Consider the following 57,671-nt stretch of genomic DNA (forward strand, 5'->3'; position numbering starts at 1 on the left):
TTCGCCCTCAAGGGGCAGAACAGCGACCGAAAGTGCAAGATCGCGGGTGTTGGAGAGCGGGGCGCGGGGTGGGGTGGGGTGGGTGGGACGTCAGGCGACGACGGAGACCATCCGGCCCTTCACGACGATGACCTTGCGGGGTTCCTTGCCGGCTAGGGCGGCGGCCACCGCGTCCAGCGCGGCGGCACGGACCGACTCCTCGGACGCGTCGGCGGCGACCTCGATGCGGCCACGGACCTTGCCGTTGACCTGCACCGGATAGGTCACCGTGTCCGCCACCAGCAGCGCCGGGTCGGCCGTCGGGAAGTCCACGTAGGTCAGCGAGGTCTCGTGACCCAGCCGCCGCCACAGCTCCTCGGCCAGGTGCGGGGCGAACGGCGCCACCATCAGCACCAGCGGCTCGGCCACCTCACGCGGCGTCGCCGACAGCCCGGTCAGCCCGTTGGTCAGCTGGATCAGCTTGGCGATCGCCGTGTTGAACCGGATGCCGTCCATGTCGCCGCGGACGCCGTCGATCACCTTGTGCAGCAGCCGGCGGGTCGCCTCGTCGGCCGGGTCCTCGGTGATCCGCAGCGCGCCGGTCTCCTCGTCGACCACGGCCCGCCAGACCCGCTGCAGGAACCGGTACGACCCGACGACCGCCCGGGTCTCCCAGGGGCGGGACACCTCCAGCGGGCCCATCGACATCTCGTACACCCGGAAGGTGTCCGCGCCGTACGCCGCGCACATGTCGTCGGGGGTCACCACGTTCTTCAGCGACTTGCCCATCTTGCCGTACTCGCGGTTGACCACCTCGTCGCCCAGGTAGTAACCGCCGTCGCGCTCGATGACGTCCTCGGCCTGCACGTAGCTGCCGCGCGAGTCGGTGTACGCGTACGCCTGGATCATGCCCTGGTTGAACAGCTTGCGGAACGGCTCGAACGACGACACGTGACCCAGGTCGTACAGCACCTTGTGCCAGAACCGCGCGTACAGCAGGTGCAGCACGGCGTGCTCGGCGCCGCCGACGTACAGGTCGGTGCCCCCGCAGTCGCCGTCGGCGCGCGGGCCCATCCAGTACCGCTCGTTCTCCGCGTCGACGAACCGCCCGCTGTTGGTCGGGTCCAGGTAGCGCAGCTCGTACCAGCAGGAGCCGGCCCACTGCGGCATCACGTTGGTCTCCCGCGTGTACCGCTTCGGCCCGTCGCCCAGGTCCAGCTCCACCTCGACCCAGTCGCGGCGGCGCGACAGCGGGGTCTCCGGGTTGGAGTCGCCGTCGTTCGGGTCGAACGTCTTCGGCGAGAAGTCGTCGACCTCGGGCAGCTCGACCGGCAGCATCTCCTCGGGCAGGGCGATGGCCGCGCCGGTGGAGTCGTAGACGATCGGGAACGGCTCACCCCAGTAGCGCTGCCGCGAGAACAGCCAGTCCCGCAGCCGGTAGGTCACCGCGCCGGCGCCGTGCCCGTTCGCCTCCAGCCAGGCGATGATCGCCGCCTTGGCGTCGGCGACCCCCAGGCCGTCCAGGTCCAGACCGCGCTCGGGCGCGGCGCTGTTGATCGCCGGGCCGTCCCCGGTGTACGCCTTGCCGTCGAACCCCTCCGCCGGCTGCACGGTACGCACGATGGGCAGCTCGAAGACCTCGGCGAACGCCCAGTCCCGCTCGTCCTGCGCCGGCACCGCCATGATCGCGCCGGTGCCGTAGCCGGCCAGCACGTAGTCCGCGATGAAGATCGGGATCTGCCCGCCGGTGACCGGGTTGGTGGCGTACGCGCCGATGAAGACGCCGGTCTTCTCCTTGGTGTCGGACTGCCGCTCGACGTCGGTCTTGGCCGCCGCCGCCTTGCGGTACGCCTCGACGGCCACCCGGGGGCTGGCGTGCCCGCCGGTCCAGGCGTCCCGCGTCCCCTCCGGCCAGGCGGCCGGCACCAGCGTGTCGACCAGCTCGTGCTCGGGTGCCAGCACCATGTAGGTCGCCCCGAAGATGGTGTCCGGCCGGGTGGTGAACACCCGGATCGGCTCCCGCTCGGTGGGGAAGTCGATGTGCGCGCCGGTGGATCGGCCGATCCAGTTGCGCTGCATCAGCTTGATCGGCTCGGGCCAGTCCAGGCTGTCCAGGTCGTCCAGCAGCCGGTCGCCGTACGCGGTGATCCGCATCATCCACTGCTTCAGGTTGCGCTTGAAGACCGGGAAGTTGCCCCGCTCGGAGCGGCCGTCGGCGGTGACCTCCTCGTTGGCCAGCACGGTGCCCAGGCCCGGGCACCAGTTCACCGGCGCCTGCGAGACGTACGCCAGCCGGTGGTCGTCGACGACCTGGCGGCGCTCGGCGACGCTCAGCTCGGCCCAGGCGCGCCCGTCCGGTGTGGACCGGTTACCGCCCTCGAACTCGGCGATCAGCTCGGCGATCGGGCGAGCCCGGCCCGCCTCGCGGTCGTACCAGGAGTTGAAGATCTGCAGGAAAATCCACTGGGTCCAGCGGTAGAAGTCGGTGTCGATGGTCGCCACCGAGCGGCGCTCGTCGTGCGCCAGCCCCAGCCGGCGCAGCTGCGCCTTGTACCGCTCGATGTTCGCCACCGTGGTGGTCCGCGGGTGGGTGCCGGTCTGCACCGCGTACTGCTCGGCGGGCAGACCGAACGCGTCGAAGCCCATGGCGTGCAGCACGTTGCGCCCCGCCATCCGCTGGTAGCGGGCGTAGCAGTCGGTGCCGATGTAGCCCAGCGGGTGGCCGACGTGCAGGCCGGCGCCGGACGGGTACGGGAACATGTCCAGCACGTACAGCTTCTCCGCGCCGGCCCGGGGGTGGTCCGGGTCGGCCAGCGGGCCGGTCGGGTTCGGGGCGTGGAAGGTGCCCTCGCGCGCCCAGGTGTCCTGCCAACGGTTTTCGATCTCGTCGGCCAGGGCCGCGGTGTACCGGAACGGGGGAATGTCGCCCGCCGGTGCGGCTGCCTCACTCATCGTCTCTCCTCGCTTCGCTTCGCTTCGTCTCGGCACCGCCGGGCCGGGCCGGCGACGGGCACAAAAATGCCCCTCACGCAGGAGGGGCCGCCGTGCTGTCGCGCGTTCAGCGCATCAGCACGGCCCGATAAGAAGCAGGAAGACTCCGGCCATGTCCGGCAGTGTACCCCGCCGCCGGCACGGGCCGGGGCCGGCGGGCCCGTCCCCCAACCCGGCGAATATCGGTGCGTAACCGACGGACTACCTGCGGGGGTCGGCGAGAACGACAAACATGGTTAGCCTGAGAGGCCAGTGAGAATTCTGCGGCAAACGAGGCTCGACGTCGCGAACCCAACGGCGGGTCCAGGTGCTCTATTCAGAGCTGCCGTGACGGCGACGAGGAGGAGGCCCGTGACACAACAGACCTGGGACGAGGTCGGCGGCCTGTTGCCGCATGACGAGTTCCGCGCCGCCAGCGAGGCCATCGTGGCCAACATCGAGCAGGTCATCGAGGGTAAGACCGCCACCGTGCGGCTCGCCCTGGCCGTCCTGCTCGCCGAGGGTCACCTCCTCATCGAAGACGTACCCGGCGTCGGCAAGACCAAGCTGGCCAAGGCCCTGGCGCGGTCCATCGACTGCACCGTGCGGCGGATCCAGTTCACCCCCGACCTGCTGCCCAGCGATGTCACCGGTGTCAGCGTCTACAACCAGGAAACGCACGACTTCGAGTTCCGCCCCGGCGCTGTCTTCGCCAACCTGGTCGTCGGCGACGAGATCAACCGCGCCTCGCCGAAGACCCAGTCGGCGCTGCTGGAGTGCATGGAGGAGCGACAGGTCACCGTCGACGGCGTGACCTACCAGCTGCAGACCCCCTTCATGGTCATCGCCACCCAGAACCCGATCGAGATGGAGGGGACGTACCCGCTGCCCGAGGCGCAGCGCGACCGGTTCACCGCCCGGATCGCCATGGGTTACCCGGACGCCGGCGCCGAGCTGGCGATGCTGGACGGGCACGGCGGCACCGACCCGCTGAACGAGCTGCGCCCGGTCTCCGACGCGGACATCGTCCGGCAGCTCATCGCCACCGTCCGGCAGGTGCACGTCGCGGACGCGGTCAAGCAGTACGCCATCGACCTGGTCACCGCCACCCGCGAGGCCCCCGACCTGCGCCTGGGCGCCTCCCCCCGGGCGACCCTTCAGCTGCTGCGCACCGCCCGGGCGGTCGCCGCCCTGGAGGGGCGCGACTACGTCCTCCCCGACGATCTCCAGGCTCTCGCGGTGCCGGTGCTGGCGCACCGGATCATCCCCACCGCCGACGCCCAGCTCGCCCGGCGCACCACCGACGCGATCGTCTCCGAGTTGGTGCACCGACTGCCGCTGCCACACGACCGGCAGCGCTCCCCCTACGACACCCGGCCCGCCACCGGCAACGGTCGCGCGCCCTACGAGCCGCGGAGGCCGTGACGTGCGTGCCGGGCTGCGCGGGCTGACCACCCGCGGGCGCTCGTTCCTGGCCGCCGCGGTCGCGGCGGCGATCTCGGCCGGCATCCTCGGGGAGAAGGACCTGCTCCGGGTCGCCGTGCTGCTGGCCGTCCTGCCGCTGCTGGCCGCCGCCTACGTCGGACGCAGCCGCTACAAGCTGGCCTGCAACCGGTCGCTGGACCCGCACCGGGTCCCGGTCGGTGCCAACTCGCGCGTGGTGCTGCGCCTGCAGAACCTGTCCCGACTGCCGACCGGCACCCTGCTGTTGGAGGACCGGCTGCCCTACGCGCTGGGCAGCCGGCCCCGGGTGGTGCTGGAGCGGCTCGGCGCACAGCAGGCCAGCTCCGTGGCGTACACCGTCCGGGCCGACGTGCGGGGCCGCTACGACGTGGGCCCGCTGGTGGTCCGGATGAGCGATCCGTTCGGTCTCTGCGAGCTGAGCCGGGCCTTTCCCAGCACCGACCACCTGACGGTCATCCCGCAGGTCACCCCCCTGCCGTCGGTCCGGCTCCCCGGTGAGTACGCGGGCAGCGGCGACAGCCGGGCCCGCTCGGTGGCGGTGCACGGTGAGGACGACGCGGCGACCCGGGAGTACCGGCGCGGCGACGACCTGCGTCGCGTGCACTGGAAGTCCACCGCCCGCACCGGCGAGCTCATGGTGCGGCGCGAGGAGCAGCCGTGGGAGAGCCGCGCCACGGTCGTGTTGGACACCCGCGCGTACGGCCACCGTGGCGACGGGCCGACGGCGAGTTTCGAGTGGGCGGTCTCCGCCGCCGCGAGCATCGCCGTGCACCTGCGGCAGGCCGGCTACAAGCTGCGCCTGGTCACCGGCTCCGGCGTCGACGTGGACGCCTCCGAGGCCGGCGGCGACGGGGCGCTGCTCGACCACCTCGCCGAGGTCCGGTTGGACCAGCGGGCCGAGGTGACCGGCCTGGTGCAGCGGGTCCGGCAACGCGCCGACGGCGGCCTGATCATCGGGTTGTTCGGGGCGGTGAGTGTGGCCGAGGCCGAGCTGCTGGCCGGGCTGCGGGGCAACGGCGCCACCTGCGTCGGTTTCCTGTTGGACAGCTCCACCTGGCTGAGCCTGCCGGAGAAGGCCCGGGCCGAGGCGGAGCACGCGCACGGCGCCGCCGCGCTCGCCATGTTGCAGAGCGGCTGGCGGGTGGTCGGCGTCGACCACGGCAGCCGGCTGCCGACGCTCTGGCCGCAGGCGGGCCGGGGTTCCCAGGGCTTCGCCCTGCGCGCCGCGCTGGCCGAGACGGTCGCCGGCGGCGTGCGATGAACGGAAGGTCCCCCTCATGATCGCCAGTCGGAACATCGGCGCGGTGGCGGCCGCTGCCACGCTGCTCGCCGCCGCACCGCTGTCGGCCATCTTCGAGACCTGGACGTGGCTGATCCAGTCCGCGATCGCGGTCGCCGTGGTGGCCGGGGTCGCCGCGCTGACCCGGCTCGTCCGGGCACCCCTGTGGGGTCAGGTGCTCGGCATGCTGGCCGCCCTGGTGCTCGCACTGACCTGGCTGTTCCCCAGTGGCGCGGAGCTGCTGACCTTCCTGCCGACGCCGACCACGTTCGGGCACTTCGCCGACCTGTTCACCGGCTCCATGCAGGACATGCGCTCGTACGGCGTCGAGGTGCCGGACACCGACCCGCTGCTGTTCATCACCGTGCTCGGCGTCGGCGGGGTGGCCGTCCTGGTGGACGTGCTGGCGGTGGGGCTGCGCCGACCCGCGCTGGCCGGGCTGCCGATGCTCGCCATCTACTCGGTGCCCGTCGCCGTCTACGTGGACAGCGTTCCCGCGGTGCCGTTCGTGGTGGGTGCCGCCGGGTACCTCTGGCTGCTGGTCACCGACAACGTCGACCGGGTGCGCCGCTTCGGCCGCCGCTTCACCGGTGACGGCCGCGACGTCGACGTCTGGGAGGCCTCGCCCCTGGCCGCCGCCGGTCGCCGGCTCGCGGCGGTCGGGGTCGCGCTGGCCGTGGCGCTGCCGCTGGCCGTGCCGGGCATGACCGGTGGGCTGCTCGACACCCTCGGAGGCGGGACGGGCAACGGCACCGGCAACGGCCGGGCGGGCGCCGGCTCGTCGGGCCGCATCGACCTGTTCGCCTCGCTCGCCGGCCAGCTCAACCAGTCCGAGGTGAGCGACCTGGTCAAGGTGACCACGTCCGAGCCGACCCCGTTCTACCTGCGCTACGCCGTCGCCGACGAGCTGCGTCCCGGTGGCTTCCAGGCGCGCAGCCCGAGTGGCCGGCCGGCCAACCGGGACCTCCCGGACCCGGGCGAGCGTGCCGGCCGAGGGGTGCAGCAGACGCCGTACCGGGCCACCGTCGAGGTCACCAAGAGCCTGAGCATGTCCCTGCTGCCGGTGTACGCGGAGCCGGTGCGGACCGAGGACCTCAACGGCAACTGGCTCTACGACCCCAACCAGCAGGTCGTCTTCTCCAACCGGGAAAACTCCCGGGGCAAGAAGTACTCGTTCGACTACATCCGCTCGACGTACACCCCGGCGGCGCTGCGCGCCGCGCAGCCGCTGCCGGCCGACCACCCGGTCCGCCGGCAGTTGACCGCCACCCCGGCGCCGGTGCCCGAGGTGGAGGAGCTGGTCAAAGGGCTGGTCCAGGGCAAGCGCACCGACTACGACCGCGTGTTGGCGATCTACCAGCACTTCTCGGCGGACAACGGGTTCAGCTACCGGCTCAGCACCGAGAGCGGCAGCAGCGGCCAGGACATCGTCAACTTCCTGACCAACAAGGTCGGCTACTGCCAGCAGTACGCCGCCGCGATGGCCTGGCTGGTCCGCGCGGCCGGTATCCCGGCCCGGGTGGCGTTCGGGTTCACCAACGGCAGCAAGCGCGACGGCGACACCTACACGTTGACCAACCTCAACCTGCACGCCTGGACCGAGGTCTACTTCAACGGGGTCGGCTGGGTGCCGTTCGACGCGACCCCGACGTACGGGGTGCCCGGCTCCACCCGTTCGGCGTGGGCGCCGGACACCGACGCGCCGGAACCGACCAGCCCGGGCACCGGCACCACGGACACCCCGGCGGGCCCGGACGCGTCGGCCGGGCCGGCCGGTCCGGACAACGCCGACCGGGACACCGACAGCGGGCTCTCCCTCGGCGGCGAGACGCCGACCGAGCAGGCACCGGTGTGGCCCTGGTGGGCGGCGGGTGTCCTGGTCCTGCTGGCACTGCTGGCGGTGCCGGCGCTACGTCGGCTGGCGCTGCGCCGACGGCGGGGTGCCCGGGCGGAGGCCGCCGCGGCGGCCGCCACCGCCAAACAGTCCGCCCCGGTCGACGGGGCCCCGGTGATGGTGGTCAGGGTGGACGCCGACGCGGCCCGCGCGGACGCGCACGCCGCCTGGGCGGAACTGCTCGACACGCTGGTGGACTTCAAGGTCCGGGTCGACCGGACCGAGACGCCCCGGGCGACCGCGGACCGGCTGGTCCGGGAGACCTTCACCGACGACACCGCCGCTGTCGGCGCCGCCCGACTGCTCGGCCGGGCGGAGGAGCGGGCACGTTACGCGCGGGACCCGCTGACCGGTGAGCGGCTGCTACCGGCGTTGCGGGCGGTCCGCAGCGCGCTGGCCGCCCAGGCCGACCGGCGGACCAGGCTGCTCGCCGCCGTGCTGCCGCCGTCGGTGTTGCAGCGCTGGCGGATCGCCCTGGCGGACACCTCCGGCCGGCTGGTCGCGTTGACCGGGCGGGCCCGGTACCGGCTGCTGCGCTGGAATCCGCGTCGGCTGCTGGCCGACCGGGCGGCTCGCTGAGCGACGTCCCGTCGGGCAGGGGCGACGGTCCACGAACCGTCGCCCCGGCCCGACCGTCGCCCGTCCAGACCCTCGATCGCCCACGCCGTCGCGGGCACGAGAGCACGAAAAGGCCCGGCACGAGGGCACGCCGCAGCAGGAGAGCACGCGGCACGAGGGGCATGCGAGACGAGAGCACCCGGCACGGGGGCACGCGAGACGAGAGCACGCCGGGCCAGGGCGTGCGGATACGACAGCGGTCGCCGGGGCTGATTCCCGGCGACCCGCTCGTCGCGGTGTACGGCCCGCCTCAGTGGCGGGACGGGCTCAGCGGTGCCCCTCCGGGCGCTGCCGCCACCTGTCCTCCATGCGGTCCAGGATCGACGGCCGGCGACCGGATCGGCCACCGCCCCGGGGACGGCGACGACTGGTCGTGCCGCCGACCACGTGCAGGTCGGGTGACTGCGCGCGCCGGTGCGACTGCACCGCGAACGCGGCCGAGGCCAGCATGACGACGAAGCCCGCCACCGCCAGCGGTGGAGTCTTGATCACCGCGCCATAGACCAGTAGAGCCAAGCCAGCGATGATCACGCCGGCAGCGACGAGCAGGCGACGCCGCGCGTGGAAGCGCGGATCGCTGGCGCGCACGGCCGAGGCGAATTTGGGGTCCTCGGCAAGCGACCGCTCGATCTGCTCGAACAGCCGCTGCTCGTGCTCCGAGAGCGGCACGGCACTCCTCCCCGGTCACGTTGGTCGGGCCCACTCGGGCCGACAGACCGTGGCAGCCAACCGGCTGCTTACCCGCAAGTCTACGAGGGGGGTCGCGCGTCGGAAAGCGGGACGACCTATGGGTGGGGCGGATTTTCCTTTCGACGGCTGTCACGGTCGGCTAACAGACTGGCCGGACCTATGACGGACCGCCCGAATCGGGCAGCGGCGGCGTCCGCGACAGCTTCCGCCTCCCGCCATCCGCGCTCGGGCGCGCCGAGGGTGAGCTGCCGGGGCGCCCCCTGCGCCGGGGCGAGCCCTTCCACCCGGACGCCGACGAGCCGGATCCGCTCGCCCGGGTCCAGCGCGGTGTAGAGCGCCCAGACCGTGTCGAACATCTCGCGGGCCGTGTCGGTGGGCACGCCGAGGGTGCGGGAGCGGTTGACGGTGCGGAAGTCCGCCAGCCGCACCTTGAGCGACACGGTGCGCCCCACCTGCCCGGAGCCGCGCAGGCGGACACCGACCTTCGCGCTGAGGGCCAGCAGGGCGCGGCGGATCTCCAGCGGGTCGGCCACGTCGGCGTCGAACGTCACCTCGGCGCCGATCGACTTGTCCACGTGCTCGGGACTGACCCGGCGTGGGTCCCGCCCCCAGGCCAGCTCGTGCAGGTGCGCCGCCGACGCCGCACCGACCGCCCGGCGGAGCATGCCCAACGGAGCCTCGGCGAGGTCGCCGACGGTGGCCAGGCCGAAGCGGCGCAGCGTCTCGGCGGCCCGCTCCCCCACGCCCCAGAGGGCGTCCACCGGCAGTGGGTGCAGGAAGTCGAGCACCTGACCGGGTGGCACGACCAGCAGGCCGTCGGGCTTGGCCCGGGTGGAGCCCAGCTTGGCCACGAACTTGCTCGGTGCGACCCCGACCGAGCAGGTCAACGCCTGCTCCTCGGCGACCCGGCGGCGGATCAGCCGCGCGATGGCGGCCGGCGAGCCGAACAGCCGGCGGGCGCCGGTCACATCGAGGAACGCCTCGTCGAGGGAGAGCGGCTCGACCAGCGGGGTGACGTCCCGGAAGATCTGCATCACCGCGCGCGAGGCGGCCGTGTAGGCGCTGAAGTCGGGTGGCAGGTAGACGGCGTGCGGGCAGCGGGCACGCGCCTGGCTGGTCGGCATCGCGCTGCGTACGCCGTAACGGCGGGCCTCGTAGCTGGCCGAGCTGACCACGCCGCGCGGCCCGACGCCGCCGACGATGACCGCTTTGCCGCGCAGTTCGGGCCGGCGGCGCACCTCGACGGCCGCGAAGAAGGCGTCCATGTCGACGTGCAGGATCGGGCTGTCGGAGTCGTCGGCGTCCGGCCCGAAGCGCGGATCGCCGCCCCGGGGCAACGACTGACTGCGGCCCATCCCGGCAGGTTAACCCGGGAGTACGACACCACCAGCGACCACCGGGCCGGACCGCACGCGGATCAGCCGCGGACGACCAGCAGCGGCACCGTCAGCTCGGCGGCCGTGTCCGACCCGTGGTAGGCCACCAGCCGGGACGCCATCGGCCGCTCGGTGCGGGTGGCCAGCACCGCGTACGTGTCGTTGCAGATCACCACGACGTCACCGATGCGCCCCAGGTGCTCCTCCGGCACGGGCCCGAACCAGCCGGACGCCACCACCTCGTCGCGGGTGCGCACCCGGGCCGCGTCGCCGAGCACCGTCGACCAGGCGGCCACCACGTCGTCGACCGCACCCGGTGCGACGTGCAGGTAGCGCACCCGCGCCTCGCCGGCCACCAGCCGCACACCGTCGCGCAGCCGCGGGTCGGTGTCCAGGTCGAAGCGGTGCGTGGCGGGCACGTTGAGCTGCCCGTGGTCGGCCGTCACCAGCAGCGCGGCGTCCGGCGGCAGCCCGTCGACCAGACGGGCGAGGAGATGGTCCACCTCGTTGGCGGCGATCCGCCACGGCACCGAGTCGACCCCGCTGACGTGGCCGTGCCGGTCCAGGTCGGCGTGGTAACCGGAGACCAGGGTGGGCCCGTGACCGGCGGTCAGCGCGGCCAGCATGGTGGCGGCCAACCCGTCCGCGCCGGTGGCGCCCCGGAAGTCACCGCCCCGGTTGGCCGCCAGGGTCAACCCGCTGCCACCGAACTCCGGCCGGCTCACCACGCTCACCGCCACCCCGGCGGCGCGGGCCCGCTCCAGCTGGGTGGGCACCGGCTGCCAGCGCAGCGGCGACGGGTCGGCGGCCCAGTCGGTGTGGGTGAGCACCCGTTCGGTGCCGGGCACCCGCACGGTGAAGCCGAGCACCCCGTGTGCGCCCGGCGCGACGCCGGTGCCCAGCGACACCAGGCTGGTCGGGGTGGTGGACGGGAAGCCCGCGATGAGTTGCCGGGCCACCGTGGCGGCGAGCCCGGCGAGAGTTGGCGCGTACGGCGCGGCGGTCGGCAGCTGGTACCAGCCGAGCCCGTCGACCAGCAGCACGGCGATCCGGCGTACGCCGGTCAGCGCGGGGACGAGCCCGAGCGGATCGGCCGACCCCGGAACGCCCAGCACGGCGAGCGCGCTGGGCAGCACATCGGTGAGGCGACCGCCGCCGTGGTCCGGCCCGAGGACGGCCAGCGGCGCGGGGGTGCCACCCGACGGGACGGTCATGCCGGCCGGCGGGCGAACAGGTGCAGCTGGGCGGCGAGGTCCCGGTACGGGGGTTGGGCGGCGAGCGCCCGCTCCAGCTCGACCAGGGCGGCGGGCTGCCCGTCGGCGACCGCGGCCGGCAGCAGGTCGGCCAGGACGCGTACCCCGTGGATCTCCTCGACCACCAGCCCGGCGGCGGCGAGCAGCGCGGCGGCGCCGGGGGCGTCGTAGCGCCGGCGCAGGGTGTCCCGGGGCCCGGCGGTGCCGGCCGGGTCGGAGGCCAGGGTGGTGGCGACGTCCAGGTGGCCGTTCATGGCACGGCCCAGCACGGCGGCGGCCCGACCGGCCACCAGCACGCTGGCCGCGCCGCCCGGGCGCAGCGCGGCGGCCAGCGCGGCCACCACCGGCGCCGGGTCGTCGACGACCTCCAGCACGGCGTGGCAGAGCACGAGGTCGACGCCGGCCGGCTCGACCAGCCCGGCGAGGGCGTCGCCGTCGCCCTGCACGGCGGCGATGCGGTCGGCCACCCCGGCCTCGGCGGCCCGGCGGGTGAGCGCGGCCAACGCGTCGGGGCTGGCGTCGACCACGGTGACGCGGTGCCCGGCCCGGGCCAGCGGGACGGCGAAGCCGCCCGTGCCGCCGCCCACGTCCAGCACGGTGAGCTCGGCGTCGCCGCGCCGGTCCAGCTCGGCGCGGAGCACCGACCAGATCACGGCGGTACGGGGGGTCAGCGGCGGCCCGGCGAACCGGCCTCGGGTCTGCTCCACCCGGTCGAGCCTAGTCACCCGGTCCAGTCAGCCCTTGCGACCGGTGGTGGCGATGCCCTCGACGAAGTGCCGCTGGGCCAGGAAGAACAGAATGATCATCGGTACGGTGGCCAGCACGCTGCCGGCGAGCACGATCTCCCACTGCTGCTCGCCGCCGTAGCCGAACCGGTCCAGCACCACCTTGAGCCCGCGCGGCAGGGTGTAGAGCTGCTCGTTGCGCAGGTAGATCAGCGGTTTGAGCAGGTCCGTCCAGCTGGCCTTGAACTCGAAGACGAAGGCGACCAGCAGCGCCGGCCGGATCAGCGGGAAGGCCAGCTTCCAGAACAGCTGCGGGTAGCTCGCCCCGTCCACCCGGGCGGCCTCGAAGTATTCACGCGGCAGCGAGAGCAGGAACTGCCGCAGCAGGAAGATGTAGAACGCCGAGCCGAACAGGTTGCCCGCCCAGAGCGGCACCTGGGTGTCGGTCAGCCCCAGGTTCGACCAGATCAGGTACGTCGGGATCATGGTGACCGCGAACGGCAGCATCATGGTCGCGAGCACCAGCCCGAAGAGAAGGTTGCGACCCGGGAAGCGGAAGTAGGCGAAGCCGAAGGCCACCCAGGCGCTGGAGAGGGTCACCGCGGCGGCGGCGGCCACGCCGACCACCACGCTGTTTCCGAACCAGGTCAGCAGCGGTACGGCCCGCCACGCCTCGGCGTAGTTCTCCGGCGCGAACGGGGTGGGCAGGAAGCCGGGGGCGAAGACGTACTCGCGGGGGCGCAGCGAGGCGCTGACCAGCCAGACGAACGGCAGCATGAAGATCACCGCGGCGCCGACCATCGCCGCCACGAACAGCACCCGGTGCCAGAGGGGCCGCCGGGCGTCCTCCTGCACGGCCGGGCGGCGCGCCGCCGCCCGGTCCGGCTCGAGGCCGGACACCGGTGCGACGGCGCTGCGTTCGACGGCGGTGGTCACGACTGCTCCCCCGCCGCTGGATCCTCCTCGGCCCGGGACCGCCGGGCGTTGGCCACCGGGCCGTCGGTGATCTCGTACTCGCGCGGCTCGGTGTGCTGCTCGGGCACCCAGCCCGAGGTCAGTCGGGTCCGTCGCGCGTTGGCCACGCCGTTGTGGCCGATCATCGAAGTCACTGGTCTTCTCCCTCGTAGTACACGAACCGGTTGCTGAGTTTCACCTGCACCAGGGTGATCACCAAAATGATCACGAAGAGCAACCAGGCCATCGCCGAGGCGAAGCCCATGTGCAGGAACTGGAACGCCTCCTGGAACAGGTGGATGACGTAGAAGCTGGCCGCGTCGCTGTTGAAGGAGTTCTGGGTCTCGCGGTTGCCGAAGTACATGGTGTAGACCTCGGTGAACATCTGCAGCGACGCGATCGTGTTGACGATCAGCGTGAAGAACAGCGCGCCCGAGATCATCGGCAGGGTGACCGAGCGGAACCGGGCCCAGGCGCCCGCGCCGTCGATGGCAGCCGCCTCGTACAGGTCGCGGGGCACGTTCTGCAACGCGGCCAGGTAGATGATGACCGTCGAGCCGAGGCTCCACAGGCTCATCAGGATGATGCCGGGCATCACCCAGTGCGGGTCGGTGGTCCAACTCGGACCCGCGATCCCGACCAGGCCGAGCGCCCTGTTGATCAGGCCGTCCTGGGTGTTGAGCAGCAGGAGGAACAGGATGCCGACCGCCACCGCCGGGGTCATCACCGGCAGGTAGAAGACGGTACGGAAGAAGCCCTGCAACCGGCCGACCCGCTTGAGCAGCAGCGCCAGGCCGAGCGAGATGAGCATCACCAGCGGCACGTGCAGCGCCGTGTAGTAGACCGTGTTGCCGAGGCTGCGGGCCACCGCCGGGTCGCTCATCAGCTCCCGGTAGTTGTCCAGGCCCGTGTACTCCGGCGGGTTGATCACGTCGTACTCGGTGAAGCTCAACCAGAGGCTGGCGACCATCGGCCCGGCGTAGAAGATCAGGAACCCGATGATCCACGGCGCCACGAAGAGGTACGCCCAGCGGGCCTCCCGCCGGGCCAGCGGCGTACGGCGACGCCGGCCCGGGGCGGGAGCGGTGACGGTGGCCATCCCGGGCTACTTCGCGGCCTTGTCCAGCGCGGCGGTGGCCTCCCGCTGGGCCCGCTGCAACGCCGCCGCGGGCTGCTCCTGGCCGGCGAGCACCCGGTTGACCGCGTCGTAGTACGCCTTGTCGAACTCGGCGCCGGCCGGCGAGGCGGGCATCGCGAACGCGGCGTCCTGCACCGAGCGGATGGTGGCCACCGCGTCGTCGAAGCGCTTGTTGCCGGTCGGCTGGTACAGCTCGTCGAAGATCTTCTTGTCGGCTTCGGCGTTGGCGGTGTAGACGCCGGTGAACGCCTGGCCGGCGGCCTTGCGGGCGTCCGCCCGGGCCTTCGCGGCGGCCACCCAGGTGTCGGTGGCGGTCATCTGCTTGACGAACGCGCACGCGGCGTCCGGGTTCTTCGCGCCCTTGGTGATCACCCAGGCCTGCCCGGCGGACTGGGTCAGCGGCTTGCCCTGCCGGTCCACGAACGGCTTGACCACCAGCTCGGCGGTCGGGGTGTTCTTGGCCGCCTGGTTGAGGAACCACTCCTCCATCGGCCAGGCCACGATCTGGTTCTTGGACAGCGGGTTCTGGGCGCCGAAGAAGTCGAAGGTGTCCCGGAACGACTTGAACCTGCCCCAGCCACCCTGCTGCTGGATCAGGTTCACGCCGGTGGTCAGCGCCTCGATCACCTTCGGGTCGTCCAGCTTCGCGGTGCGGCCATCGGCGGAGAGCATGTCGGCGCCGTTGGCCTTGGCCCACATCGGCAGGAACTCGGGGATCTTCGGGTCGATGCCGATCCGGGAGAGCCGGCCACCGGAGACCGAGGCCAGCTTGGCGTTGAGCCCGGGCAGCGCGGCCCAGTCGCCCAGGTTGACCTGGTCGGCGGTCATCCCGGCCTGCTTGAGCAGCCCCTCGTTGAGGTAGACCACCCGGACGGTGGAGAACTCCGGGATGCCGTAGACGGTGCCGTCCAGGGTGACCTGGGCGCGAGCGGCCGGCCGGTACTGCTCCAGATCGATGTCCTGCTTCTTGACGCAGTCGGTCAGTGGCTGGATCGAGCCGCGCTTGGCGTACGTGCCGATCAGCTTGCGGTCCATGTAGACCAGGTCCGGCGGGTTGCCCGAGGCGACCGCGGAGAGGAACTGCTGCTCGTCGAAGGCGCCCTCGGTGACCTTCAGGTCCACGTCGGGGTGGTCGCGCTTGAACGCGTCCACGCGGGTGGTGGCGATCTCGTCGGAGAAGCCGAAACCCATGGTGCTGAGCGTGCCCTTGGTGGCGGTGCCGCCCCCCGCGCCGCTGTCGCCGCCGACGCCCCCGCACCCGGTGAGCGTCAGGGCGAAGACCCCGGCGAACGCGGTCGCCCGCAGTATCCGTGACATGAGACCCTCCCGAACTCGCGCGGGCGACCCTGCCCGCGCGACCTGCACTTCTCCTCATCTCCGAACTTTCAAACGTGGGGTGATCGAAATTGCCGGTGGTCACCGGAAGTCCCGGGAGGCGGGGCTGACCGGCGGCTCGATCGCGTCCAGCCGGTCGGCGACCAGGTTGGTCACCCCCTCGTGCCGCTGCAACCGCCCCCGGACCACCAGCGCGGCGCTCGTCCGGGCCACCCGCCGGTAGCGCTGCCACAGCCCCGGCGAGCAGGTGACGTTGAGCATCCCGGTCTCGTCCTCCAGGTTGAGGAAGGTGACCCCGCCCGCGGTCGCCGGCCGCTGCCGGTGGGTGACGATGCCGCCGACCCGGATCCGCTGCCCGGGCTCCACCCGGCCGAGCCGGGCGATCGGCACCGCCCCGAGCACGTCGAGCTGACCCCGGATGAACCGCGCCGGGTGGCTCTCCGGCGACAGCCCGGTGGCCCACACGTCGGCGACCAGCCGGTCCACCGCCTCCATCCCGGGCAGCGTGGGCGCCGCCGCGCCGGTCACCGTGCCGGGCAGCCGGCCCGGCCGGTCCTGGGCCGCCGCGCCGGCGGCCCAGAGCGCCTGCCGCCGGGTCAACCCGAAACAGGCGAAGGCGTCCGCGGTGGCCAGCGCCTCCAGCTGCCCGGCGGTGAGACCCACCCGCCGGGCCAGATCCGGCATGTCCCGGTACGGCCCGCCGGCCGCCCGTTCGGCCTCGATCCGCTCGGCCACCTCGGCGCCGAGGGTACGCACGCTGGCCAGCCCGAGCCGGACCGCCGGACCGCCCAGCCCCCAGGCGTGCGGCGGCTCCCCCGGCCCGCTGCCCCACCGGGTGTCCGGGGTGGACTCCAGCACCGCCTTCGCCCCGCTGGCGTTGATGTCCGGGCGGCGTACCTCCACCCCGTGCCGACGGGCGTCGTCGACCAGGGTCTGCGGGGAGTAGAAACCCATCGGCTGGGCGTTCAGCAGCGCGGCCAGGAACGGCGCCGGGTGGTAGCGCTTGAGCCAGGAGCTGGCGTAGACCAGGTAGGCGAAGCTCATCGCGTGGCTCTCCGGAAAGCCGTAGCTGGCGAACGCGGTGAGCTTGCGGTAGACGTCGTCGGCCAGCTCGCCGGTGATGCCCCGCTCGGCCATGCCGGCGTACAGCCGGTCGGCGATCCGCGCCATCCGCTCGACCGAACGCTTCGCGCCCATCGCCCGGCGCAACTGGTCGGCCCCGGCCGCGTCGAAGCCGGCCAGGTCGATGGCGAGCTGCATCAACTGCTCCTGGAACAGCGGCACCCCCAGGGTCTTCTCCAGCGCGTTGCGCATCAACGGGTGCGCGAACGTCACCGGCTCCTGACCGTTCTTACGCCGGATGAACGGGTGCACCGAGCCGCCCTGGATCGGGCCGGGCCGGATCAGCGCCACCTCCACCACCAGGTCGTAGAACTCGCGGGGCTTGAGCCGGGGCAGGGTGGCCATCTGCGCGCGGCTCTCCACCTGGAACACCCCGACCGAGTCGGCCCGGCAGAGCATGTCGTAGACCTCCGGGTCGTCCAGCGTCATGTCACCGAGGTCGAGCCGGGACCCGATCATGTCGTAGCCGTAGTGCAGCGCGGAGAGCATGCCGAGGCCCAGCAGGTCGAACTTGACCAGCCCGACCGCGGCGCAGTCGTCCTTGTCCCACTGGAGCACGCTGCGCCCGGGCATCCGCCCCCACTCCACCGGGCAGACCTCGATCACCGGCCGGTCGCAGATCACCATGCCGCCGGAGTGGATGCCCAGGTGCCGGGGGAACGTCTGCAGCTCGTTGGCGTACTCCACCACCTGCTCGGGGATGTCCTCGACGTCGACCGTGGCGACCGAGCCCCACCGGTCGATCTGCTTGCTCCAGGCGTCCTGCTGACCGGGTGAGAAGCCGAACGCCTTGGCCACGTCCCGCACCGCCGACCGGGGCCGGTAGGAGATCACGTTGGCGACCTGGGCGGCGTGCTCCCGGCCGTAGCGGGTGTAGACGTGCTGGATCACCTCCTCCCGGCGGTCGGACTCGATGTCCACGTCGATGTCCGGGGGGCCGTCCCGCTCCGGGGCGAGGAAACGCTCGAAGAGCAGCCGGTGCCGGACGGCGTCCACATTGGTGATGCGCAGGGCGTAGCAGACCGCCGAGTTGGCCGCCGAACCCCGGCCCTGGCAGTAGATGTCCTGCTCACGGCAGAACGTCACGATGTCGTAGACCACCAGGAAGTAGCCGGCGAAACCCAGCTCCTCGATCATGTTCAGCTCGTGGTCGAGCTGCGCGTACGCCGTCGGGTGCGCCTGTGGGGGGCCGTAGCGCTCCCGCGCGCCGTCGGCGGTCAGCTGCCGCAACCAGCTCATCTCGGTGTGCCCCGGCGGCACCGGGTACGCCGGCAGCTGCGGCGCGACCAGTTGGAGGTCGAAGGCCAGCTCGGCGCCGAACTCCGCCGCTCGGGCCACCGCCCCCGGGTACGCGGCGAACCGGGCGGCCATCTCCGCGCCGCTGCGCAGGTGGGCGGTGGCCGCCGCGGGCAGCCAGCCGTCGATCTCGTCCAGACTGCGCCGGGCGCGGACGGCGGCGACCGTGGTGGCCAGCCGCCGCCGACCAGGGGTGGCGTAGTGCACATTGTTGCTGGCCACCGTCGGCAGCCCGGCTGTGGCGGCCAGCTCGGCGAGCGCGTCGTTGCGGTCGGCGTCGACGGGGTGCCCGTGGTCGGTCAGCTCCACCGCCACCGTCTCCGCGCCGAAGAGCGCGGTCAGCCGGTCCAGCTCGCGGGCCGCCGCGTCGACGCCCTCGGTGAGCAGCGCCGCCGGCACGTGCCCCTTGCGGCAGCCGGTCAGCACCAGCACGTGGTCGCGCAGCTCGGCGGCGACCTCCTCCAGCTCGCCGTAGACCGGGCGGCCCTTCTCCCCGCCGCGCAGCTGGGCGCGGGCGATGGTGGCGGCCAGCCGGGCGTACCCCTCGTGGCCGTGCGCCAGCACCAGCAGGTGCGCGCCGTGCGGGTCCGGTTCGCCGTTCTGCGGACCGGGCAGCCCGAGGGAGAGCTCCGCGCCGAAGATGGTCGGCAGGGCCAGCGCGCGGGCCGCCTCGGCGAAGCGGACCACCCCGTAGAAGCCGTCGTGGTCGGTGACGGCGAGCGCGGTGAGCCCCAGCCGGGCCGCCTCCTCGGCCAGCTCCTCCGGGTGGCTGGCACCGTCGAGGAAGCTGAAGTTGGTGTGCGCGTGCAGCTCCGCGTAGGGCACCACACCGTCGGGGCGGGCCAGCTCGGGCGCCTCGTAGTGCTGGCGCTTGCGGCTCCAGGCCGGGGAGTCGCCGCCGTCGGCGTCCACGGCGAGCGGGTCCACGACGTGCAGGTGCCGCTCGCCCCTGCTCCCCCGGCTGTCGCCGGACCGCCCGGAGAGCACCCCCTCCAGCTCCGACCAGGGCATCTTCGGGTTGTGGAAGCTCATCGGCCCGCCACCACACCCCGGGCGGCCTGGACGGCAACCGGTGCGCGCCGCTCAGTCATAGATCGCCTCCACCAGCCACTGGCCGGCCTCGACGGCCAGCAGCAGGGCGGTGCCGTCGGCCAGGGAGACCTGGAACCGCGCCCGACGCCGAGCCTCGGCCGGGGCCCACCACCGCTCGTCCACCGGCCACGGGCCGGCCCAGCCGACGATCTCCACCGGCCGGGCGGTGCCGACGGTGAGCCGGGCCGGCGCGGCGCTCACCGCCAGGCGCGCGCTGACCACGACCGGCTCACCGGCGGCGTCGTGCACGGTCGCGGTGAGCGGACTGCTCAACACCACGGCCGGCGCGGGCGGCGGCAGCCGGCCCGGCCACGGCGGAGCGCCCCCACCTCGACCGGCGGCCGGCTCACCCGACGGTGGCGGGCCGGGACGGGTGGGGAGGCGTTCGTCGCCCCAGGGCACCAGTCGCACCTGGTCGGACGGGGAGCGCCCGCCGCCGAGCACCGCGGTGACCACCGCCTCCGGGCCGAGGATGCCCTGCACCCGGCTCAACGCCCGGTGCGCCCGCTCCCGCTCCTCGCCGGTCTCCCCCCAGAGGCCCGACTGCAGGCCGGCCTGGGCGATCACCCCGTCCGGGACCAGCCGCAGGCGGATGATGCCGGCCGTCGGCCGGGCCGGTCGGGCGCCGGCCCGGCCGTTGCTGCCGGAGAGCCAGCCGTCGAGCTGCCAGCGCACCCGGTCGGCGATGGCCGCGGCGGTGAGCAGACCGTCGTGCCGCCACACCCGGTGCAGCTCCTGCCCGTGCGCGGTGACCGCCTCGATGCCCAGCCGGGTGCAGGCCAGCCCGTGCCCGGCCAGCCGGTCGTGCAGGTGCTCGGCCAGCGCACGGGCGGCGAACGCCGCCGCGTCGACCCGGTCGACCGGCTCGTCGTACTCGGCGGTCACCGTCAGGTCGGCCGGCGGCTGCCGGACGGCGAGCGGACGGTGGTCCCGCCCGCCGGCCAGCCGGTGGGCCAGCGCGCCGTCGAACCCGAACCGGGCCAGCACGTCGCCGGCCGGCAACGCGGCGAAGTCGCCGAGGGTCCGCACCCCCAGCCGACGCAGCAGATCGGCCAGCGCGGGCCGCGCGAGCGCCTCGACCGGCAACCCGGCCAGGAACTCCGGCGTCCCGCCCGGCGCCACCACCCGCCCGGCGCGGGCCGCCAGCCCGGCGGCGAAGACACCGTCGGCGACGCCGACCTGGCTCTCCACCAGACACGACTGGGCGACGTGCTCGATGATCCGCTCGGCGGCCGCCTCCTCGCCGCCGAGGTAACGGCTCGGGCCGCGGGCGGCCACCGCGCAGGCTCCCGGACGGACGACCTCGACGCCGGCGACCAGCTCCTCCACCGCGGCGACCACCGGCTCGAACGCCCGGGCGTCCCGGCCGGGGTCGTACTCCACGACGGTGAGCTGCGGGCAGCGGCTCTGCGCCTCCCGTTTGCGCAACCCCCGGCGCACCCCCTCGGCGCGGGCACGCTCGGAGCAGGCAACCACCCGGTTGGCGTGCAGCACGGCGACCGGGCCGGTGGCCGGCACCCCGTCGACGATCTCGGCGGCGAGCACCGGCCAGTCCGGGCACCACAGCAGCAGGGTCCGGACCGGTGAGCCCGTCACCCCGGACCTCCCGGGCCGCACTCGGCCGGGGTGCCACGCCCCGCGAGCACGGTCACGCCGGGTCTACCAGGGTGAGTGCGCCCGGGCGGGCGGTGCCGGTGCGGGCCCGGTCACCGACCGCCGCCACCGGGCGGGGCCGGCCGGCGAGCGGCACGGCCGGTCGGCCCACGGTCGACGGCACCGTACGGGGGATCACCCGGGTGAGCTCGTCGCCGGGGAGCCAGACCTTGATCTCCTTGGGCCGGGCGGCCGCCCCGCGCCCGCGCGCCGAGACGGTGACCTCCCGACGGCGCAGCCGGCCCCGGCCCGGCCCGAGCCCTTCCCAGACCCCACGGACCACCTGCAACGTCACGTCCGCGCCGTCCCACCGGCCGTACGGGACGAGCACGCTGCCCCGCTGCCGGGCCCGGGCGGCCAGCCGGGTGGCGACCGAGGCGGAGACGGCGGCCGGCACGGCGGTGACCACGACGTCCACCCCGTCGATCAGCGCGGCGACCACGGTGGCCCACTCCGGGCCGGGATTCGGCACCAGGGCCAGCCGGTCCAGGGCGATGCCCAACTCGGCGGCCGCGCCCGCGCCGAACGTCGGCACCCCGACCACGGCGCACCACGAGCCGGCCCGGGACGCCTCGGCGAGCAGGGCCAGCACCAGCGAGGTGCCGCCGCTGCGCCGGGGTTGGCCGACGGCGACCGAGATGGTGCTGCCCCGGCGCAGACCCCGGTTGGGCAGCAGACCGGTCAGCTCGGGCACCACCGGTAGCACCCGGTGGCCGCCGACCTGATCGGGTGCGCTCGCCGGGCGTACCAGATCGACCAGTGCGGCGGAACCGACCACCATGCGGCCCGCCATCGGACCATCCCCCCGTCGTTGCTGTGGATCAGATCAGGACCGGCGCGCCGTGACACCGGCCGCCCGGCTCCCCCCGCCGGGCGGCCGGTGTCACGGCGGGATCATGCGGCGAGGCCGTCCAGGGCCGGCTGGTGCGCCACGCCGAGCGCGGTCTCCACCACCGTGACGAACTGTTCGGCAGAGCGGAGCAGGTCGTCGGCCTCCCGGGCGGTGACCACCCGGGGGATGCCGGCCTCGGCGGCGGCCCGCTTGCTGGCGCCGGCGGCGAAGAACCGTGCCCACTCGTCGAGCTCGGGGGCGACGGCGCAGAGCAGGACCCAGACGCTGGTGATCCGGTTGCGCCGGGCCGGCGCGGGGCGGGCGCGGGCGGCGAGCAGGGCGGCCGCCGCGCGCAGCGCCGCCAGGTGGGCGGCCGCGTAGCGCAGACCGTCGGGGCGGGTCTGGCCGGCCTCGACCAGCCCGCGCCGGGCCAACGTGAGGAGTTGGGCGGGGGTGCGGTGCGGCAGCACGTGCGCCGGCACCGTCGGTGCCTGCGCCGGGTTGGTCGGCATGGACTGTCTCCTCCACGTGGCCGGGGCGTCGGCCGGCGCGCTGATGTCGCCGATGAGACGCCGAGGTCGGGTGGTGCGGAGGAAGACGCACCGGGTGTGGCCGGCCGGGTGTGGATGCTTCCCCACACCACACCCGGCCGGCGTACCGGCGGGTTCGTCGCCCGCCGCCCGGGGGTCGTGGGCGGCGAGCGACGCTCCTGCCTGATGGGACCGGGCTCGCGACTGCCCGGAAACCCAGGTGCGGCCCGCGGAGCCGCACCGCCCGGAGCTGGCGCCGCGAAACACCGCGCTCCGGCTGGTTGGAACGGGCGTTCGAGACAATCGAACACTCGTTCTAACTGCTGCTGACAGTACACCTCCCCTCCGACGAAAATGCAACGTGTGACGCGCCGGCCGTGCGCCGGAGCACGATGGGAGGGTCAGGCGAAGGCCGGACAGCGGGGCAGGTCAAGGTCGGTGGCCAGAGACCGGGTGCCGCGTACCAGCAGGGCCTGGACCGGCCGGGTGCGCAGCGGCGGGAAAGGCGACCCGGTGGTCGCCACCGGCCGAGGCCAGCTCGCCGGCGAGCACGTACCCGCCGACACGGCGTGGCCGGCTGAACCGGGCACCGGTGGACCGGGAAGAATGGCGGGATGCAGCCACACCCGAACGTACGTGCGGTGCAGGACGCGCTCAGCGGCGCCGGCGCGCTCGACGGCGCCGGCCGGCCCAGCACGGTCCGCCTGCTGCCCGACGCGGTACACACCGCCGCCGCGGCCGCCGAGGCGCTCGGCGTCGAGGTCGGCCAGATCGCCAACTCTCTGATCTTCGACGCGGACGACGCGCCGCTGCTCGTGCTCACCTCCGGCGCGCACCGGGTGGACACCGCCGAGCTGGCCGCGTCGATCGGTGTCACCCACCTGCGCCGGGCCACCCCCGAGTTCGTCCGGACGCACACCGGGCAGCCGATCGGCGGGGTCGCCCCCCTCGGGCACCCGCACGCGCTGCGCACCCTGGTGGACACCGCGCTGGCGGCGTACCCGGAGATCTGGGCCGCGGGCGGCGTACCGCAGGCGGTCTTCCCGACCACCTACGCCGAGCTGCTGCGGGTCACCGCCGGCACTCCGGCCGAGGTGGCGTGAGCGGCGTCGCAGAGCTGGTCACCCTGCACGTGTGGCGGACCTCCCCCGGCGCACTCCCCCGGGCGCTGACCCGGATGGCGGTGGACCCGCGCCGGCTCCGCGCCCTCCCGGGCGTCCGGTTCGGCAAGCTGCTGGGCACCGGGACCGGCACCGGCTTCGGGCCGGGTGACGCCGACCTGACCCGGTGGGCGGCGCTGACCGTCTGGGACTCGCCCGCCGCGGCGGCCGACTTCGACGACTCGCCGGTCGGCCGCGCCTGGGCGCGGATCGCCCGCGCCCACGCCCGGGTCGACCTGCGCCCGTTGAGCAGCCGGGGCGAGTGGTCCGGGCAGCGGCCGTTCGGCGAGCCGTCGGGCGGGCGGGTCACCGGGCCGGTGCTGGCGCTGACCCGGGCCCGGCTGCGGGCCCGCCGGGCGGCCACCTTCTGGCGGGCGATCCCCCCGGTGGCCGCCGCCCTGCGCGACGCTCCGGGGCTGCTGGCCCGCTTCGGCGTCGGCGAGGCGCCGCTGGGTTGGCAGGGCACGGTCAGCGTGTGGCGCGACCCGACGGACCTCGTGGCGTTCGCGTACCGTCACCCGGAGCACCGGGCGGCGATCATGCGAACCCCCACCGCGGGCTGGTACGCCGAGGAACTGTTCGCACGGTTCGAGGTGCGTGACGTGGTGGGTGACCGGACGGTGCTCGGGTGGGTCGCCGACGGTGACCCCGCAACGGTGAAGGGTGGACGGGCATGAGGTTGGTGCGCTGGACGCCGGACGATCTCGTCCGGCGGCTGGACGACGTGGTGACCGTCTACGGCGAGGCGATGGGTTACCGCACCGACCTGCTGGAGGCCCGGCGCGGCTACATCGCCACCCACGTCCGCCGACCCGGTTTCCGGGCCGTGGCCAGCCTGACCAGCGAGGGTCACCTCGCCGGCTTCGGCTATGGCTACCTGGGCGGCCCCGGCCAGTGGTGGCACGACCAGGTGCACCGGGCGCTGGACGTCCCGACCCGGCAGCGCTGGCTCACCCACTGCTTCGAGGTGGTCGAGCTGCACGTCCGGCCGCCGGCGCAGGGGCACGGCCTGGGCGCCGGCCAGCTCCGCGCGCTGCTCACCATGGCCGAGGGCGACACCACGCTGCTGTCCACCCCGGAGGCCGACGAGCAGACCTCGCGCGCCTGGCGGCTGTACCGGCGGTTCGGCTTCGTCGACGTGCTGCGCGACTTCCACTTCCCCGGCGACGAGCGGCCGTTCGGCGTGCTCGGCCGGGACCTGCCGCTCGAGCCCCCGGCGTCATGACCCGGCGGCGGATCTCCTGGACGCTGCTCGCGGTCCTGGTGCTCGCCCAGATCTGCTACCCACTCACCACCGGCGCCACCCGGGCCGGGCTCACCGTGGCCACCGTCGTGCTCGGCTGGCTGCTCTCGGTCGGCCACGCGCTGCTCAGCCGGGGTCCCCGGGCCGCGGCTGCGCTGGTCGCGGTGGCCACCGGCGGCGGGTTCGCCATCGAGGCGGTCGGGGTGGCCACCGGCGTGCCGTTCGGCAGCTACGACTACTCCGGTGAGCTCGGCCCGAAGCTGGCCGGGGTGCCGCTGATCATCCCGTTGGCCTGGACCTGGATGGCCTGGCCGGCCTGGCTGGCGGCGGTCCGGTTGACCGGTGGCGGGTCGGCCGGCCGGCGGGTGCGGCGGATCGCTCTGGCCGCACTGGGGCTGGCCGCCTGGGACCTCTTCCTCGACCCGCAGATGGTGGCCGAGGGCTACTGGACCTGGCGGGACGCCACCCCCGCGCTGCCCGGCCTGCCCGGCATCCCGGTCAGCAACTACCTGGGCTGGCTGCTCTTCGCGGTGCTGCTGACGAGCGCGCTGCGCCCACTGGCCGGCCCGACCGCCGAGCACACCGACCAGCGGGACCACCCGATGATCGCGCTGTACCTGTGGACGTACCTCTCCAGCATCCTGGCCCACGCGGTCTTCCTCGACCTGCCCGCCTCGGCGCTCTGGGGCGCGGCCGGCATGTCGGTGACCGCCGTGCCCCTGGCGGTGACCCTGCTGCGCGCCCGCCGGGCCCGTGACACGCATCGGGTGGACCGCCAGGCGCACCGCCCCGGCGTCGACGCGACCCGATGACCGTCCTGCTCGCCCTGCTGCTCGCCGTCGCCGCGCTGACCGGGCACACCTGGCTCAACGCCGCCCGCTGGCTGCGCCGGCCCACCGACCGACCGGACGAGGTCGGCGAGGCGGTCGCCGTACTGCTGCCGCTGCGCGACGAGGCCGCCCGGGTCACCGGATGCCTGCGCGCCCTGCTCGCCCAGCGCGGCGTGCCCGGGCTGCGCATCGTGATCCTCGACGACGGGTCCACCGACGGCACCGCCGAGGTGGTCCGCGCGGTGGCCGGCGACGACCCACGGGTCACCCTGCTCACCGGGGTCGCCCCGCCGCCGGGCTGGCTGGGCAAGCCGCACGCCTGCTGGCAACTGGCCACCCGGGCCGACCCGGCCGCCACCGCGCTGGCCTTCGTCGACGCCGACGTGGTGCTCGCCCCGCACGCCGTGGCGGCGGCCGTCACCGAACTGCGCGCCGCCGGTGCGACGCTGCTGTCGCCGTACCCCCGGATCGTGGTGGCGACGGCGGCCGACCGGCTGGTGCAGCCGCTGTTGCAGTGGCTCTGGCTGACCTTCCTGCCGCTGCGCGCGATGGAACGCTCACCGCGACCGTCACTGGCCGCGGCGGGCGGGCAGTTCCTCGTGGTGGACCGGGCCGGCTACACCGCCGCCGGAGGGCACGCCGCGGTCGCCGACCGGATCCTGGAGGACGTCGAGCTGGCCCGGGCGGTCAAACGGGCCGGCGGGCGCATCGCCCTGGCCGACGGGTCCCGGCTGGCCGACTGCCGGATGTACGACACCTGGCCGCAGCTGCGCGACGGGTACTCGAAGTCGCTCTGGGCGTCGTTCGGGCACCCCGGCGCGGCGGCCGTCGTGGTGGCGCTGCTGCTCCTGCTCTACACGGCTCCGCCGCTGGTCGCGCTGGCAGGCGTGGCGGCCGGCGCGCCGGAGGTGGCCGCCGTGGGGCTGGGCGGCTACCTGCTCGGAGTGGCCGGACGGGTGCTCACCGCCCGGGCCACCGGGGGCCGGTGGTGGCCCGACGCGCTCGCACACCCCGTGTCGGTCGTGGTCCTCGGTTGGCTGACCCTGCGGTCGTACCATCTGCGAAAGCGACGCCGCCTGACCTGGCGGGGCCGCCCGGTCAGCTAGGAGGACGCGGCATGGCGCGGATCGTGGTCGTCGGCGCCGGGGTGGGTGGTCTCGCCACCGCCGCCCGGCTGGCCGCCACCGGGCACCAGGTGACCGTCTTCGAGGCCGCCGACACGGTCGGCGGCAAGCTCGGCCGGTACGTGCACGACACCCCGGCCGGGTCGTTCCACTTCGACACCGGGCCGAGCCTGCTCACCCTGCCCGAGGTGTTCCACGACCTGTTCGAGGCGACCGGGGCGAAGCTCGACGAATACCTGGACCTCGCTCCACTGGACCCGATCGTCCGGCACGTCTTCCCCGGCGACGGTCCGGCCCTGGACTCCTGCGCCGACCCGGCGGAGTTCGCCACCCGGATCGGGGCGGCCTTCGGTGACCGGGCCGCGGCCGACTGGCAACGACTGTGGCGCCGGGCCACGCGGGTGTGGAACGCCTCCTCGCGGGACATCCTGCGCCGTACCGTCGACTCCCCCCGCGACCTCGCGTCGCTGGCCTGGCGCGTCGGTGACCTGGCCGCCATCGCCCCGGGCCGCACCCTGCGCGGGCTGGGCCGCCGGTATCTGTCCGACCCGCGGCTGCGGATGCTGCTGGACCGGTACGCCACCTACACCGGCGCCGACCCGCGCCGCGCGCCGGCGGCGCTGGTCGCGGTCCCCTACGCCGAGCTGACGTTCGGCGGCTGGTACCTGCGCGGCGGCCTGGGCACCCTCGCCGACGCGCTGCTGACCCGCTGCCTGGACCTCGGCGTGGTCGTGCAGACCGGCGCCGCCGTGACGCGCATCGACGCCGCCGGAGGCCGGGTGCACGGGGTACGCCTCGCCGGCGTCGCCGCGCCGGTGCCCGCCGACGTGGTGGTGGCGAACGTGGACGCGCTCACCGTCTACCGCGACCTGCTGCCGCACCCACGCCGGCTGGCCGGGCTGACCGACCGCAGCCTGGCCGGTTTCGTGCTGCTGCTCGGCGTCTCCGGCAACACCGGGCTGGCGCACCACAACGTCTTCTTCCCCCGCGACTACGACGCGGAGTTCGACGCGGTCTTCGGCGACCCGGGGCGCGGCGTACGGGCCCGGCCGGCGGCCGACCCGACGGTGTTCGTCACCGTGGCCGACGACCCGATGGTCCGCCCGGCCGGGCACGAGGCGTGGTTCGTGCTGGTCAACGCCGCCCGGCAGGGCACCGCCACGGGCGCGGTCGACTGGCGACGCCCGGGGCTGGCCGACGCGTACGCCGACCGGATCCTGGACGTGCTGGCGCAACGCGGCGTCGACGTCCGCGACCGGCTGCTGTTCCGGGAGGTCCGCACCCCGGCCGACCTGGACGCGGCGACCGGCGCGCCGGGCGGCTCGATCTACGGCACCGCCGGTGGGCTGCTCCGCCCGGCCAACCGGGGCCCGGCGCACGGCCTGTGGCTGGTGGGCGGCTCCAGCCACCCCGGCGGCGGGCTGCCGATGGTGACCCTCTCCGCGCAGATCGTCGCCGACGAGATCGGCCCCGCCTGGTAGGTGCGGGGGTCAGCCGGCGTCGAGCAGGGCGCGGCGGACGGTGGAGAGCAACTGTCCCAGGCCGAAGCCGGCCAGCAGCACCCACACCGCGGTCGCCATGGTGATGGTGCCGGCGGCCAGGTCCGGCTCGATCAGCCCGGCCAACCCGGCGACCAGCAACCCGACCAGCGCCACCGAGACGCGGGTGGGGCGTTCGCCCACCGTCACCGCGCCGATGTCGCGCATGCCGGCGGAGACCGCCCGGGCCCGGACGTACTCGTGCAGCCAGGACAGCGCGCCGCCCGCGACGACCAGCGCGCCCGGCGCGCCGACCAGCCAGAACGCCAGCAGCCAGGCCACCTCACCGAGCCGGTCGGCGAGCGAGTCGTAGACGTAGCCGAGCCGCGTGGTGCGGCCGGTGGCCACGGCCACCGCCCCGTCCACGCTGTCGGCCACCGAGGCGAGCAGCACGAACAGCGCGCCGAGGAACGGCCCGTTCCCCGGCCGGGTCGCCAGCAGCGGTACGCAGAAGCACAGCAGCACCCCGGCCACGGTGACCGCGGTGGGGCTGACCCGCAGCCGGCCCAGCACGTACCCGACGTGGTACGCGAACCGTAGCCAGGCGCGTACGACCGGCGCGGCGGTCCGGGGGTCGAACCCGCCGTGCAACCGTGCCCACGCCGTGGCGTACTGGTCCCAGTTCAGCTGTGTGCCCACCACTGATCAACCGTCGTGCGGGGCAACAGGTGTCGCAGACTCTCGGTCACACCCGTGCGCCGGCCTTGAGGTTCTGCCACACCTCGCGGGTGGCGGTGGACCGGTTGAGGGTGATGAAGTGGATTCCCGGCACACCCTCGTCCAACAGCCGGCGGCACATCTCGCTGGCCTGCTCGATGCCGAGCCGGCGGACCGCCTCGGGGTCGTCGGCGACCCGCTCGAAGCGCGCCGCCAGCGCCGGTGGGAAGGGCGCCCCGGACAGCTGCACGGACCGCTCGATGGTGCCGATCTGGGTCACCGGCATCACGCCGGCCAGGATCGGGGTGTCGCAACCGGCGGCGGCGACCCGGTCCCGCAGTCGCAGGTAGTCGTCGGCGTCGAAGAACATCTGCGTGACCGCGAACTCGGCACCGGCCCGGCACTTGCGGACGAAGTGCGCGGTGTCGCTGGCCACGTCCGGTGAGCGGGGATGCTTATACGGGAAGGCCGCCACACCCACGCTGAAGTCACCGGCGTCGCGCACCAGGCGGACCAGGTCCTCGGCGTAGTCCACACCCTCGGGGTGGCGCACCCATTCGCCGCCCGGGTTGCCCGGCGGGTCGCCGCGCACCGCCAGCACGTTGCGCACGCCCACCCCGGCGAGCCGGCCGATCACGTGCCGCAGCTCGGCGACGGAGTGGTTGACCGCCGTCAGGTGGGCCATCGGCAGCAGGGTGGTCTCGGTGGCGATCCGCTCGGTCACCGCCACCGTGGTGTCCCGGGTCGAGCCGCCCGCCCCGTAGGTGATCGACACGAACGACGGGCGCAGCGACTCCAGCTCGCGGATCGCCTGCCAGAGCAGCCGCTCCCCCGCCTCGGTCTTGGGCGGGAAGAACTCGAAGGAGAAGGTCGGCTGACGGTCACGGATGAGCTCCCCGATCGCCGGCTGCGGGTTGGGGAGTACCGAGGGAAGACCGAGCGCCACGACCCGACTCTAGCGGGCGGTGCCACCGCCACCCAGACGCTTCCCACGCCAGCGCACGGATCGAGGAATCCGTGTGCGTACCGGGCTCCCGTCCGGCGGCCGGCGCCGCCCCGGCGCGCCACGGCCCGGCGGGGGCGGAGACGTCGTACCCACGGGGTAGGAACAGGTGGCGCGGGAGGGGCGGCGGGGGCGGCCCGGGGGGCCGCGTGGGGGTCAGCAGCCGACCGGTGACGCCGGCCGCTCAGGCGGGCGGGTCGTCACCGCACCGACGCCCCTCCGGGAGGACCGATGACCCCGCCCCCATCACCGCGCCCGCCACAGCTCGGGCCGCTGCTCGTCCGGCGCCGGTTGGCCCGGGGCTGGAGCCAGCAGCGCACCGCCGCCGAGTTGTGTGCCGCCGCCGGGGTGCCGACGCTGAGCCGGCACGAGGTGTCCCGGTGGGAACGGCAGCGGCGCATCCCCGGAGGGTTCTGGCTCGGTTGGCTCGCCGTCGTGCTGGACGTGCCGCTGGTGGTGCTCGCCGAGGCCGCCGCGAGCGCCCGCCGGGCCGGTCCGGGGCGGGTCGCCGGCCCGGGCCGGGCCACCGCGGCCGGTGCGCGGCCGGCCGGGCGGACGGGCCCGGGTCGCGCCGCCGGGACTACGCGTGGCGGTGGAGCGCGGGCCGCGCCGACCGGCTAGCGTCGTGGCGTGACCCACGCTGCTCCCGTGTCTCCCGTCGACCGCGCCGGCCTGCGGCAACGGGTCGACAAGGCCCTCACCGAGTTCCTGGCCGCCCAGCGGGCCCGGTTGACCGGCGTGGACGACGCCCTGGTCCCGGTGGCGGAGGCGATCGAGGCGTTCGTGCTCGGCGGCGGCAAGCGGCTGCGTCCGGCCTTCGCGTACTGGGGGTTCCGGGGCGCCGGCGGGGTGGACGCCGACCAGGTGCTCACCGCCCTGGCGGCGCTGGAGTTCGTGCAGGCCAGCGCCCTGATCCACGACGACCTGATGGACCGCTCCGACACCCGGCGTGGTGAGCCGGCGGTGCACCGCCGGTTCGCGGCCCGACACCGGGCGGCCGGCTGGGGCGGCGACCCGGACGGGTTCGGCGACGCCGCGGCGCTCCTGCTCGGTGACCTCTGCCTGGTCTGGTCCGACGAGCTGCTGCACTCGGCGGGGCTGGATCTGCGGGCGGTGGCCCGGGCCCGGCCGGTCTTCGACGAGATGCGCACCGAGGTCACCGTCGGGCAGTACCTCGACGTGCTGACCCAGGCCACCGGGGACACCTCGGTGGAGCGGGCCAGCAAGGTCGCCCGGTACAAGTCGGCGAAGTACACGGTGGAACGCCCGATGCTGCTCGGCGCCGCACTGGCCGACGCGACGGCCGACGTGCGGACGGCCTATTCGGCGTACGGGCTGCCGCTGGGCGAGGCGTTCCAGCTCCGCGACGACGTGCTGGGGGTCTTCGGTGACCCGGCGCTGACCGGCAAGCCGGCCGGGGACGACCTGCGCGAGGGTAAGCGCACCTACCTGGTGGCGGCGGCCGTGGAGGCCACCGACGACGCCGGCCGGGAGTTGCTGCTCAGCCGACTCGGCGACCCCGAGCTGGACGAGCAGGGAGTGGCCCGGCTACGCGAGCTGATCTCCGCGAGCGGGGCACTGGCCCGCACGGAGCAGCGCATCGTCACGCTCACCGACAGCGCACTGGCGGCGCTCACCGCCGTCGACCTCGACACCGAGGCCCGCCAGGCCCTGGTGGACCTGGCCATAGCCGCCACCCGCCGCGCCGACTAACCCCCACCCCCACCCCGCGCCCCCGGTCCCCTCACCCCGGTCGATCATGAAGTTAGCGGCGTGACACGCCGGTGCGGACGTCGCCAACTTCATGATCGACGCGGGGGGTGGGGGGAGCGGGGTTGAGGGCGTTAGAAGCCCAGGGCTTGGGCTCGGCGTTTGACTTCGCGGGCCTGGTCGCCGGAGAGAGCGGCCGCCGGGGTGGCACCGGGGAGGGTGTCGTCCGGCTCGTAGAGCCAGCGCAGCGCGGCCTCGTCGTCGTAGCCGTTGTCGGCGAGCAGGTTGAGCACACCGGGCAGGTGCTTGAGCACGGTCTGGTTGGCCACCAGGTCCGCCGGCACCCGGCGGACGCCGTCGCGGCGGACCGCCAGCAGCTCCCGGTCGCGGATCATCTGGTGCACCTTGCTGATCGACACGTCGAGGCGCTCGGCGACGTCGGGCAGGGTGAGCCAGGCGGCCGGGTCGGCGGGTCCGGCGAGTTCGAGGCCGGGCACGGCCTCGTCGGGTACGGGTTCGGTCACCCGATCACCCTGCCACGCCACCGGCCGGACGGGCCACCGGCACCCCGGATGACCGGCCCCGACCCGGCGGGACGGGAGCGGCGAACGCGGCGGGACGGACCAGTTCCTCACCCGGGCTGTAGCATCCTGTTCAACCTTCGCCCCCTGGACACATAGACTCCCTGCCGATGGACACACAGGTCGCCGACACGTTGCTGGGCTCGCTGATCGACGGGCGCTACCGCATTCGCGGTCGCGTGGCCCGTGGCGGCATGGCGACCGTGTACACCGCCACCGACGAACGCCTCGAGCGCACCGTCGCCGTAAAGATCATCCACCCGACCCAGGCCCCCGAGGCCCGGGCGCGGATCGCCAACTTCGTGACCCGGTTCACCGACGAGGCGAAGACCATCGCCCGGCTGACCCATCCGAACGTGGTGGCGGTCTACGACCAGGGCACCCACGCCGGCCTGCCGTACCTCGTGATGGAGTACGTGCGCGGCCGTACGCTGCGCGACGTGCTGGCCGAGCGACGCCGGCTCAACCCCGACGAGGTGCTGGCCATCGCCGAGCAGATGCTCGCCGCGATCGCCGCCGCGCACCGGGCCGGCCTGGTGCACCGCGACGTCAAGCCGGAGAACGTGCTGGTCGCCGAGGCGCCCACCGGTGGCGTCGCCAACCTGGTGGACAGCGTCGTCAAGGTGGCCGACTTCGGGTTGGCCCGGGCTGTCGAGGCCAGCGCCGACGAGGAGCAGGGCAACCAGCTGATGGCCACCGTGGCGTACGTCGCCCCGGAGCTGGTCACCGAGGGCCGGGCCGATCCGCGCACGGACGTCTACTCGGCGGGCATCGTGCTGTTCGAGATGCTCACGGGCCGGGTGCCCTACGACGGCGACCGCCCGGTGGACGTCGCCTGGCAGCACGTCGACCGGGACGTACCGGCGCCCTCGACGCTGGTCCCCGGCCTGCCGTCGGTCCTCGACGACCTGGTGCAGCGCGCCACCCGACGCGATCCCGACGCCCGGCCCGCCGACGCCGGTGCCTTGCTGGCCCAGGTGCAGGCGGCCCGGGAGAACCTGGGCGACGCCAACAGCCGTACCGCCGTGCTGCGCCGGGTGACCGACGAGCCGCCGGTCTCCCAGCCGACGATGATGGTCGCCACGGTCCGTCCGGCCGAACGCCCGTCCTGGGCCCGGCTGCCCGAGGGCGGCCAGGGGCCGGGTCGGCGGCGGGCGGCCCCGGAGCCGGCGGAGAGCCCGTGGTCCCGGCTCGCCGAGCTGCGCCGCACGGTGATGGGCAACCCGCAGGGCCGGCTGGCGGTCGCGGCCGTGGTGGTCGTGCTGGGTCTGATGGCCGCGGTCGGCGGCTGGTGGTTCGGCGTCGGCCGCTACACGGCCGCCCCGCAGTTGGTCAGTCTGAGCAAGGCCGAGGCGCAGGCGCAGGCCGACCGCGCCGGGCTCACCCTGGCCTTTGACGAGCCGCGCTACGACGAGAAGGCCCCGAAGGACAGCGTGCTGGGGCAGGACCCGGCGTCGACCACCAAGATCGTCAAGGGCGGCACGATCAGGCTGACCCTCTCCCTCGGCCCGGAGCGCTTCCCGGTGCCGGACGTGATCGGCAAGGAGTTCGAGCTGGCCGAGGCGGACCTGGTCAACGCGAAGCTGGTCGTGGCCAAGGGCACCGCCCGCTACGACGACAGCCTGCCGGCCGGTGTCGTGGTGGACAGCTCCCCCAAGGTGGGCACCGAGGTCAAACCGGGCGCGAAGATCACCCTCATCCTGAGCCGGGGTCGGGCGCCGGTGTCGGTGCCGAACCTCGTCGGCAAGAGCCTGACCGATGCCCGGGCGACCCTGGCCCAGCTCAACCTGGTGCCGGTGGAGACGTACAAGGACTCCGACAAGCCCAAGGACGAGATCCTGGGTCAGAGCCCGGCCGACGGCTCCGGCGTGGAGAAGGGCACCGAGGTCAAGCTGGAGATCAGCAAGGGTCCGCCGCTGGTGGTGGTGCCCCGGGTGGTCGACCTGCCCTGCCCGCAGGCCAAGCAGGTGCTGGAGAGCCAGGGCTTCCCGGTGGCGATCCAGTTCAACCCGAACGCCGTGGTCCGATTCCAGAACCCGGGCGAGAACTCGCAGGTGCCGCCGGGCACCCAGGTCACCATCGGGTGTCTCTGATGCCGGTGACCCACTCCCGACCGGTCGGCACGCACACCTCCACCTCCGGAGGGCTGGCCAAGGCGGCCCTGCCGTACGCCGACGCGACCGGCGCCGAGGTGGTGCAGGTCTACGTCTCCAACTCGCGGGGCTGGGCGCTGCCCGCCGGCGACCCGGCGCAGGACGCGCTGTTCCGCGACGGTTGCGCCGAGCGGGGCATCCCCGCCTTCATCCACGCCTCGCTGCTGGTCAACCTGGGCTCGCCCACACCGGCCACCGTCGAGCGGTCGACGCAGACGCTGGCGCACGCGCTGCGTCGGGGCGTCGCGATCGGCGCCCGGGCGGTGGTGTTCCACGCGGGCAGTTCCGTCGACGAGGGGTACGCGGAGGCGGCGATGCGGCAGGTCCGCCAGGAGCTGCTGCCGCTGCTGGACTGGGCGGCCGAGGTCGGCGGGCCGATGCTGCTGGTCGAGCCGAGCGCGGGCGGCGGGCGGTCGCTCGCCTCCCGGGTGGAGCAGCTCGGGCCGTACCTGGACGCGGTGGACCGGCACCCCATGCTGGGGGTGTGCTTCGACACCTGCCACGCCTGGGCCGCCGGGCACGACCTGGCCGCCGAGGGCGGGATGACGGCGACCCTGGACACGCTGGTGGCCACGGTGGGAGCGGACCGGCTGCGGCTGGTGCACGCCAACGACTCGAAGGACCTGTGCGGCTCCACCCGGGACCGGCACGAGAACATCGGCAAGGGCACCATCGGCGAGCCCGCCTTCGCCGAGCTGATGGCCCACCCGGCCACCGACGGCGTCCCGATCGTCGTGGAGACCCCCAGCGAGAAGCAGCTCGGCCACGCCGCCGACATCGCCACCCTGACCCGCCTCCGCCCCTAACCCACCCAGCCCCACCCCACCCCACCCAGCCCAAGCTGTTGATCAAGAGGTTTGCGTCATCCGGAGACCGGAACCTGACGCAAACCTCTTGATCAATCCAGGCAGGGCGGGGGCGGGGCGGGGATCAGGTGGAGAGGACCTTGGTCAGGACCTTGGTGGCGCGGTCGATGCCGGCGTCGTCGAGGTCCAGGTGGGTGACCAGACGGGCGGTACGCGGGCCGAGCACCGAGATCAGGACGCCCTCGGCGCGCGCGGCGGCGGCCAGGGAGCGCGCGTCCAGCGCGTGCTTCGTCAGGTCCAGCGGGACCAGGTTGGTGCGGACCGTGGTGGCGAGCACGCCGAACGGCGCGACCGCCTCGGCGAGCCGGGCGGCCTTGGCGTGATCCTCGGCCAGCCGGTCGACGTGGTGCGCGAGCGCGTACCGGCCGGCGGCGGCGAGGATGCCGGCCTGACGCATGCCGCCGCCCATCCGCTTGCGGATCAGCCGGGCGCGTTCGATCTTGTCCCTGCTGCCCACCATCAGCGAGCCGACCGGCGCACCGAGGCCCTTGGAGAGGCAGACGGACAACGTGTCGAAGAGCCGGCCGTACTCGATCAGGGGCACCCCGTCGGCGACGTGCGCGTGCCAGATCCGGGCGCCGTCGCAGTGCAGCGCGACCCCCGCGTCGTCGGAGACCCGGCGCAGCTCCCGCAGCGTGGACAGCGGGATCACCCCGCCACCGCCCCGGTTGTGGGTCTGCTCGACGGCGATCGCCCGGGTGGGGACGGCGAAGTAGCCGTCCGGCCGGATCATCCCGGCGACCGTCTCCGGGTCGATGTCCGCGCCGACGGCAGGCCAGGTCCGCGAGGAGATCCCGCCGTACGCGGCCGCGGCGCCGATCTCGTACGTGACGACGTGCGCGTCGGCGTCGCAGAGCAGCTCGTCGCCGGGCGGGACCAGCAGTTGCAGGGCGATCTGGTTGGCCATCGACCCGCTCGGGGCGAACAGCGCCGCCTCGTGCCCGAACAGCGCGGCGACCTCGGTCTCCAGCGCGTTGACGGTCGGGTCCTCGCCGTAGACGTCGTCACCGACCTCGGCGGCGGCCATCGCCTCCCGCATGCCCGGGGTCGGCCGGGTCACCGTGTCGGACCGCAGGTCCACGAAATTGTCAGCCACGATTGTCCTTTCGGCTGCCGACTGTGGGGCTCGCACGCTCACTCCTCGCGTCAGCCACGATTGTCCTTACGGCTGCCGACTGCGGGGCTCGCACGCTCACTCCTCGCGTCAGCCACGATTGTCCTTACGGCTGCCGACTGCGGGGCTCGCAAGCTCACTCCTCGCGTCAGCCACGGAGCATCTCCGCCACCAGGAAGGCCAGCTCCAACGACTGCTGGGTGTTGAGTCGCGGGTCGCAGGCCGTTTCGTACCGGTCGGGCAGGTCGAGGTCCTCGATGCCCTGGGCACCACCGAGGCACTCGGTGACGTCCTCGCCGGTCAGTTCGACGTGCAGGCCACCGGGGTGGGTGTCCAGCCCCCGGTGCACCTCGAAGTAGCCGAGCACCTCGTCGACGATGCGGTCGAAGTGCCGGGTCTTGTAGCCGTTGGACGACTCGTGCGTGTTGCCGTGCATCGGATCGCACTGCCAGACCACCTTGGCGCCGGCCGCGGTGACCTTGGCCACGATCGGCGGCAGGGCGTCGCGCACCCGGTGGTTGCCCATCCGGCTGATCAGCGTGAGACGGCCGGGGACGTTGTCCGGGTTGAGCTTCTCGCACAGCTCGATCGCCTCGTCCGGCGAGGTGGTCGGGCCGAGCTTGACGCCGATAGGGTTGGCGATCCGGGAGATGAAGTCGATGTGCGCGCCGGTGATCTGCCGGGTGCGCTCGCCGACCCACAGGAAGTGCCCGGAGAGGCCGTACGCCCGGCGGTCGGAGACCCGGGTGAGCGCCCGGTCGTACTCCAGGGCGAGCGCCTCGTGGGAGCAGTAGAGGGTGACGGTGCGCAAAGCCTCGTCGTCGGTCATGCCGCAGGCCCGGATGAAGGCCAGCGCCCGGTCGATCTCCCGGGCGATCGCCTCGTAGCGCTCCCCGGCCGGGGAGTTCTTCACGAAGCCCTTGTTCCAGTCGTGCACCGCGTGCAGGTCGGCGAGCCCTCCGGCGAGGTACGCCCGGAGCATGTTCATGGCCGCCGCCGAGTTGGCGTACGCCCGGATCATGCGCTGCGGGTCGGCGACCCGGGCGGCCGGATCGGCCTCCAGCGAATTGATCATGTCTCCGCGGTAGGCGGGCAGGCCGCGCGCGTCGGTGGGCAGTGAGCGGGGCTTGGTGTACTGCCCGGCGACCCGGGCGACCTTGACGACCGGCAGCGACGCGCCGTAGGTGAGCACGATCGCCATCTGGAGCAGCGTGCGGGCGTTGGCCAGCAGGTGACTCTCGGTGTTGTCGGCGAAGGTCTCGGCGCAGTCACCGCCCTGGAGCAGGAACGCCTTGCCCTCGCAGACCAGGGCCAGCTTCTGCCGGAGCTGGTCCACCTCGTAGGGCGCGACGACCGACGGCACGGTGTCGAGCACCTTGCAGACCTCGGCGACGGTGGCCGGGTCGGACCACGGCGGGGTCTGCTCGCGGGGCAGCTCCCGCCAGCGGTCCAGACCGAGGGCCGCGTCCTCGGCGGAGTCGATGGTCGGCCGGCTGGTCTGCAGGCCCGGGCTGCTCACGGCGGGATGGCTCAGCTGATGCCACTCATGGCGCATGACAGAAAGCGTACGGCGACCATGGGCACCCCCGGGCGGCGAGGGGGACGGTTCCGCACGGTGGGAGATCCGGGGCGGGGTCAGGACGCGGGCGAGGGGACGACGCCGGTCGGCGTCGCGCCGGCGGCCGGGGCACCACCCGGCGCCTCCCCCGCGATGCACCAGTCGCCGCCGTCGCGGGTGACGGTGAACACCAGCGGTCGGGTGACGGTGCGCTTGCCGGCGGTGACCGAGACCGAGACGCTGACCTCCTGGCCCCGTGGGCCGGACCGGATGTCGGTGATGGCCGCCTCGGGCACCTGGAAGTGGTCGGCGAAGTCGCCGTTGGGGCCGGTGGCGCTCAGGTCGAACCCGTCGTGCAGCAGCGCGCAGAGCTGGCTGCGGCCGGCGGCGACGTCCTTGGCGGTCATCGCGTCGAGGTACGCCTGCACGCGCTCGCGCGAACGGGTGGCGGCCTCCTCGGCGGGGGCACGATCGGGCTTGGCGGCCGGCTCCTCGCCGCCACCGCCGAGCCCGCAACCGGCCAGGGCGAGCGGCAGGAGCACCAGCGCGGCGGCGGTCACGGCCAGCCTGCGGTGGGTCGGGCGCATGGCCACCTCCGTCGACGGGGACATCGAAACTGCCGAGCCGCGAGTCTGCCACATCCGGGTCGACCCGCCCAACGCCGGCGGCCCGGCCGACGCTGGGCGTCGACCGGGCCGCTACGTCACGGGCGGGGAGGGACGGTGCGGGCCCCTCCCCGCCGTGTGGGTGGTGCGTCGGCCCTCGGCTCAGCCGAGACCGCCCTTGATGGCGCCGATGAGCTCGCCGTTGCTGGTGTCACCGGAGAGCTCCCAGAAGAAAGCGCCACCGAGGCCCTGATTCTTCGCGTACGTCATCTTGCCGTTGATGGTCGACGGGGTGTCGTAGCTCCACCAGTTGCTGCCGCACTTGGCGTACGCGGTGCCGGCGATCGTGCCGGTGGCCGGGCAGGTGTTCTTGAGGACCTTGTAGTCCTCGATGCCCGCCTCGTAGGTGCCCGGCGCCGCACCGGTGGCACTGCCGCCCGGGGCGGCCTGGGTGACGCCGGTCCAGCCCCGGCCGTAGAAGCCGATGCCGAGCAGCAGCTTGTTGGCCGGTACGCCCTTGCTCTTGAGCTTCTGGATCGCCGCGTCGGAGTTGAAGCCCTGCTGCGGGATGCCGGTGTACGACGTGAGCGGTGAGTGCGGGGCGGTGGGGCCCTGGGCGTTGAACGCGCCGAAGTAGTCGTAGGTCATCGGCATCAGCCAGTTGAGGTTACCGATGGCACCGGCGTAGTCGGTGGCGTCGATCTTGCCGCCGTTGCTGCCGTCCGCGGTGATCGCGGCGGTGACCAGGGCGTTGGACCCGAACTTCGACCGCAGCGCGCTGATCACGTTCTTGAACGCGTTCGGACCGCTGGTGTCACAGGTCAGGCCGCAGGCGTTGGGGTACTCCCAGTCGACGTCGATGCCGTCGAAGACGTCCGCCCAGCGCGGGTCCTCGACGAGGTTGTAGCAGCTCTCGGCGAAGGCGGCCGGGTTCTGCGCGGCCTGCGTGAAGCCGCCGGACCAGGTCCAACCGCCGAAGGACCAGATCACCTTGAGGTGCGGGTTCATCTGCTTGAGCTTGCGCAGCTGGTTGAAGCTGCCGCGCAGCGGCTGGTCCCACGTGTCGGCGACGCCGTCGACGCTGTCCGCCGCGGTGTACGCCTTCTCGTAGTCGGCGTAGCTGTCACCGATGGCGCAGCGGCCGCCGGTGGTGTTGCCGAAGGCGTACAGGATGTGGGTCAGCTTGGCGGCCGAGCCGCTGGTCTGGATGTTCTTGACGTGGTAGTTGCGGCCGTAGACGCCCCACTCGGCGAAGTAGCCGACGACCTTCTTGTCACCAGGGTTGGTCGGCGGCGGGGTGGTCGGCGGTGGCGTGGTCGGCGGCGGGGTGGTGGGCGGCGGAGTGGTCGGCGGCGGCGTGGTGGGCGGAGGGGTGCCACCGCCGCATGCCGCGCCGTTGATGGTGCAGTTCAGCGGCGCCTTGTAGGCGCCGGTGCCGTTGTAGCCCCAGCTGAACGAGGCACCGGGGGCGATCCCGCCGGCCCAGCTCTTCTTGACCGCGACGTAGTGGTTGCCGCTGCTGGTCACGTCGGCGTCCCAGGAGCTGCTGATGGTGGTGCCCGACGGCAGGTCGAACTCGATGCGCCAGGTGCTGACCGTGGCACTCGACCCGTTGGTGACGGTCACCCTCGTCTCGTGACCGGTCCCCCAGTCCTGTGCCTTGGTGAACGTGGTGGTGACCGTGCCGGCGCCGAACGCGGTGGTCATCGGCACCGCTGTGACGGCCACGGCGACCACGGCACCGGCCCAGAGGGCCCGGCGGAGCGATCTTTTCATGAGGCGTCTCCCGAACTGTTAGGAAACTTTCCAAAAGAGATGGTGAGACGGTACTCACGGCGTCATCACTTCGTCAAGATGTGCATGTTTCGATTTCTCCTGGTGCGTGGAGTGCGACGGCTCCCCGCCCGGCACCGGCCCCTCGGGTGCGACGCGTAGCCTCGGGCCATGACCGTCTTCGACATCCCGATCGACGCCCTCAACGGCGGCCCCGCCGACCTGGCCCGCTACCGGGGCAAGGCGCTGCTGGTGGTCAACGTCGCGTCCCGCTGCGGCCTCACCCCGCAGTACGCCGGCCTGCAGGCTCTCGCGGACTCCTACGCCGACCGGGGCCTGGTGGTGCTCGGCGTGCCCTGCAACCAGTTCGCCGGGCAGGAGCCGGGCAGCGCCGCCGAGATCAGCGACTTCTGCCAGGTCAACTACGGGGTCGCCTTCCCGTTGACCGAGAAGGTCGACGTCAACGGCCCCGACCGGCACCCGCTCTACGCGGCGCTCGTGGACACCCCGGACGCCGACGGGCACACCGGGGACGTCCGGTGGAACTTCGAGAAGTTCCTGGTCGCCCCGGACGGCACGGTCGCCGCCCGGTTCGCTCCGACGGTCGAACCCACCGCCGACAACCTGCGCGCCGCCGTCGAAAAGGTGCTGCCCCCAACCTGACGGCCCCACCGCCCTCAACCGCGGTGATCACACAGCGGAGGGCGCGGGGAAGCGCCACTGGGTCGCTTCCGCCAGCGGGTGGTAGCCGAGGGTCTGGTAGATGCGGGTGCTGGTGGGATTCGCTCGGTCGGTGTAGAGGGTGCACCTGGTCGCGCCGGCGTTCAGCGCGTACTGGCTGACGTGCGCGACGCAGCCGCTGGCAAAGCCGTGTCCGCGCTGCTCGGGTAGTGTGTACACGCCGCTGACCCGGACCACGCCCGCCACCGGCCGGCTCAGCCAGGCCGTCGAGACGGGAGCGCCGGCACACTCCCAGAGCCAGAGCAGGTCCCCGTGCGGCAGGCGGGCGTCCACCTGCCCGGACAGGTCGACGGGCGGGCCGCCGGGCGCCGTCTCGACGAGGAACGCGGCGGCCCACTCGACCAGCAGGTCCCGGTCCGCGAGGGTTGCCGGGCGGGCGTGTCCGGGCACGCCGGTCGGCGGCCGGACCGCGTCCAGTTGGAAGATCCGCTGCGCGGTTCCGGGTACGGCCATCAGGCCGGCGCGTTCGGCGTACCGCTGCGCGAACTCCGCCACTGCCGGAACCGGGCCGTGCACCTCGACCAGCGGCGGCGCCGCCCGGACGAAGTGCTCGGCCAGCGCCCGCGCCGCGGGCGGCGGCACCGCACCGAGCAGCGGCCCCCGCGGCGGTGTCCACACCACCGCACCCACCGTGGCGCCGCCGTCGACAACCCGCACGAACCGTTCGTCACCGGAGAGTGGCACGTCCCCGGAGAGCCGGTCGGCGACCAGCGTGAGCAGTACGTTGTGCAGGACGGGCTCGCGGCGCAGCCAGGCGCCCGCCCTGACGGCGAAGGTCGCGAGATCCTCGACGAGACAGCGCATGCCCGGCAGTCTGCGCAGCCGGCCGACGGCGGGCAACCCGGAATAACCCACCGAGCCGGTCGGGAATGCGTCGAGGGTGGACGGAGTTGGGAACGAGCATGACAACTGTGGGACTGATCGGCAGTGGCAACATCGGCGGCACCGTGGCCCGACTGGCGGTGGCCGCCGGCTACGACGTGGTGCTGAGCAACTCGCGGGGCCCGGAGACGCTCACCGACCTGGTCAACGAGTTGGGCGCGCACGCCAGCGCCGGCACGGCACAGGACGCGGCCCAGGTCGGTGACCTCGTGGTGGTCAGCGTTCCGTTGAAGGCGTACCGGGCGGTGCCCGTGGAGCCGCTGGTCGGCAAGGTAGTCATGGACACCAACAACTACTACCCGCAGCGCGACGGGAACTTCCCGGAGCTGGACGCCGGCGAGATCACCAGCAGCGAACTGCTCCAGCAGCACCTGCCGGAGGCCCGGATCGTCAAGGTCTTCAACAACATCTACTTCAAGGGCCTGGCCGCACTCCCCCGGCCGTCCGGCGCCCCCGACCGCAGCGCTCTCGCGATCGCCGGCGACGACCCCGCCGCGAAGGCCGAGGTGACGGCCTTCCTTGATCGGATCGGCTACGACGCGGTGGACGCCGGTTCGCTCGCCGAGGGGTGGCGCTACCAGCCGGACACCCCGGCGTACGGAACGCTCTACTCCGCCTCCCCGACCGACTGGGAGCACCCGGCACCGGGCGACGCCGAGAAGCTGCGCGCCGCCCTCGCCGCCGCCACCCGCTGAACACCGCCGCCGCCCTCCAGTGACCGCCTAACGGGTGGTCGTACGGAGGGCGGCGGCGAGTTCGTCGTCGTAGCTGGCGATCGGCTGGCCGTCCGAGGAGTACGCGACGAGCCGTCCCTCGGCCATGGTCGCCGACCGGAACGAGAACGTCCGCGTACCCGGGTAGGCGGCGAGCAGCGGAATGGCCCGGGGCGCGCCGCCCGGGGCCGAGTAGTACTCCAGGCGGGTCACCCGCGGGGAGACCACACCGTTGACCCGGACCTTCGTCTTCTCGGCACGGGTGCCGAAGGTGACCGGCGCGTCGGTGGCGTAGGCGGCGCACTCGGCCGGGCCCCGGCAGACGAAGAAGTATCGCGGGTTGACCACGTCGTCGAGGGTGTACGCCTTGAAGGTGGGGTCGGCCCCGGCCGGTAGCGGCTGCACGGCGAAGAAGGCGACCGCCACCGTGGTCGTGACGCCCACCCGCAGCCAGGCCCGCCCGGCGGCCGGTCGTCTGCTCGTGCGCTGGGCGGCGACGGCGACGCCGCCGAAGCCGACGAGGCACAGCAGACACACGCCGACGGCGCGGGCGTTCTCGAAGAGGAACTGCACGCCCGGCCGCGTCGAGATCGGGCTGAGCACCGCACCCAACGAGACGACCATGGCGGCGAGCAGTGCCGCCCCGGCCGCCCGCCGGGTGACGCCGGACGCGCCGATCAGCAGCATCGCGGCGAGCACCGGCCACACCTGGTGGTGGGTCCAGGACACCGGGGACGCGGCCACGGTGGCGCAGCCGACGAGCACCGCGGCGTGCCCGGGACGGCCCTGCCGTGTCAACTGCCGGGCCCGCAGCAGCGCCGCCGCGCAGATCAGCGCGACCAGGCCGGCCCAGAGCGGGGGGAGCGTCGACTCGTCGACGCCGACGCGCAGCAGCATCCCGTGCAGGGACTGGTTGCCCAGGGAGGCGAGGTTGCCGATCCGGGACGTCTGCCGGACGGCTTCGGTCCAGTAGGTCCAGCTCTCGCCGGGCAGCACGATCGCGGCGAGCCCCGCGCAGGCCACGAACGTCGCCGCCGCGCGGCCGGCGTCGCGGTAGCGCCCGACGGCGAGGAAGTAGACCACGAACAGCAGCGGGGTCAGCTTGATCGCCGCGGCGACACCGACCAGCATCCCGCGCAGTCGGGGTGGGAGGACGCCCATGCCGTCCAGCAGCGCCATCAGCACGATGAAGATGCTGACCTGGCCGAATCGCAGGTTGCTCTGCACCGGCGCGGAGAGCATCAGCACCGTGGCCGCGACCGCCACGACGAGCGGCCGGCGGGAGCGCCGGGTGGTCAGCGCGACACCGACCGACGCGGCGATGGCGACGACCGCCGCGCACGTCGCCACCAGCCAGAAGCCTTGCAGGACGCCCTCGCTGACGGCGGTGATCGGCCCCAGCACGAGGGCGGCGAACGGCGGGTAGGTGAACGGTCCGCCGTTTTCCGCCACGTACCCGTACAGCGGCTCGCCGGCGTGCAGATCGGACAGTGCGCCGTAGTAGATGTGCAGGTCGGAGAGCCGGTCCTCGCGCCGCAGCACGAGCACACAGGACACCACCGCGACGACGACGAAGGCCGTCCACGCCAGCGCCACCCGGCGATCCCGCATCGACCGAGAATAAGGGACCTGGACGGCTGGCGGTGGCCCGTCCGCGCTCGGGTGCGGCACCCCGTCCTGGGCGGTGACAAATATTCGGCGACATCTCCCGGGACAACTTGCATAGCGGTCCCGTAGACGAGACTCTGTTCCCTGGGTTGCCAACCGCTCACCGAACGTGCTTCCGGAGGCGACATGCACACGCTCCGCACCGCACCCCGCCGGCTGCTGGCCGACACCGGCGCTCTCCTGCTCGGCACCACTCTCGCCGCCGCCGGCACGCCGATGCCGGCCGGTGCCGCGACCGGCGCGGACACCGTCGGATACGTCCGACTCGCCCACCTCTCCCCCGACACCCCGGCGGTGGACGTCTACCTGGCCGCGCCGGACGCCGCGAAGCCGCAGGTCTTCCCCGGGGTGGATTACGGCGTGGTCTCCGACTACCTGTCGTTGCCTCCCGGCCGGTACGCGGTGGCGATGCGCGAGGCCGGCGCCCCGGCCACCGACCCGCCGGTGCTCACCACCGAGGTGGCCGTGACCAGCGGCGACGCCTACACGGTGGCCGGCGTCGGCCGGCACGCCGACCTCGGCCTTCGGGTGCTCAACGACGACCTCAGCGCCCCCAGCGACGGCCGCGCCAAGGTGCGGGTGGTGCAGGCGTCGGTGCGGACCCCGGTGCTCGACGTGGCGGCCGCCGACGGCCCGACGATCGCCAACGGAGTGCAGTTCGCCACCACGACCGAATACCAGCAGGTCGAGCCGGGCAGTTGGCGTCTGCGGCTGACCGGCGCGGGCGGCCCGAGCACCGACGCCGAGGTGCGGCTGACCGGCGGCGCGGTCTACTCGCTGCTGGTGCTCGACTCCAAGCAGGGCGGGCTCACCGCCGAGCTGCGGCGCGACGCCGAGGGCGGCACTGTCGTCCCGGCCGGCGGGGTGGACACCGGCGCCGGTGGCACCGCCGGGACCGGGCTGGACGCGTACCCCCTGGTGGCCGGCGGGTTGACCGTGGCGGCCGGCGCGGTCGCCCTGCTGCTCTGGCGTCGGCGGCGGCGCACCACCTGGTGAGCGCAGGGCCGGACCTGTCGATCCGGCGGCACCGCGACCGCCGGGTGCCGCTGGCCGCGCTCGTCGCGGCCGGCGCGGCGGTCTGCCTGGCCGCCGGCACCGGGGTCGGGCTGGCCGGCACCGGCAACCCGCCGCCGGTGGCGAGCTGGCACCCCGGCTGCACCGACGGCTGCCCGTCGGTGGCCGTCGCGCCCGCGCCGCAGGGTCCACCCACCCGGGTACGCGTGCCGCGCATCGGCGTCGACTCCCCGCTCAGCGTGCTGGGCCTGGACGGCGCGGGTGCGCTGGTCCCGCCGGACGACTTCGGCGTTGCCGGCTGGTACGGCGGTGGCCCGGCCCCCGGCGACACCGGTCCGGCGGTGCTTGCCGGGCACCTGGACTCGCGGCGCGGCCCGGCGGTGTTCGCCCGGCTCGGTGAGCTGCGCCCGGGTGATCGGGTGGAGGTGTGGCGCGGCGCGCGGCGGCTGTCGTTCCGGGTGACCGGGTCGCTGCGGGTCCGCAAGGACCGCTTCCCCACGGCGGCGGTCTACGGGCCGACGCCCGGTGCGGAGCTGCGCCTGGTCACCTGCGGGGGTGACTTCGACCGGCGGAGCGGGCACTACCGGGACAACGTGGTGGTGTTCGCGGTGGCCGAAGCGACCTGATCACCTCGGTTCAAGGATGTCGTGGTGTTCGGCTCGCCGCGATGCCCCGGTTTCCGGCATCCCGAGTGGATCGTGGACTCCTGCCCGGCGGTCCGCGCCGGCAGCGGCGTCAGACCGGGCGGCGGCCGGCGAAGCCGCACTCGGCCCGGTGGTACCAGCGCACGTCGGAGTCCCCCTCCAGCCAGCACCAGAGCACGGCGCGGCCGGCCCGCTCGCCGGGAAAGTCGAGCAGCACCGGCGCGATGCCCTTGACCTGGATGTCGTGCTGGTGCAGCTCGTCGACGACGGCGTGCAGCCGGGCCTCCAGACCCTTCACCTCGGCCAACCCGCCGAGCGCGCTGACGCCGTGGTCGGCCAGGTCGACGCGCAGCTCGGCCAGGTCGGCCCGGAGCCGGATCAACTCGTCGACACGCGGCTGCAGGGTGGCCACGAGGTGCCGGGCCTGGGCGAGTGTGAACACCCGGCCAGTATGCGGCACCCGTCGGGCGGCACAGGACCCCGCGGCCCGCGACCGCCTCAGTCGGCCTGGGCGGCCAACTCCCGGGCGCGGTCCCGGGCGGCCTCCAGCGCCGCGAGCAGCGCCGCCCGTACGCCGTGCTTCTCCAGCTCACGGATGGCGGAGATGGTGGTGCCGGCCGGCGAGGTGACGGCCTCGCGCAGCTTGACGGGGTGCTCGCCGGAGTCACGCAGCATCACCGCGGAGCCGATCGCGGTCTGCACGATCAGCTCGTGCGCGACCTGCCGGGGCAGCCCCAGCAGGATCCCGGCGTCGATCATGGCCTCGACCAGCAGGTAGAAGTAGGCCGGGCCGGAGCCGGAGAGCGCGGTGACCGCGTCCTGCTGCGACTCGGGCACCCGGATCGTCTGGCCGAGGGGCTTGAACATCTCCTCGGCCAGCGCCAGGTGCGCCCCGGTGGCGTACGCGCCCGCCGAGATCGCCGTCATCGCCTCGTCGACCAGCGCCGGGGTGTTGGTCATCACCCGCACCACCGGGGTGCCCTCGGGCAGCCGGCGACTGAAGAAGCTGGTGGGAAGCCCGGCGCAGAGCGAGATGACCAGCTTGTCGGCGGGCACCTTGGGGCCGATCTCGTCGAGCAGCGTCGCCGCGTCCTGCGGCTTCACCGAGATGGCGAGCACCGCCGCCTCGTCCACGGCGGCCGCGTTGTCGACCACCCGGATGCCGTAGCGGGCGGTCAGCTCCTCGGCGCGGGCCGGTCGGCGGGCGGTGGCCAGCAGCCGGTCCACCGGCCATCCCGAGCGCAGCAGCCCGGAGAGCATCAGCTCACCGATCTTGCCCGCGCCGATCACCGCGACCGTGTGCACCCCGGCTGACATCTCGGCCGTACCCCCCTCGCATCGGGTCGCGGCGCGGCGGACCCGCAGGCCCGCCGCGCCGCCGACCGTCGATCAGCTGCCGAAGAAGACCTCGGCCTCGGCGTACCGCTCCAGCGGGACGGTCTTCAGCTCGCGGGTGGCCTCGGCCAGCGGCACCCGAACGATGTCGGTGCTCTGCATCGCGACCATCTTGCCCCAGTCGCCCTCGTTGACGGCGTCGATGGCCTGCAGGCCGAGCCGGGTGGCGAGCACCCGGTCGAAGGCCGTCGGGGTGCCACCGCGCTGGATGTGACCCAGCACCACGGTGCGGGCCTCCTTGCCGGTCTTGGCCTCCAGCTGCTCGGCCAACCACTGGCCGATGCCGCCGAGGCGGACGTGACCGAACGAGTCCAGCTCCTGGTTGGCGAGCACCATCTGGCCGTCGAGCGGCTGGGCGCCCTCGGCGACCACCACGATCGGGGCGTACTGGTGCTGGAAGCGCTTCTCGACGTAGCCGGCCACCTGGTCGACGTCGAACTGACGCTCGGGCAGCAGGATCACGTTGGCGCCACCGGCCAGGCCGGCGTGCAGGGCGATCCAGCCGGCGTGCCGGCCCATCACCTCGACGACCAGGGTGCGGTGGTGGCTCTCCGCAGTCGTGTGCAGCCGGTCGATGGCCTCCATCGCGATGTTGACCGCGGTGTCGAAGCCGAAGGTGTAGTCGGTGGCGCCCAGGTCGTTGTCGATCGTCTTCGGGACGCCGACCACGTGCACGCCCAGCTCGTAGAGCTTGGTGGCCACGCCGAGGGTGTCCTCGCCGCCGATGGCGATGAGCGCGTCCACGCCCTGCGAGGCGAGGTTGTCCTTGATCCGCTCGACGCCGTTCTCGATCTTGAACGGGTTGGTCCGGGACGAGCCGAGGATGGTGCCACCGCGGGGCAGGATGCCGCGGACGTCGGCGATACCCAGGGGCCGGGACAGACCCTCCAGCGGGCCCTTCCAACCGTCCTGGAAGCCCACGAACTCGTGACCGTAGGTGGCGACGCCCTTGCGGACCACCGCCCGGATGACCGCGTTGAGACCGGGGCAGTCGCCGCCGCCGGTGAGCACGCCGATACGCATGATCCGCTCATCCTCCTGGAGCATCAGGTAAAGCCCGATATGCCCCAGGATATGTGTCAGGTCAGACCTCGGCGCCGTTGCCGGCCCGGGGCGGGCCGTCACTGCGCACTGTAGTCGGCCTGCCTGTGCGGCGACAGCGCGCCCCGGAGCGACCCGCCACCGGTCGCGGTCAGTAGGTCACCTCGTGGTTCTCGCCGGGTTTCGGCGGCTGGCCGGTGACCGCCGCCCGGGCGAAGCCGAGCAGGTTGACCACGGTGCTGCTGGGCGAGTCCCAGTACTCGGCGGAGCTGGCGTGCACCTTGATCATCGTGAGGCCGGGGGTGTCCAGCCCGTCCGGGAACCACACCTTGAGCACCGGGCTCCACAACTGCTCGGCTCGGGACCGGTCGAACCCCTCGTTGGCCGTGCCCGAGATCGACACCCAGGAGTTGTGCCTCTGGTCGGAGAAGGCGACGTTGACCTCCGGGTTCACCCGGATCTGGCGGACCTTCGCCGAGTCGTCGTAGGCGAAGAACCACAGGTCGCCGTCGAACTCGGCCTCCTGGAGCCCCATCGGCCGGCTCACCTGCCGCCCGTCCAGGGCGATCGTGGTGAGCATGCAGATCCGCGCGGCGCGGGCCAGCTCGGTGACCCGGGCACGGGCCTCGGCCGCGGTGGTCGGCTCGTTGCTCATGGCAGTCTCCCTCGGATCGACTCGTCGAACCGATGCCCGGGACAGAACCGGTCAAACCTCCAGCGGAACGGCCGACACGGGCGCCGCCGCTCAGCGGGCCGTCATCGCCCGCCAGCGGGCCAGGTTGTGCCGGGCGTCGACCAGTGCGTCGTGCCGGGCCGCGTCCGCGTCCGGCAGGGTCGGCCGGCCACGGTCGTCCCAGAGCTGCCGCAACTCCTTGGTGAACCGCGGGATCTCCCGGGGCAGCGCCGGCATCGCACCCCAGAGCTGGGCGAGCACCACGTGGTCGTACGCGGCGTACCAGGCCCACAGCTCCAGCTGCTCCCCCGGCCGGTCCCGGACCGGTTCGACCAGGAAGTCGTACAGGTCGTCACGGATGCGTTCCCGCGAACGCCACGCCCGGTCGGCCGGCGACGGCAGCTTGTCCAGCACGTTGCGCCGGACCCAGGGCACGGCGCGGGAGTTGTCGAACTCGGTGGAGACGGCGTAGAACTCGCGGCCGTACTCGTCGACGACACCGATCGAGACGAGGTCGACGACCTGGCCGTCCTCGATGAACTCGCAGTCGTAGAAGTAGCGGTAGACCATTCCAGCCATCCTCGCCCACCACCCCGCGGCGGCGCTCGGCGGGGCCGGCGGTCGGCGCGGCCCGGGCCAGCGGGACCCGTGCCGCCGACGCGGAACCGCACCCCTGCAAAGCGGTACGCCGCAGCTCGCGACGGTCACGGAAGTGCTTCGAGGGGTGTACAGCAAGCGACCGGACCGTCATGATCTGATGTGTACCGCTACCGGACGCCGAACCGGTGTCAGTTCACCTTGTCAGGGCCAGCAGGTTCGCCCGGTGAGCGAGTTGTGGTCCTTGACCGGGGAGGGGTTGGGCCGTGGAGGTTCGCCTGCCGGAGCCGGGTGACGCGCTCACGGGTGTCGAGATGTTCGCGGGGCTGGAGCCCGAGGTGCGGCAACGGGTCATCGCCGCCGCCGTCCCGCGCACCTACCGCAAGGGGCAGTTGCTCTTCGTGGAGAACGACCCCGGCGAGTCGCTGATCGTGCTGCGTCGCGGCGCGGTGGCCGTGTTCCGCACCGCACCGACCGGTGAGCGGGCCGTGCTGTCGGTGATCCGTCCGCCGGACGTGCTCGGCGAGGTCTCCCTGCTCGACGCGTCCACCCGGTCCGCCTCGGCGGAGGCCATCGAGGACTGCGCGGCGCTCGCGCTGTCCCGGGGGGCGTTCATGGAGCTGGTGCACTCCAACCCCCGCATCCTGGACGCGGTGATGCGCTCGCTGGGCGGGCTGATCCGCCGGCTCACCGAGCAGAACGCCGACCACGTCTTCCTCGACCTGCCCGGTCGCGTGGCCAAGACGCTGGTCCGGCTGGCCGGCGAGAGCCAGGCACCGATGATCACGATCGAGCTCAACCAGAGTCAGCTCGCCGAGATGGCCGGCGGCTCCCGGCAGAGCGTCAACCAGGCGATCGGTTCGTTCGCCAGTCGTGGTTGGCTGCGCACCGAGGGGCGCCGCATCGTGGTGACCGACGTGGCCGCGCTGCGCCGGCGCGCCGGCATGAACGACCGCTGACCTCCAGCTCGACAACCCGCAACGGACACGACGAGGCCGGGTCACCTACGGGTGACCCGGCCTCGTCGTCGCGTCAGGCGCTGAATCAGACCCCGGAGCTGCCGGGACCGGCCCACTTGTCCGGGCCCTTGCCGTCGCCGCCCGGCCCGTGGGACTGCTCGATGACGATGCCCTCGGCCTGCAGGCTGGCGAGGGTGGCGGCGTCGACGTCCACCGACTCACCCGCGGAGTGGCTGACCCCGTTGCCGTCGGTCCAGTCGCTCTCCAACTTGACGTACACCATTGGCCTGTCCCCCTGTGGTCGCTGATCGAGATGTGGCCGCCTGAATCTAATGCGTCAACCCCTCGGTGGACTGTCCACAAGCCAACAGCCCGGTACCTGACAGCCGCGCCGGCGGTGATACTTCCACTGACGGGACGCCGTGGGCGTCGGCCGGTTCGCCAGTGGAGGGTGTCATCGCCGCGCAGTGTGGGCGCTGTGGACGTACGGCCGCCGACGGCGACCGCTTCTGCGGTGGCTGCGGCGCCGAGTTGGGTGCGGTCTGTCCGCACTGCCTGCGGCCGCTCGCCTCCGACGTCACCTTCTGCACGTCGTGCGGGTCGCCCCGCCCCGGCGCCGACCGACCGGCCGCCGTCAGCCCCCAGGAGGACCGCCGCCGGGTGAGCGTGCTCTTCGTCGACCTGATCGACTTCACCCCGTACGTCGAGCGGGCCGATCCCGAGCAGGTCCGCGGCATGCAGACCGGTTTCTTCTCCGCCGCCCGACGGGTCGTCGGGCAGTACGGCGGCGTGGTGGAGAAGTACATCGGCGACGCGGTGATGGCGCTGTTCGGCGCGCCGATCGCCACCGAGACCGACGCGCTGCGCTGCGTACGGGCCGGGCTGGAGCTGCAACGGGTGCTCACCCGGTTCGCACCGACCGGCAGCACCGAGCTGCGGTTCCGGGTCGGGGTCGCCACCGGTGAGGCGCTGGTCGACGTGGCCGCCGCCCGCGACGGCGGGCAGGCGATCGTCGCCGGCGACGTGGTGAACACGGCCTCCCGGATGCAGTCGGTCGCGCCGCCGGGTGGGGTGCTGGTGTGCGGCACCACGCACGCGCTGACCAAGGACGCGATCCGCTACGAGGAGCAGCCGCCGGTCACCCTGCGCGGCCGGTCGTCGCCGACCGAGGTGTGGCTCGCCCTGTCCCCGCTGCGCCGCCAGCCCACCGACCAGGAGCCGGACACCACGCCCCTGGTCGACCGGGAACACGAGCTGGGCATGCTGGTCAACGCCCTGCACCGGTCGCTGCGCGACCGGCTGCCGCAGGTGGTGACCATCTTCGGCCGGGCCGGCATCGGCAAGAGCCGGCTGCTGCGGGAGCTCCACCGGCACACCGGTCGGCTGGTCGACGAGCCGCTGACCTGGCGGACGGGACGCTGCCCGCCGTTCGGGGAGAACGTCACGTTCGCCGCGCTGGCCGACATCGTCAAGTCCGAGGCCGGAATCCTGGACACCGACCCGGCCAGCAGCGCGGCGCAACGGTTGGCCGCGGCCGTCGGCGAGCTGATCGGCCCGGGTGAGCGGGCCCGGGTGGTGGACGCGCTCCGGCCGCTGGTCGGGCTGCCCGGCACACCGCTGCCCGCCGAGGAGGCGGAGTCGGCGTGGCGGCGCTTCCTGCTGGCGCTGGCCGCCCGCCGCCCCACCGTGCTGGTCTTCGAGGACCTGCACTGGGCCGACGACGCCATGCTGCGCTTCGTGGAGCTGCTCGGCGCGGCGGCCCGCGAGGTGCCGCTGCTGCTGCTCTGCACCGCCCGTCCCGAGCTGGTCGACCGGGACCCGAGCTGGGCCGGCACCATCACCGGCTCGGTGACCATCACCCTGCCGCCGCTGCGCGACACCGGCATCGCCGCGTTGTACGCGCACATGTTCGGCCAGGCCGCGTTCTCCGCCGACATGCTGAGCCCGCTGATCGAGGTGGCCGGCGGCAACCCGCTCTACGCCCACGAGTACGTCCGGATGCTGATCGAGCAGGGCGCGCTGCGCCAGTCCGGACGGGGCTGGTCGCTGGACAAGCAGCTTGAGCTGAGCATGCCGGAGAGCGTGCACGCGGTGATCGCCAACCGGGTGGACCTGCTGGATGCCAAGGACCGCGCCGTGCTGCTGGCCGCCTCGGTGGTCGGGGTGCAGTTCTGGCCGGGCGCGGTGGCCGCCGCTCTCGGGCAGCCGGTCGAGTCGGTCGAGCGTTCGCTGCGCCGGTTGGAGCAGCGCGACTTCGTGCATGAGCAGGCGGCGTCGACCATGGCCGGGCAGGCGGAGTTCCGGTTCCGGCACGTGCTGGTGCGCGACGTCTGCTACCAGCGGTTGCCGCGCACCGAGCGGGTGGCCCGGCACGAGCGGGCCGCCGACTGGCTCGACGCGTTGTCCCACAGCCGCGACACCGACCTGGCCGAGGTGCTCGCCCACCACCGCTGGGCGGCCCACGAGATCGCCCGGTCGCTTGGCATGCAGGTCCGCCGGTACGCCGGGCCGGCGCGGCGGGCGCTGCACCGGGCGGCCCGCCGGGCGTACGCCCTGCACGGGCTGGAGGCCGCGGCCAGCCACGCCGGCCGGGCGCTCGGCCTGGCCGACGACAGTGACCCGGTGGGCCGGCTCCAGCTGGAGCTGCTGAGCACCGAGATCTCGTTCTACCGGGACGGCAACGAGTTCCTCTCCGGCGGTGGCCCGGAGCAGGTGCACGCGCTCGCCGACCGGCTGCTGGCGCACGGCGACGACGCCTGCGCCGCCCGCGCGTGGACGCTGCTGGGCCAGGCCGCCTGGCTGCGCGCCGACCGGCGCGACGCGTTGGCCTGCCTGGACCGCGCGGTGCAGTTGTTCGAGCCGCTGCCGGACACCCCTCAGAAGGCGGACGCGTACGCCGAGCTGGGCCGCCTGCACATGCTCAACTACGAGGGGGACCCGGCCGTGGCGGCGGCGGACACCGCGGCGGAGATCGCCGAGCGGCTGGGTCTGACCGAGACGCGCACCAACGCCCGGATCACCGCGGCCACCGCCCGCTACCAGTCGGGCGACCGGGTGGGCCTGGACGAGCTGCACGCGATCGTCGAGTTCAGCCGCACCGGTCAACTGCTGGCGCTGCCCCGGGCGACGCAGAACCTCGCGTGGGCGATCCGGGAGGAGGGCGACTGGCTGCGCTCCGACGCCCTGCTCTCGGCCGCGCCGGCCCGCACCGCCAGCGGGCAGACCCTGACCACCAGCTACTCCGCCGAGGCGATGCGGGCCTGGTTCGAGGGCGACTTCGGCCGGCTGCTCGCCGCGGCGGAGGCGTTCGTGGACACCCCGACCGGCAGTTGGGACATGCAGGTGCGGGGCCTTCGCTCCTGCCTGCTGGTGTTGCGCGGCCACCCGGTCCCGCCGGCCGGGAACGCCGCCGCCGGGCGACCGGCCGGTCCCGGGCACCACGACGACGTCGCCGCGGCGCTGCACACGGCGCGCAGCAGCGGGTTCCACCGGTTGCACTGGACGATGCTCGGCATGGCCGCGCTGTGCCGGGCGTTGCAGGGCCACGAGGCGGAAGCGGCAGAGCTGATCGACGAGCTGGACGCCTCCTGGTCGGCGGTGCCGGCCCTGGCCAGCGGGGAGTGGATCGCGGCGGCGGCGTACGCGGCGAGCCTCGCGGGCCGGGAGGCGGCGGTGCGGGTGCGCACGATGCTCGACCGTGTCGGGCACCGTACGCCCTGGTCGGAGGCGGCGCTGCGGACGGTGACCGCCGCGGTGGCCGCCGCCGACGGCGACCACCAGCGGGCCGCCGAGCTGCACCTGGCCGGAGCCGAGATCTACGGCCGGATACCGGACATCTCCGACCAGATCCTGGCGCTGGCGTTCGCCGCGGCGGAACTGAAACGCGCCGGCGACCGCATCGGCCTCCAGGGCGTGCTGGCCGACGTCCGGGTGTTCGCCGCGCGCAACGGGGCTCCGGGCCTGCTCACCCTCGCCGGTTTCCCGACCGCCGCGGCCTCCCCCACTCTCGCCTCCTGACCGTTGCGGGCCGGGCACCGGGACAGGTTCGTCCACGCCCCTTGACCTTTCCCTTTGGGCAAGCTCCAGCCTGGTTCGTACCGGTCGCCGTGACCGGTACGAGGAGGATGTCGACGTGGGGCTGCTGACCATCGGTGCGTTCGCCCGCGCGGCGCGGCTGACGCCGAAGGCGTTGCGCCTGTACGACGAGCTCGGACTGCTGCCGCCGGCCGCGGTCGACCCGGATTCCGGTTACCGGCTCTACGAGCCGGACCAGCTGGACCGGGCCCGGCTGATCGCCCAGCTTCGTCGCATCGGCATGCCGCTGGCGGAGATCCGCGTCGTCTGCGGCCTGGAACCCGCCGCGGCGGCCGAGGCGATCCACGCGTACTGGCAGCGGATCGTGACCGACACGGCGGCCCGCGGACGGCTCACCACCTTCCTCGTCGAGCACCTGTCCGGAAGGGGAACCACCATGTCCGACGCCAATCCCACCCTCGGCATCCGCCACGCCGCAGGCTGTAGCACCGGGACCGGGCGCGACAGCAACGAGGACGCCACCTACGCCAGCGATGTCCTGCTGGCGGTCGCCGACGGCGCACGCGGGCCCGGGGGTGCCGCCGCCAGCAGCGCGGCCATCGACGCCCTCAAGCCGCTGGAGCTGGTCGACGTGCCGGCTGCCGAACTGCTCACCAGGCTGGCCGATGCGGTCACCGAGGCCGATCGGACCGTGTTCAGGGCGGCGACCGACGACCACCAGCCGTTCACCACCCTGACCGCGATGCTGCGCCGCGGCTCCCAACTGGCCCTGGTGCACGTCGGCGACACCCGGGCGTATCTGCTGCGCGGCGGTGAGCTGTTCCAGCTCACCCAGGACCACACCTGGGTGCAGTCACAGGTCGACCAGGGCAAGCTCAGCCGGGACGAGGCCGCGGCGCATCCCCAGCGTGCCCTGCTGGTGCGGGCACTGGGAGCCGGCGGGGACCATGTCGAGGCGGACCTGGCACTGCGCACCGCCCTGGCCGGCGACCGCTACCTGCTGTGCTCCGACGGTCTGTCCGCCGTGGTGGACCGCGCGGCGCTGCGCACGGCCCTGACCAGGGCGGGTGATCCCGAGCAGACCGTGCAGCGGCTGATCTCACTCGCGTACGCCGAGGGGGCACCGGACAACATCGCCTGCGTCGTCGCCGACGTCGTCGCGACCTAGCCGCGACGCCTCCGGTCACCCAGGGGTCAGGCGGCCACCGGCGCGGGGACGCGCTCCTTGAGCTTCTGCGCGTAGATGTCGACGTACTCGCGGCCGGAGAGTTCCATCAGCTCGTACATGATCTCGTCGGTGACGGCACGTTCGACGAACCGGTCGCCGGCCAGCCCGGCATAGCGGGAGAAGTCCAGCGGAGCGCCGAAGCGGATCTTCACGCGGGCGACCTTGGGGATCAGCTTGCCCGGCGGCTGGATCTCGTCGGCGTTGAGCATCACCACGGGCACCACCCGCGCGCCGCTCTCCAGGGCGAGCCGGGCCACACCGGTCTTGCCCCGGTAGAGCCGCCCGTCCGGGGACCGGGTCCCCTCCGGGTAGATGCCGGCCACTCCCCCGGCACGCAGCACCTGCAGCTGGGTGTCCAGTGCGGCGCGGGCCGCCCGGCCGCCGGAGCGGTCCACCGGGATGGTGCCCGTGCCGACGAAGAACATCCTGGTCAGCCAGCCCTTGATCCCCTTGCCGGTGAAGTACTCGGCCTTGGCCACGAAGGTGACCTTTCGGGGGGTGATCAGCGGCGTGAAGATCGAGTCGGAGAAGGAGAGGTGGTTGCTGGCCAGGATCACCGGCCCGCTCGCCGGTATGTGGTGCAGGCCCTCCACCTGTGGCCGGAAGATCAGCTTGAGCAGCGGACCGAGGATGACGTACTTCAACAGCCAGTACAGCACCGGCGTCCTTCCCGTGGCGTGGTGACGACGGCGCCCGCGCCCGCGCTCCGCCGGGCGGGGCCGCCGTCGCGACGAGCCTACGAAGCGCGGAGCCCCACCACAACGGACGCTCGGGCCGGCTTCGGACATCCTCGGGCCGGCTTTCGGAGGCGCTCGGCCCGAGATACCCACGTACCGCCGGGGCGGCGGCCGGCCGGTCCCCTGCCGCGCCCCTCGCAAGAACGGACAAAGAGCCTCCGCCGCGACCAGCGGCAGGGCTCTGACTTTGGAAGACGCGACACAACGCACTCCCGGAACCGGCCCCCGACGTGTCACGATTCAGAGCACGGCGTGCGGACGGACGCCGAGGGGGCAGGGGCGGCCGCGCCGAAGGCGCGTTGAGGAGGATGTCCGGGTGTCAGCGGGTGGGGCCCGCCGGGGACGGCGGGACAACGGGCTCGACGCGAGCGAGTACGCCGTCGTCGGCGACGTCGATCCGCGCGTCGGCGAGCACCTGCTGGACGTGCTGGCCGCCGGCGGGATCGCCGCCTACCTCCAACCCTCCGCCGACCTCAACCCGGTCACCCGCACCACCACCGTCCCGGCCCGGCCGGTCGACCGGCTCTACGTCGACCGCTCGCACCTGACCACCGCGCGGGACTACCTGACCCAGCTCGCCGACGAGACGGCCCCCGAGCAACCGCCGGCCCGCGACGAGCCGGACATCGACGCCGAGTGGGCGCGGATCGTGGCCGGTTTCCACAGCACCTCGACCGTCGGTGAGCACCCGTGGCCGGCCGCGGAGGACGTGGACGACCGGGACGAGCCCGCCACCGGTCCGCTGGGCCGCACCGGCGCCGACGAGGCCGGCCCGACCGCCACCGACGTCCGCCGGCTACCGTCCGCCACCGACATCTCCGGCATCTCCGTCGGGCGTGGCACCCGGCCGGACGAGCCGTCACTGCTGGACGGGCTGGACACCTTCGGCGCCGACCTGCCCGACGACGACGAGGACGAGGACGAGGGTTACCACCCACCGCCACCGCCGCCGCTGCCCAGGGTCTCCAAGTACGCGGTGGTCGGCACGCTCGCGGTGGTCCTCGGGTTCGTGCTGTTCCTGTTCCCGTCGCTGCTCCCGGTGGACCGCTCGGCGGTCACCCTGTTCGGGTTCACCGGCATCCTGGCCGGTTTCGTCACGCTGATCTGGCGGCTGCGCCCCGGCGACGAGGACGACGACGACCCGGACAACGGCGCGGTCGTCTGACGTCGGGGCGTTCCGCCGACCGCATCCCGGGACGACGACGCCCCGCCCGGGGCGTAACAGTGGT

The 57,671-nt window shown here is 73.6% G+C and carries 51 protein-coding genes; 21 read left to right on the forward strand and 30 right to left on the reverse strand.

The annotated features are described in order from the left end of the window. Positions 1-90 precede the first annotated feature (90 nt). Entirely contained in the window at positions 91-2,931 is a 2,841-nt protein-coding gene (gene leuS / locus ACTWLT_RS22410) for a leucine--tRNA ligase (protein ID WP_445320089.1), read from the reverse strand. Between the two features lie 390 nt (positions 2,932-3,321). Here leuS and ACTWLT_RS22415 point away from each other — a divergent pair, with 390 nt between their 5' ends. Genes ACTWLT_RS22415 through ACTWLT_RS22425 form a run of 3 tightly spaced genes read left to right on the forward strand, consistent with a single transcriptional unit; the run spans position 3,322 to position 8,165 of the window. Continuing rightward, complete coding sequence (locus tag ACTWLT_RS22415) at positions 3,322-4,374, forward strand: AAA family ATPase (RefSeq protein WP_234590654.1); 1,053 nt, start codon at positions 3,322-3,324, stop codon at positions 4,372-4,374. 1 nt (position 4,375) lies between these two features. Then, on the forward strand, positions 4,376-5,674 hold the full coding sequence (locus ACTWLT_RS22420) for a DUF58 domain-containing protein (protein ID WP_252418475.1): 1,299 nt from the start codon (positions 4,376-4,378) through the stop codon (positions 5,672-5,674). Positions 5,675-5,690: 16 nt separating this feature from the next. Beyond that, positions 5,691-8,165, forward strand: coding sequence for a transglutaminase TgpA family protein (locus tag ACTWLT_RS22425; protein ID WP_445320090.1), 2,475 nt, complete (start codon positions 5,691-5,693; stop codon positions 8,163-8,165). A gap of 306 nt (positions 8,166-8,471) precedes the next feature. Here ACTWLT_RS22425 and ACTWLT_RS22430 read toward each other — a convergent pair whose 3' ends face one another. From ACTWLT_RS22430 to ACTWLT_RS22490, 13 genes are all read right to left on the reverse strand, one after another. Beyond that, entirely contained in the window at positions 8,472-8,873 is a 402-nt protein-coding gene (locus tag ACTWLT_RS22430) for an SCO2097 family morphological protein (RefSeq protein ID WP_109819242.1), read from the reverse strand. 116 nt (positions 8,874-8,989) lie between these two features. After that, positions 8,990-10,249 (reverse strand): DNA polymerase IV, encoded by a 1,260-nt coding sequence (locus ACTWLT_RS22435; RefSeq protein WP_445320091.1) that lies wholly within the window; start codon positions 10,247-10,249, stop codon positions 8,990-8,992. Between the two features lie 62 nt (positions 10,250-10,311). Then, entirely contained in the window at positions 10,312-11,484 is a 1,173-nt protein-coding gene (locus tag ACTWLT_RS22440; RefSeq protein WP_445320092.1) for an alkaline phosphatase family protein, read from the reverse strand. Further along, on the reverse strand, positions 11,481-12,248 hold the full coding sequence (locus ACTWLT_RS22445; protein ID WP_445320093.1) for a methyltransferase domain-containing protein: 768 nt from the start codon (positions 12,246-12,248) through the stop codon (positions 11,481-11,483). Before ACTWLT_RS22445 ends, ACTWLT_RS22440 begins: the two co-directional genes overlap by 4 nt. A gap of 9 nt (positions 12,249-12,257) precedes the next feature. Beyond that, on the reverse strand, positions 12,258-13,184 hold the full coding sequence (locus ACTWLT_RS22450; protein WP_445320094.1) for a carbohydrate ABC transporter permease: 927 nt from the start codon (positions 13,182-13,184) through the stop codon (positions 12,258-12,260). Further along, entirely contained in the window at positions 13,181-13,357 is a 177-nt protein-coding gene (locus tag ACTWLT_RS22455) for a hypothetical protein (RefSeq protein ID WP_252418496.1), read from the reverse strand. Before ACTWLT_RS22455 ends, ACTWLT_RS22450 begins: the two co-directional genes overlap by 4 nt. Further along, entirely contained in the window at positions 13,354-14,301 is a 948-nt protein-coding gene (locus tag ACTWLT_RS22460; protein ID WP_445320095.1) for a carbohydrate ABC transporter permease, read from the reverse strand. The genes ACTWLT_RS22455 and ACTWLT_RS22460 overlap by 4 nt, the downstream gene beginning before the upstream one ends. Before the next feature lie 6 nt (positions 14,302-14,307). Further along, entirely contained in the window at positions 14,308-15,657 is a 1,350-nt protein-coding gene (locus tag ACTWLT_RS22465; RefSeq protein ID WP_252418482.1) for an extracellular solute-binding protein, read from the reverse strand. Between the two features lie 99 nt (positions 15,658-15,756). Next, positions 15,757-19,125: an error-prone DNA polymerase gene (locus tag ACTWLT_RS22470; protein ID WP_445320096.1), complete on the reverse strand. Its 3,369-nt coding sequence runs from the start codon at positions 19,123-19,125 to the stop codon at positions 15,757-15,759. Between the two features lie 51 nt (positions 19,126-19,176). Next, complete coding sequence (locus ACTWLT_RS22475; RefSeq protein WP_445320097.1) at positions 19,177-20,781, reverse strand: DNA polymerase Y family protein; 1,605 nt, start codon at positions 20,779-20,781, stop codon at positions 19,177-19,179. A 52-nt stretch (positions 20,782-20,833) separates the two neighbouring features. Then, positions 20,834-21,631 (reverse strand): DnaE2-dependent mutagenesis accessory factor ImuA', encoded by a 798-nt coding sequence (gene imuA', locus ACTWLT_RS22480; RefSeq protein WP_445320098.1) that lies wholly within the window; start codon positions 21,629-21,631, stop codon positions 20,834-20,836. A gap of 101 nt (positions 21,632-21,732) precedes the next feature. After that, a complete protein-coding gene (locus ACTWLT_RS22485) occupies positions 21,733-22,182 on the reverse strand; it encodes an SAV_6107 family HEPN domain-containing protein (RefSeq protein ID WP_252420457.1) in 450 nt (149 codons plus the stop codon). A 419-nt stretch (positions 22,183-22,601) separates the two neighbouring features. After that, positions 22,602-22,724, reverse strand: a complete 123-nt coding sequence (locus ACTWLT_RS22490) for a hypothetical protein (protein WP_445320099.1) — start codon at positions 22,722-22,724, stop codon at positions 22,602-22,604. 90 nt (positions 22,725-22,814) lie between these two features. On the opposite strand from ACTWLT_RS22490, the gene ACTWLT_RS22495 reads away from it, so the two are divergent. The 6 genes from ACTWLT_RS22495 to ACTWLT_RS22520 are packed head-to-tail and all read left to right on the forward strand — an operon-like array spanning position 22,815 to position 28,038. Next, on the forward strand, positions 22,815-23,303 hold the full coding sequence (locus tag ACTWLT_RS22495) for a YbaK/EbsC family protein (RefSeq protein ID WP_445320100.1): 489 nt from the start codon (positions 22,815-22,817) through the stop codon (positions 23,301-23,303). After that, positions 23,300-24,037, forward strand: a complete 738-nt coding sequence (locus tag ACTWLT_RS22500; protein ID WP_445320101.1) for a monooxygenase — start codon at positions 23,300-23,302, stop codon at positions 24,035-24,037. Before ACTWLT_RS22495 ends, ACTWLT_RS22500 begins: the two co-directional genes overlap by 4 nt. Continuing rightward, positions 24,034-24,585: a GNAT family N-acetyltransferase gene (locus ACTWLT_RS22505; protein WP_252420451.1), complete on the forward strand. Its 552-nt coding sequence runs from the start codon at positions 24,034-24,036 to the stop codon at positions 24,583-24,585. Before ACTWLT_RS22500 ends, ACTWLT_RS22505 begins: the two co-directional genes overlap by 4 nt. Then, positions 24,582-25,415: a carotenoid biosynthesis protein gene (locus ACTWLT_RS22510; protein ID WP_445320102.1), complete on the forward strand. Its 834-nt coding sequence runs from the start codon at positions 24,582-24,584 to the stop codon at positions 25,413-25,415. Before ACTWLT_RS22505 ends, ACTWLT_RS22510 begins: the two co-directional genes overlap by 4 nt. Then, a complete protein-coding gene (locus ACTWLT_RS22515; protein WP_445320103.1) occupies positions 25,412-26,539 on the forward strand; it encodes a glycosyltransferase family 2 protein in 1,128 nt (375 codons plus the stop codon). The genes ACTWLT_RS22510 and ACTWLT_RS22515 overlap by 4 nt, the downstream gene beginning before the upstream one ends. An 11-nt stretch (positions 26,540-26,550) precedes the next feature. Continuing rightward, the gene (locus ACTWLT_RS22520; protein WP_445320104.1) at positions 26,551-28,038 is read left to right on the forward strand and encodes a phytoene desaturase family protein; all 1,488 of its coding nucleotides are present in this window, start codon (positions 26,551-26,553) and stop codon (positions 28,036-28,038) included. A gap of 9 nt (positions 28,039-28,047) precedes the next feature. Here ACTWLT_RS22520 and ACTWLT_RS22525 read toward each other — a convergent pair whose 3' ends face one another. Continuing rightward, a complete protein-coding gene (locus tag ACTWLT_RS22525) occupies positions 28,048-28,737 on the reverse strand; it encodes a CDP-alcohol phosphatidyltransferase family protein (RefSeq protein ID WP_252420443.1) in 690 nt (229 codons plus the stop codon). 43 nt (positions 28,738-28,780) lie between these two features. Further along, positions 28,781-29,698 (reverse strand): methylenetetrahydrofolate reductase [NAD(P)H], encoded by a 918-nt coding sequence (metF, locus tag ACTWLT_RS22530; protein WP_252420441.1) that lies wholly within the window; start codon positions 29,696-29,698, stop codon positions 28,781-28,783. 288 nt (positions 29,699-29,986) lie between these two features. On the opposite strand from metF, the gene ACTWLT_RS22535 reads away from it, so the two are divergent. Then, positions 29,987-30,376 (forward strand): helix-turn-helix domain-containing protein, encoded by a 390-nt coding sequence (locus ACTWLT_RS22535; protein WP_445320105.1) that lies wholly within the window; start codon positions 29,987-29,989, stop codon positions 30,374-30,376. 9 nt (positions 30,377-30,385) lie between these two features. Next, on the forward strand, positions 30,386-31,468 hold the full coding sequence (locus ACTWLT_RS22540; protein ID WP_445320106.1) for a polyprenyl synthetase family protein: 1,083 nt from the start codon (positions 30,386-30,388) through the stop codon (positions 31,466-31,468). A gap of 131 nt (positions 31,469-31,599) precedes the next feature. Here the strand turns inward: ACTWLT_RS22540 and ACTWLT_RS22545 are convergent, their stop codons facing one another. Continuing rightward, a complete protein-coding gene (locus ACTWLT_RS22545) occupies positions 31,600-31,989 on the reverse strand; it encodes an Rv2175c family DNA-binding protein (protein ID WP_252419642.1) in 390 nt (129 codons plus the stop codon). Positions 31,990-32,156: 167 nt separating this feature from the next. On the opposite strand from ACTWLT_RS22545, the gene pknB reads away from it, so the two are divergent. Continuing rightward, positions 32,157-34,139: a Stk1 family PASTA domain-containing Ser/Thr kinase gene (gene pknB, locus ACTWLT_RS22550; protein ID WP_445320107.1), complete on the forward strand. Its 1,983-nt coding sequence runs from the start codon at positions 32,157-32,159 to the stop codon at positions 34,137-34,139. Continuing rightward, positions 34,139-35,005: a deoxyribonuclease IV gene (locus tag ACTWLT_RS22555; protein WP_445320108.1), complete on the forward strand. Its 867-nt coding sequence runs from the start codon at positions 34,139-34,141 to the stop codon at positions 35,003-35,005. The genes pknB and ACTWLT_RS22555 overlap by 1 nt, the downstream gene beginning before the upstream one ends. A 124-nt stretch (positions 35,006-35,129) precedes the next feature. Here ACTWLT_RS22555 and ACTWLT_RS22560 read toward each other — a convergent pair whose 3' ends face one another. The 4 genes from ACTWLT_RS22560 to ACTWLT_RS22575 form a co-directional block, all read right to left on the reverse strand. Beyond that, on the reverse strand, positions 35,130-36,161 hold the full coding sequence (locus ACTWLT_RS22560; RefSeq protein WP_445320109.1) for a threonine aldolase family protein: 1,032 nt from the start codon (positions 36,159-36,161) through the stop codon (positions 35,130-35,132). Between the two features lie 166 nt (positions 36,162-36,327). After that, the gene (locus tag ACTWLT_RS22565; RefSeq protein ID WP_252419638.1) at positions 36,328-37,734 is read right to left on the reverse strand and encodes a class II 3-deoxy-7-phosphoheptulonate synthase; all 1,407 of its coding nucleotides are present in this window, start codon (positions 37,732-37,734) and stop codon (positions 36,328-36,330) included. A gap of 80 nt (positions 37,735-37,814) precedes the next feature. Then, positions 37,815-38,324 carry a nuclear transport factor 2 family protein gene (locus tag ACTWLT_RS22570; RefSeq protein ID WP_445320110.1) on the reverse strand — a complete coding sequence of 170 codons (510 nt, stop codon included), beginning with the start codon at positions 38,322-38,324 and terminating at the stop codon, positions 37,815-37,817. A gap of 180 nt (positions 38,325-38,504) precedes the next feature. Further along, on the reverse strand, positions 38,505-40,118 hold the full coding sequence (locus ACTWLT_RS22575; RefSeq protein ID WP_252419636.1) for a glycosyl hydrolase family 18 protein: 1,614 nt from the start codon (positions 40,116-40,118) through the stop codon (positions 38,505-38,507). Between the two features lie 168 nt (positions 40,119-40,286). On the opposite strand from ACTWLT_RS22575, the gene ACTWLT_RS22580 reads away from it, so the two are divergent. Next, positions 40,287-40,778, forward strand: coding sequence for a glutathione peroxidase (locus tag ACTWLT_RS22580; protein WP_445320111.1), 492 nt, complete (start codon positions 40,287-40,289; stop codon positions 40,776-40,778). A 27-nt stretch (positions 40,779-40,805) separates the two neighbouring features. Here the strand turns inward: ACTWLT_RS22580 and ACTWLT_RS22585 are convergent, their stop codons facing one another. Continuing rightward, positions 40,806-41,660, reverse strand: coding sequence for a GNAT family N-acetyltransferase (locus tag ACTWLT_RS22585; RefSeq protein WP_445320112.1), 855 nt, complete (start codon positions 41,658-41,660; stop codon positions 40,806-40,808). Positions 41,661-41,725: 65 nt separating this feature from the next. On the opposite strand from ACTWLT_RS22585, the gene ACTWLT_RS22590 reads away from it, so the two are divergent. After that, positions 41,726-42,433 (forward strand): NADPH-dependent F420 reductase, encoded by a 708-nt coding sequence (locus ACTWLT_RS22590; protein WP_510182490.1) that lies wholly within the window; start codon positions 41,726-41,728, stop codon positions 42,431-42,433. A 27-nt stretch (positions 42,434-42,460) separates the two neighbouring features. Here ACTWLT_RS22590 and ACTWLT_RS22595 read toward each other — a convergent pair whose 3' ends face one another. Next, positions 42,461-44,062, reverse strand: coding sequence for a glycosyltransferase 87 family protein (locus ACTWLT_RS22595; protein ID WP_445320114.1), 1,602 nt, complete (start codon positions 44,060-44,062; stop codon positions 42,461-42,463). Between the two features lie 183 nt (positions 44,063-44,245). Here ACTWLT_RS22595 and ACTWLT_RS22600 point away from each other — a divergent pair, with 183 nt between their 5' ends. Further along, the gene (locus tag ACTWLT_RS22600; protein WP_445320115.1) at positions 44,246-45,115 is read left to right on the forward strand and encodes a DUF4397 domain-containing protein; all 870 of its coding nucleotides are present in this window, start codon (positions 44,246-44,248) and stop codon (positions 45,113-45,115) included. Then, a complete protein-coding gene (locus ACTWLT_RS22605; protein ID WP_445320116.1) occupies positions 45,112-45,759 on the forward strand; it encodes a class F sortase in 648 nt (215 codons plus the stop codon). Before ACTWLT_RS22600 ends, ACTWLT_RS22605 begins: the two co-directional genes overlap by 4 nt. 109 nt (positions 45,760-45,868) lie before the next feature. Here ACTWLT_RS22605 and ACTWLT_RS22610 read toward each other — a convergent pair whose 3' ends face one another. The 5 genes from ACTWLT_RS22610 to ACTWLT_RS22630 form a co-directional block, all read right to left on the reverse strand. Then, positions 45,869-46,219, reverse strand: a complete 351-nt coding sequence (locus ACTWLT_RS22610) for a DUF2203 domain-containing protein (protein WP_252419629.1) — start codon at positions 46,217-46,219, stop codon at positions 45,869-45,871. A gap of 56 nt (positions 46,220-46,275) precedes the next feature. Next, positions 46,276-47,094 (reverse strand): pyrroline-5-carboxylate reductase, encoded by an 819-nt coding sequence (proC, locus tag ACTWLT_RS22615; protein ID WP_252419628.1) that lies wholly within the window; start codon positions 47,092-47,094, stop codon positions 46,276-46,278. 72 nt (positions 47,095-47,166) lie between these two features. Further along, complete coding sequence (locus ACTWLT_RS22620) at positions 47,167-48,195, reverse strand: 6-phosphofructokinase (RefSeq protein ID WP_252419649.1); 1,029 nt, start codon at positions 48,193-48,195, stop codon at positions 47,167-47,169. A gap of 169 nt (positions 48,196-48,364) precedes the next feature. Next, positions 48,365-48,868: a pyridoxamine 5'-phosphate oxidase family protein gene (locus ACTWLT_RS22625; RefSeq protein ID WP_445320117.1), complete on the reverse strand. Its 504-nt coding sequence runs from the start codon at positions 48,866-48,868 to the stop codon at positions 48,365-48,367. A 90-nt stretch (positions 48,869-48,958) separates the two neighbouring features. Continuing rightward, positions 48,959-49,456, reverse strand: a complete 498-nt coding sequence (locus ACTWLT_RS22630; RefSeq protein WP_445320173.1) for a polyadenylate-specific 3'-exoribonuclease AS — start codon at positions 49,454-49,456, stop codon at positions 48,959-48,961. A 293-nt stretch (positions 49,457-49,749) separates the two neighbouring features. On the opposite strand from ACTWLT_RS22630, the gene ACTWLT_RS22635 reads away from it, so the two are divergent. Next, positions 49,750-50,442, forward strand: coding sequence for a Crp/Fnr family transcriptional regulator (locus ACTWLT_RS22635; protein ID WP_030337710.1), 693 nt, complete (start codon positions 49,750-49,752; stop codon positions 50,440-50,442). A gap of 85 nt (positions 50,443-50,527) precedes the next feature. Here ACTWLT_RS22635 and ACTWLT_RS22640 read toward each other — a convergent pair whose 3' ends face one another. Continuing rightward, on the reverse strand, positions 50,528-50,725 hold the full coding sequence (locus tag ACTWLT_RS22640; protein ID WP_445320118.1) for a hypothetical protein: 198 nt from the start codon (positions 50,723-50,725) through the stop codon (positions 50,528-50,530). 161 nt (positions 50,726-50,886) lie between these two features. On the opposite strand from ACTWLT_RS22640, the gene ACTWLT_RS22645 reads away from it, so the two are divergent. Beyond that, positions 50,887-54,459 (forward strand): adenylate/guanylate cyclase domain-containing protein, encoded by a 3,573-nt coding sequence (locus ACTWLT_RS22645; RefSeq protein WP_445320119.1) that lies wholly within the window; start codon positions 50,887-50,889, stop codon positions 54,457-54,459. 115 nt (positions 54,460-54,574) lie between these two features. After that, a complete protein-coding gene (locus ACTWLT_RS22650) occupies positions 54,575-55,645 on the forward strand; it encodes a MerR family transcriptional regulator (protein ID WP_445320120.1) in 1,071 nt (356 codons plus the stop codon). 26 nt (positions 55,646-55,671) lie between these two features. Here the strand turns inward: ACTWLT_RS22650 and ACTWLT_RS22655 are convergent, their stop codons facing one another. Further along, positions 55,672-56,364, reverse strand: a complete 693-nt coding sequence (locus ACTWLT_RS22655) for a lysophospholipid acyltransferase family protein (RefSeq protein ID WP_445320121.1) — start codon at positions 56,362-56,364, stop codon at positions 55,672-55,674. Positions 56,365-56,758: 394 nt separating this feature from the next. Between ACTWLT_RS22655 and ACTWLT_RS22660 the strand changes: the two genes are divergently transcribed. Beyond that, entirely contained in the window at positions 56,759-57,607 is an 849-nt protein-coding gene (locus ACTWLT_RS22660; RefSeq protein WP_445320122.1) for a DUF308 domain-containing protein, read from the forward strand. Positions 57,608-57,671 lie beyond the last annotated feature (64 nt).

Source organism: Micromonospora yongxingensis (assembly GCF_052601155.1).

Coding starts and splice junctions, on each gene's coding strand:
- leuS (WP_445320089.1), bottom strand. CDS start 2,931: ATGAGTGAGGCAGCCGCACCGGCGGGCGACATTCCCCCGTTCCGGTAC.
- ACTWLT_RS22425 (WP_445320090.1), top strand. CDS start 5,691: ATGATCGCCAGTCGGAACATCGGCGCGGTGGCGGCCGCTGCCACGCTG.
- ACTWLT_RS22435 (WP_445320091.1), bottom strand. CDS start 10,249: ATGGGCCGCAGTCAGTCGTTGCCCCGGGGCGGCGATCCGCGCTTCGGG.
- ACTWLT_RS22440 (WP_445320092.1), bottom strand. CDS start 11,484: ATGACCGTCCCGTCGGGTGGCACCCCCGCGCCGCTGGCCGTCCTCGGG.
- ACTWLT_RS22460 (WP_445320095.1), bottom strand. CDS start 14,301: ATGGCCACCGTCACCGCTCCCGCCCCGGGCCGGCGTCGCCGTACGCCG.
- ACTWLT_RS22465 (WP_252418482.1), bottom strand. CDS start 15,657: ATGTCACGGATACTGCGGGCGACCGCGTTCGCCGGGGTCTTCGCCCTG.
- ACTWLT_RS22470 (WP_445320096.1), bottom strand. CDS start 19,125: ATGAGCTTCCACAACCCGAAGATGCCCTGGTCGGAGCTGGAGGGGGTG.
- imuA' (WP_445320098.1), bottom strand. CDS start 21,631: ATGGCGGGCCGCATGGTGGTCGGTTCCGCCGCACTGGTCGATCTGGTA.
- ACTWLT_RS22485 (WP_252420457.1), bottom strand. CDS start 22,182: ATGCCGACCAACCCGGCGCAGGCACCGACGGTGCCGGCGCACGTGCTG.
- ACTWLT_RS22495 (WP_445320100.1), top strand. CDS start 22,815: ATGCAGCCACACCCGAACGTACGTGCGGTGCAGGACGCGCTCAGCGGC.
- ACTWLT_RS22505 (WP_252420451.1), top strand. CDS start 24,034: ATGAGGTTGGTGCGCTGGACGCCGGACGATCTCGTCCGGCGGCTGGAC.
- ACTWLT_RS22510 (WP_445320102.1), top strand. CDS start 24,582: ATGACCCGGCGGCGGATCTCCTGGACGCTGCTCGCGGTCCTGGTGCTC.
- ACTWLT_RS22515 (WP_445320103.1), top strand. CDS start 25,412: ATGACCGTCCTGCTCGCCCTGCTGCTCGCCGTCGCCGCGCTGACCGGG.
- ACTWLT_RS22520 (WP_445320104.1), top strand. CDS start 26,551: ATGGCGCGGATCGTGGTCGTCGGCGCCGGGGTGGGTGGTCTCGCCACC.
- ACTWLT_RS22535 (WP_445320105.1), top strand. CDS start 29,987: ATGACCCCGCCCCCATCACCGCGCCCGCCACAGCTCGGGCCGCTGCTC.
- pknB (WP_445320107.1), top strand. CDS start 32,157: ATGGACACACAGGTCGCCGACACGTTGCTGGGCTCGCTGATCGACGGG.
- ACTWLT_RS22555 (WP_445320108.1), top strand. CDS start 34,139: ATGCCGGTGACCCACTCCCGACCGGTCGGCACGCACACCTCCACCTCC.
- ACTWLT_RS22565 (WP_252419638.1), bottom strand. CDS start 37,734: ATGCGCCATGAGTGGCATCAGCTGAGCCATCCCGCCGTGAGCAGCCCG.
- ACTWLT_RS22570 (WP_445320110.1), bottom strand. CDS start 38,324: ATGCGCCCGACCCACCGCAGGCTGGCCGTGACCGCCGCCGCGCTGGTG.
- ACTWLT_RS22575 (WP_252419636.1), bottom strand. CDS start 40,118: ATGAAAAGATCGCTCCGCCGGGCCCTCTGGGCCGGTGCCGTGGTCGCC.
- ACTWLT_RS22580 (WP_445320111.1), top strand. CDS start 40,287: ATGACCGTCTTCGACATCCCGATCGACGCCCTCAACGGCGGCCCCGCC.
- ACTWLT_RS22585 (WP_445320112.1), bottom strand. CDS start 41,660: ATGCGCTGTCTCGTCGAGGATCTCGCGACCTTCGCCGTCAGGGCGGGC.
- ACTWLT_RS22590 (WP_510182490.1), top strand. CDS start 41,726: ATGCGTCGAGGGTGGACGGAGTTGGGAACGAGCATGACAACTGTGGGA.
- ACTWLT_RS22595 (WP_445320114.1), bottom strand. CDS start 44,062: ATGCGGGATCGCCGGGTGGCGCTGGCGTGGACGGCCTTCGTCGTCGTC.
- ACTWLT_RS22600 (WP_445320115.1), top strand. CDS start 44,246: ATGCACACGCTCCGCACCGCACCCCGCCGGCTGCTGGCCGACACCGGC.
- proC (WP_252419628.1), bottom strand. CDS start 47,094: ATGTCAGCCGGGGTGCACACGGTCGCGGTGATCGGCGCGGGCAAGATC.
- ACTWLT_RS22620 (WP_252419649.1), bottom strand. CDS start 48,195: ATGCGTATCGGCGTGCTCACCGGCGGCGGCGACTGCCCCGGTCTCAAC.
- ACTWLT_RS22625 (WP_445320117.1), bottom strand. CDS start 48,868: ATGAGCAACGAGCCGACCACCGCGGCCGAGGCCCGTGCCCGGGTCACC.
- ACTWLT_RS22630 (WP_445320173.1), bottom strand. CDS start 49,456: ATGGTCTACCGCTACTTCTACGACTGCGAGTTCATCGAGGACGGCCAG.
- ACTWLT_RS22640 (WP_445320118.1), bottom strand. CDS start 50,725: ATGGTGTACGTCAAGTTGGAGAGCGACTGGACCGACGGCAACGGGGTC.